This window comes from Williamsia phyllosphaerae (genome assembly GCF_014635305.1).
Classification (GTDB): Bacteria; Actinomycetota; Actinomycetes; order Mycobacteriales; family Mycobacteriaceae; genus Williamsia_A; species Williamsia_A phyllosphaerae.
Genome location: NZ_BMCS01000001.1, coordinates 856,662 through 911,769, shown reverse-complemented (window position 1 = coordinate 911,769; position 55,108 = coordinate 856,662). Strand labels below are relative to the sequence as shown.

The window sequence follows — 55,108 nt, the reverse complement described above, 5'->3', positions numbered from 1 at the left end:
CGAGCGGCATGGCCAGCGTGACGGTCGCGAACGCCGAGATGCCCACCAGGCTCAGCGGGGTCACGATCCGCGCGCCACGGCCGGACCGTGCGAGCAGCGCGGCCACCACGAGCAGTGCGATCGAGACGACCTGACCGACCGTGGTCAACGCCCCGTTGACGTTCGAGGAGTTGAAGGCCGGCCACTCGACCTGCGCGATGACGAACAGACCGATCGACGCGACGACCGCCGCCACGATCACCGCGACGACGAGCTCGGCACCGGCCAGCATGTGGCGCCGTCCCGGCATCAGAAGTGAGCGGTCCGACGGTGGACGCGCAGTGTCGATCCCGACGCTCATGGGCGTCTCAGATGGGGAGTTTGCGGAAGATCGGCCGCGGGATGTGCCGCAGCACGATCATCACGAACCGGAACGGCGGCGGGGCCCACACGATCTCTTTGCCCTTGTCGGCCGAGCGGACCGCGAGCTGCGCCACGTCTTCCTTGTTCACCGTCATCGGTGCTTCCTTGACGTGCGCCGAGAGGCGGGTACGCACCATGCCCGGGCGGATCACCAGGACCCGGACGTTGAACTCGCGCAACGCCTCACCGAGGCCGAGGTAGAAGCCGTCGAGCCCGGCCTTGGTCGAGCCGTAGACGAAGTTGCTGCGCCGCACACGCTCGCCGGCCACCGAGCTCATCGCGATGATCTGTCCGTGTCCCTGGGCGCGCATGCGCTCGCCGAGCAGGACGCCGACCGAGACCGCGGCGGTGTAGTTGATGTCGGCGGTGAACACGGCCTTGCGCTGGTCCTGCCACACCTCCTCGTCGACGCCCTGGACGCCGAAGGCGACGATCGCCACGTCGACATCGCCACCGGCGAAAGCCTGTTCGGCGACCGCGGGGTGGGTGTCGGGCTTGAGTGCGTCGAAATCGATGCGCTCGACCGACGACGCGCCCGCCGCCTTCATCGTCTCGATCGCAGCGTCCCCGGCGGGATCACCGGGCACCGTGGCGAGGATGACCCGCATGGGGCCCTTCTTGAGGTACTCGGCGCAGATGGCGAGGCCGATCTCGGAGCTGCCACCGAACAGCAGCAGGGTCTTCGGGACGCCGACGGCGTTGATCATGAGAAATCCTTCGTCGATGAAGCGTGTGGGTGAGGAGAATTCGCGGGTCAGGCCAGTTCGAGGCGACGGGCCATGTCGGACACGAAGACCCCGTGCGGATCGATACGGCGCCGCGTGGCGATCCACTCGTCGACGCGCGGGTACATCGCGTGGAAGGTCTCTGCGGTGGTGCGCGAATCCTTGGCGGTGTAGAGCCGACCGCCGATCGCGAGCACCCGGCGGTCGAGTTCGGTGACGAACTCGTGCAGGCCCTTCTTGATGGGGAAGTCGACGCAGATGTTCCACCCCTCGATCGGGAAGCTCAACGGCGCGGCGTTGCCCTCACCGAAGAGCTTGAACACGTTGAGGAAGCTCACGTGTCCCGACGCCTGGATGTCGATGATGATCTGCTTGAACTCCTCGACCGCCTCCACCGGGACGATGAACTGGTACTGCAGAAAGCCTTTCGAGCCGTAGGCGCGGTTCCAGTCACCGAACAGATCGAGCGGGTGATAGAACTTCGTCAGGTTCTGGATCTTGCCGGTGTAGTTGCCGCCCATCCGGTAGTACGCCTCGCCCACGATGGCGAAGTCGAACTTGTTGGCCAGGCCGTTGGGGAAGATGTCGGGGAACTTGATCAGCGTCTTGCCGGTGAACGCCAACGGGTTCTTGGCCAGATCGTCGGGCAGCTGATCGAGGGTGGCCAGCGAGCCGCGCGAGAAGGAGCCGCGGCCCAGCTTCGGTGGCTTGCTGATCGCGTCGAACCAGCCTGAGCTGTAGCCGTAGCCCTCCTCGAATCCGTCCGCGTGGAGCGCGATGGTCTCGTCGAGGCTGTTGGTCGTCGCGCCGTCGGCGATGAAGTACGCCGTCTCCGTGCGGGTCATCGCGATCTTCGCGCGCAGGATCAACCCGGTCAGGCCGATGCCGCCGACCGTCGCCCAGAAGATCGACGCGTCGGGATCGTCCGAGCTGCCGTCCGGGGTGATGGTGAGGATGCGGCCGTCGGCGACGAGCAGGGTGATCTCGGTGACGTGGTTGCCGAAGCTGCCCGCGCTGTGGTGGTTCTTGCCGTGGATGTCGTGCGCGATGGCTCCGCCGATGGTGACCTGGCGCGTCCCCGGCAGCACCGGGACCCACAGGCCGTAGGGGAGTGCGACCCGCATCAGGGTGTCGAGGTCGACGCCGGCGTCCACGTCGGCGATGGCGGTCTCGTCGCTGATCGAGTGGATCCGCTTGAGGCGGGTCATGTCGATGGTGAGCCCGCCGACGTTCTGCGCCGACTCGTTGTACGAGCGGCCCAGGCCTCGCGCGATGACGCCGCGTTGCAGATACGTCGGCTTGTCCGCGTTGTCGTCGGCGACGCGCGCGACCGCGGCCGCGATGACGTCGAGGTCAGGCGTGGAGAGCACGTGCCCGTTGATCGGCGTGGTGCGACTCCAGCCCACGAGCCTGCGGGTTTCGATGGGCAGATCAGTTGTAGACATCGCAGGACAGCCTACTGCGTGTCCGTGCGGCTCAGACCGGCGATGACCGGCCCACTAGGGAGCCGTTGCCCACATGCGGGTGTCGGCGAGTGCGCGGTCGAGTGTCGCGTCGTCGATGAAGCCCTGGGTGCGCGCCGAGAACAGCCCGTTGATCGCCGCCCAGGTGGCGATGGTGCGGTCGATGTTCTGGTGGGCGCCGACCGCGCGGAGCAGGACCCCGGCGATGCGATCGCGCATCGCGACGCGCAGGTCGTCGAACTTCGCGGTGGGTTCGAGCGCATCGGCGAGCGCGATCAGGCGAAAGGCGAGCTGGTCGTCGTCACGGTGGAAGCGCACGTAGGCGTCGAACACCGCGCCGGCCCGCTCGTCGACGGTCGAGGTGGCGACCGCGTCGTCGATGATCAGCTCGTTCGCCGTGACGGCCTGTTCGGCGAGTGCGAGATAGATGTCCTGCTTGCCGCCGGGGAAGTTGGAGTAGATCGAGCTCACGGCCACATCCGCGAGCTCGGCGATGTCGGCCACGGTCGCCGCCTGATACCCGCGCTCCTCGAACAGGGTCCGTGCCGCGGTGCTCACGGCGGTCACCGTTCGACGTCGCCGCCGGTCGACATCGCTCATGGGAGGTAACCGTAATGAGATTCCGGAAACGGAACAAGGTTCTCTGTGGGGTCGATCACCTGATACAAACTGACCCATGGCCTCGAAAAGCGTGTTCATCACCGGCGCTGCTGCCGGCATCGGTCGTAAGACGGCCCTGTCCTTCGCCCGTAAGGGCTACATCGTCGGTGCGTACGACATCGACGAGGCGGGGCTCAAGACCCTGTCCGACGAGATCGAGGATCTCGGCGCGGTCCCGGTGATCGGGCACCTCGACGTCACCGACGCCGGCGAGTTCGCCGAGCGTCTCGCCGAGTTCACCGCCAAGACCGGCGGCAAGCTCGACGTGATGCTCAACAACGCGGGCATCCTCATCGCGGGTCGCTTCGAGGAGCTCAACGTCTCCACGCTGCACAAGGAGATCGACATCAACACCAAGGGTGTGGTGAACGGCCTGCACGCGGCGTTCCCGTACCTCAAGGCCACCAAGCGTTCGGTCGCGATCAACCTTGCGTCGGCGTCGGCGATCTATGGCCAGGCCGAGCTGGCCAACTACAGCGCCACCAAGCACTTCGTGCGCGCCATCACCGAGGCCCTCGACATCGAGTGGTCCGGCTACGGCATCCGCGTCGTCGCCATCTGGCCGCTCTACGTCCAGACCGCGATGACCGAGAACATCAAGACCGGCACGACCACCTCGCTGGGCATCAAGTTGGGCCCGCAGGATGTCGCCGATCGCATCATCGAGGCCGCCGAGCCGAACCTGTTCAGCAAGGTCATCCACCAGGTGCACTACAACGTCGGTACCCAGACCCGACTCATGGCGGTCGGCTCACGGTTCTCGCCGGTCTACCTGACCCGCCTGGTCAACAAGCGTCTGGCCGGGAGCCACTAGCCCGACCTGCACACAGCGTCAGAACAGCGTCGCCGGCTCGGAGTCCTCGAGTCGGCGACGCGTCTGTGTGACGTCGACCGATCCCGACGACGCGGGTCCTGCGTCGAGGGCTGCGCGCGCTGCGGCGCCCGCCAGCTGGTCGGCGATCTCGTTGAACTCGTTGCCGACGTGACCGCGCACCCAGCGGAACCGCACCGGCCCCGAGCGGGCGGTGATGGCCGCGTCGATGGCCTGGACGACCTCGAGATTGCGTACCGGTGCGCCGGCGGCGGTGCGCCACCCGCGGCGCTTCCAGTTCGCCAGCCACTCCGACGAGCACTTGATCGCGTACTGCGAGTCCGACTCGACCATCAGCGGATCCGGGCCGGGATGGGCGGTGATGGCCTCGCGGATCGCGATCAGCTCGGCGACCTGATTGGTGCCCGACGGTGCTCCGCCACTGGCGGTCGGACCGGTGTGATCGACCCACGCCCAGCCGATCGCGCCGCCGGGGTTCTTCAGGCACGAGCCGTCGGTACTCACGATGATCACGGGAGCCGAGTTTACGGTTCCGTACTGACACAGCAGTGCATCTCGACGATTTCCGATGTGTCGCGACCCGTCGACTGGGCGGATGCGGACGTCGACTGGGCGGATGCGGACGACCACCGGGCGGCTGCGGCATGGTTAGGGTCGATGGATGAGCAACTTCTCCGCCCTGGTGGCCCGCGAATCCGATGGTGCGATCACGCTGTCGGCCGAATCCGTCGACGACTCCTTCCTCCCTGACGGCGACGTGACCATCGACGTCGCGTGGTCGTCGGTGAACTACAAGGACGCCCTCGCGGTGACGCCCGGCGCCGGCGTCGTCCGCAACTATCCGATCGTCCCGGGCATCGACCTCGCCGGGACGGTCCGTGAGTCGTCGAGCGGCGACTTCGCGGTGGGTGACCCGGTGGTGGTCCACGGCTATCAGACCGGCGTCTCGCGCCACGGTGGTTACGCCGAGCGAACGCGCGTGCCCGCCGATCAGGTCGTCGCCCTCGGTGACGGTCTGACCCCACGGCAGGCTGCGACCATCGGCACCGCGGGGTTCACCGCGGCGCTGAGCGTGCAGGCGCTGTTGCGTCACGGACTCACCCCCGCCGACGGCCCCATCCTGGTGACGGGCGCCAGCGGCGGCGTCGGATCGGTCGCGGTCGACCTGCTGGCCGCGGCCGGGTTCGAGGTCGTCGCCTCGTCCGGCAAGTCCGACGCCCGTGACCTGTTCACGACACTGGGCGCGGCAGAGGTCATCGGACGCGTCCCCGAGGACCCCGACGAGAAGATCCGTCCGCTGGGCAAGGCGCAGTGGGCCGGCGCGGTGGACTGCGTCGGCGGGAAGACGCTCGCCTGGGTGCTGTCGACGGTTCGCTACGGCGGTGCGGTCGCGGCCAGTGGTCTCACCGCGGGGGTGTCGCTGCCGACGACCGTGATGCCGTTCATCCTGCGCGGGGTCGCGCTCCTCGGGATCGACTCCGTGGAACTGCCGATCGCCGCACGTCGCGAGACGTGGCGACGACTCGGTGACGACCTGCGGATCGCGCATCTCGACGAACTGACCACCGAGGTGCTCGTGTCCGAGGTCGAGACCGTACTCGGCGAGATCAAGTCCGGTGGCCGCACCGGGCGCACGCTGGTCAAGGTCGCCGGGGGCTTCTGACCCGGGTGACGCATCGGGCCCCTCCCACCCGCGTCCGACGCGGTTAGCCTGGATTGCATGAGCTCTTCCACGACGTCGACCCTGTTCACCCTGGAGAACACATACGCGCGTGATCTCGAGGGCATGTACGTCCCGTTCACGGGGACGCATGCGTCGAACCCCGAGGTCCTCGTCGTCAACACGGCGTTGGCCGAGGAGCTGGGCCTCGACGCCGACGCCCTGCACACCCCCGAGGCGGCCGAGATCCTGTCCGGGTCGGTGCCGCCGGAGGGTGCGACGACCATCGCGATGGCCTACGCGGGGCATCAGTTCGGTGGATACCAACCGCTGCTGGGTGACGGTCGCGCAATGCTGCTGGGCGAGCTCGTCGACACCGACGGCAATCGACGCGATCTGCACCTCAAGGGCTCGGGTCGCACCCGGTTCTCCCGCGGCGGCGACGGTCGCGCGGCGATCGGACCGATGCTGCGTGAGTACCTGATCTCCGAGGCCATGCACGCCCTCGGGATACCCACCACGCGGGCCCTCGCGGTGACGGCGACCGGTGAGCAGGTTCAGCGTGACACCGCCGAGCCGGGGGCGGTGCTCGCCCGCGTCGCGTCGAGCCACATCCGGGTCGGCACCTTCGAGTTCGCTCTGCGTCAGGGGGATCCGTTGCAGCCGCTCGCCGATTACACGATCGCGCGGCACTATCCCGAGCTCGTCGACGCCGATGACCGGTACCTGCGCTTCTTCGAGGCGGTCGTCGACCGGCAGGCATCGCTGGTGGCGCAGTGGATGGCGGTGGGATTCATCCACGGAGTCCTCAACACCGACAACACCACCATCTCGGGCGAGACCATCGACTACGGGCCGTGCGCGTTCATGGACGCCTACGACCCGGCCACGGTCTTCAGCTCCATCGATGTCCAAGGCCGCTACGCGTACACCAACCAGCCACCGGTCATCGGATGGAACCTCGCCCGGTTCGCCGAGTCGCTCATCCCGCTGGTCGCCAAGCAACTCGGCGGCGACTCGGAGGTCGGGGACACCGACGGGGCGATCACGGCGCTCACCGACATCCTCGCCGCCTTCCTCGACCGACACGACGCCCGCCTGGCCGAACACTTCCGCGCGAAGATCGGTGTCGCCGTGGACGATCAGGACCTCGTCGACGATCTCCAGACCGTGATGCGCGAACACCGCCCGGACTTCACCGGAACGTTCCGCGCGTTGGCCGAGGAGCTGCGCGGCAATTCCCGTCCCCTGGACGACCTCATCCCGCGTGACGCCATCGCGCCCTGGCTGTCGCGCTGGCGCGCAGCCCTCGCCGACACGGAGTCGGCGACGGCGGACGCGATGGATCGCGTCAACCCGATCTACATCCCGCGAAACCATCTCGTGGACATCGCATTACGTGCTGCGACCGCGGGAGACCTGGAGAAGTTCCAGATGTTGCTGAGCGTGGTCACCCGTCCGTTCGACGCCGACCCCGCCCTCGGTGCCTACGCCCAGCCCGCGCCCGACGAGTTCGGTCAGGGCTTCCAGACCTTCTGCGGGACCTAGGGCTCCGAGCGTTCCACGACTGTCGCCTCGATGCGGGCGCTGGCCGCCTCGAGCGCCAGGCGCCGCACCGTGGCCAGCGCGCGCTCGTAGACGACGGTCCCGACCAGCATCATCTCCACGGCGGCGATCCGGTCGGGTTGCTCACGCGCGTAACGGACCTCGTCGTTCGCGACCACCTCGGCGGTGTCGGCGGCCGTGCTGAAGCTGTCGGCGGTGACCGGTAACCCGAAGTCGCGCAGGATGCCGATCAGTTCGGCGAGCCGACGCGGAGCGGGTGCATCCGGAGCGATGGTCCAGTCGCGCTCGGCGAGCCAGTCGTGCACCTCGCCCAGGGTGTCGTCGTGGGCGACGATGGCGTCGGGATCATCGAGACCGTGCATCACCGCGCCGAACGCGTCGTGCAACGGGAGGTGCTCGTCCTCGGTGGCCGCCAACGCATCTCGTACCGTGGCGAGGGACAGCCCGCCGATCTCGATGAGCGCGCGGATGAGTCGGAGCCTACGGATGTGACCGTGGCCGTACGAGGCCTGGTTGCTCGACGTCGGCTCGCCCGGGGGCAACACACCCTCGCGCAGGTAGTACTTGATGGTCGCGACACTCACGCCGCTGCGACGACTCAGCTCGGAGATCCTCATCGGGGCGCCCTTGACATCACCGATGGATAGTAGCACTATCCATTAACGGATAGTCCGACTATCCAATCGGTTCGGTTCACAGTCGAGGAGACGACGATGGCACGCACGACGATTCGCAACGGACGCGCAACCGCCCAGATCGACGGCGATTTCGTCGTCTTTCTCATCGGCCTGAGGTTCAACCGGTTGTGGAAGGTGCGGTCGTGGCTCGGCCCGTTCCTGGCCATGCCGAAGATGCTGCAGGACCTGCGGCAACATCCGGAGAAGGGACTGCTCGGCGTCCGGATGGCGATGAGCGGTCGCACCGTCTCGCTGGTCCAGTACTGGCGGAGTTTCGAGCAGTTGGAGGCGTTCGCGCGCAACACCGACGATCCGCACCTGGCGAGTTGGCGGGCGTTCAACCGCACCGTGGGTGACAACGGCGACGTCGGGATCTTCCATGAGACCTATCGGGTCCATGCCGGCGACCACGAGTCGGTGTACGTCAACATGCCGGTCATGGGTCTCGCGGAGGCCGGGGAGTCGGTGATGCTGGGCATGGGTCGCGACACCGCCCGCACGCGGTTGACTCGTCGGTGACCGTCACCGCGTCGGCCGCTACCGCTCGAGTGCGTACCGCGCCGCGTTGTGGCCGGGGATCCCGCTGACCCCACCGCCGCGCCGCGCGCCGGCACCGCAGATCGTCAGACGCGGGTGGAGCGTCTCGACACCCCAGGTACCCACCTCGGCCGCACTCTCCGCCCACGGCCACTGGAGCGAGCGGTGAAAGATGTTGCCGCCGGGCAGACCCACCGAGTCCTGCAGGTCGAGCGGTGATCGCGCCTCGATGCAGGGTTGCCCGTCGCCGTCGCGCGCGATGACGTCGGTGATGGGTTCGGCGAGGACCGCGTCCAGCGACGCCAGTGTGGAATCCACCGCCTGCGCAAGTGCGGTCGGCTCGGCGAACAGCTCTGGCGGCATGTGCAGACCGAACAGCGTCAGGGTGTGCATGCCGTCGAGGTCGGGACCGAGAATGCTGCGGTCGGACAGTGTGTGGCAATAGATCTCACACGGCGCGGGCGACGGGATCCGCCCCGCGGCGGCTGCCGCGTACGCCGACTGGACCTGGGAGAAGTCCTCGTTGATGTGGAAGGTGCCCGCGAACGCCGCGGTCGGGTCCACCGTGGTGTCTCGCAGGCGGGGGAGTCGCGTCAGCAGCAGGTTGATCTTCAACTGCGCACCGCGCGGCGCCGTCTCGGTCGGAAGCGGCTCGTCGAGCATCGTGTTCAACACCGCCGGCGCGCAGCCTGCGTGCACCATCGACGCCCGTGCACTTCCGCCGTCCCACTCGACGACGCCGGTGTCGGGATCCATGGTCATCACCCGCGAGCCGGTACGGATGTCGGCCCCGGCGGCCGCCGCGGATCGGGCGAGAGCGCCGCTGACCGCGCCCATCCCGCCGATGGGGACGTCCCAGTCGCCGGTTCCGCCGCCGATCAGGTGGTACAGCATGCAGATGTTCTGCCGGAGACTCGGATCGTGCAGGTCGGCGAACGTCCCGATCAGCGCATCGGTCGCGACCACGCCGCGCACGGTGTCGTCGGCGAAAGTCGTCTCGATCAACGCCCCGATCGGGACCTCGACCAGTGACGACCACAGGTCGTCGTCGTCGACGAGCGCCCGCACGTCCTGCGCACTGCGCAGTGGCTCGGTGACGGTGGGGAAGACCCGCTGCGCCAGTCGCTCCATCCGACCGTAGAACCGTTGCCACGCATCGTGATCGGCGTCGGATCCGGTCGCCGCCGCGAACGATGCTCGCGTGGCCTCGCCGTCGCCGTTGTCGACCAGCAGGCCGTCCTCGGGTCGGCGCGGCAACGGTGTGTACGACGAATAGCGCCGTCGTACCAGGCGGACGTCGAGATCGAGGTCGGTGATGATCTGCCGCGGCATGAGCGACACCAGATAGGAGTACCGCGAGAGCCGGGCGTCGACGCCGGGGAACGTCTGGGCCGAGATCGAGGCGCCGCCAACATGATCGGAGCGTTCGAGGACGAGCACCCGACGCCCGGCGCGGGCCAGGTACGCGGCGGTGGTGAGTCCGTTGTGACCGGCGCCGATCACGATGTCGTCGAAGGTCTGCACGCCGTCCACGTTATCCGGTGACGACACCCTTCGGAGTGACTGCGGCCGTCCGGCGCTCGAGGTGATCGAACAGCCCCCACAGCGCGATCCCGATGACCGCGGCAGTGACTCCGATGCCGCACACCGCGAGCCAGCCTCCGGCCTCGTAGGCGACACCGGAGCACACCGATCCAGCGACCGCACCGAGGAAGTACGTCACCATGTATGCCGTCGTCACCCGGCTGCGGGCGTCGGGGGCGAGCGCGTAGATCGCGGTCTGGTTCGACAGCTGCGACGCCTGGATCCCCAGGTCGAACACCAGCAGCCCGATCACCAGGGCGATCAGTGAGACACCGGACCAGCCCAGGAAGACCCAGCCGACGATGATGACGATCCACGCCGAGGTGGTCGCCAGGCGGGAGCGCCCCCGATCGGCGAGACGCCCGACGAGTGGTGCACCGGCGGCACCGGCGGCGCCGGCGAGGCCGAACAGTCCGATGACCGTCTCGGAGAAGTGGTAGTCCTCGCCGCGCGATCCGGCCAGCAGGAACGCGACCGAGGTCCACATCGCGCTGAACCCGAACATCGTCAGAAAGCCCAGGGCCATCCGGTGCCGCAGCACCGCCTCCTCGCGGACCAGTGTCGCCACCGACAGCAGCAGTCGCCCGTACGGCTGGGTCGAGCGCGGGCCGTCGGCCGGCGTCGTCGCGAACACCAGGATCGCCAGCGCCACCATCAGGCCACTGGCCACGAACAGCACCAGGCGCCATCCGCCGAGACCGGCGATCAACCCGCTGACGACGCGGGCCAGCAGGATGCCGATCAACAGGCCGCTCATGACGGTTCCCACGACCCGACCACGCTCGGCCGGTGCCGCCAGCGACGACGACCACGGCACCACGACCTGCGCGGTGGCCGCGAAGACACCCACCGCGAACGACGCGACCAGCAACATCGGGAAGCCCGGTGAGACGCCCGAGAGCAACAGCGCCGCCGCGGAGGCGAGCATCAGCAACGGCGCGAAGACGCGTCGGTCGAGGCGGTCGCCGAGCGGCACCAACAGCAGCAGTCCCAGCGCGTACCCGAGCTGTGGTGCGGTGACGACGAGGCTGGTCGTCGACGAGCTGATGTCGAAGTCGGTGCGGATGTCCTCGAGCAGCGGCTGCAGGCAGTAGATCGCCGACACCGTGACGCCTGCGGTGAGCGCGAACAGCGCCACCAGCCCGCGGCTGATGCCGCGTTCGGTGGGCTCGACGGTCGTCGCGGTGTCGGTGGTCGCCATGGTGTCAACGCTGCGCGATCGGACCGGGCGTGTCGAATCGGACGTCTCGCGGCTCAGTCGTAGATGACGTCGAGCCCGCGTCGACGGAGCCCGTCGAGACCCGCGCGCATGGCCTGCAGCTGGTCGGCTGTGTGACCCACCCAGTCGGTGAGTTCCCCGACAATCAACACCGGCTCCTCGGTGCGGTACGAGCAGGTGGGGTTGCCGGGCAGCTTCTTGTCGGTGACGTTCGGGTCGTCCTCGATCTCGCCCTGGGGTTCGACGAGGTAGATGCGCGGTGGTCCGTCGCCTTCGGCCATCTCGGCGCCCCACGCCGCGGCGTCGAGAGTTCCGGTCATGTACACGTGCTTCAGACGGCGACCCTTCTCGTAGTTCGACTCATGCCCGGTGACCAGCAGATCGCCCGGCGCGAGGTCGGCCCGGGTGCCGTGCAGATAGGCGCCGGATTCATGCACCACAAAGGGTTTCGGTGAATTGGTCATGGTGTCCGTCCGTCTCGATGTCTGATGGCCGGATGATTGTGCGGCAGCACAGGGGTCTTGCCGCAAGGCCCCCCGTGCGCTATACCGTGAAGTGGGACGAGGACACCGCAGTCGGTGCCGTCCCGATTCGAGAGCCACCATCCACGACGCCGAGGGGGTCGCACCGTGATGTCGTCGGTGCGGTGGACCCGCTCACGCCGGGTCGCGATCGTCGGGCTCGCGGTGGTCGCCGCGGTCGTCACCGGTGGCTGCACCGCTCAGTCGAGTTCTTCGTCGGGGCCGGGATCGTCCTCCGCGGCCCCGTCTACTGCCGCACCGGCCGCCGTGGACTGGGCGAGCCTGGAACAACGGTTCGGCAGCCGGATCGGTGTGGTCGCACTCGACACCGAGACCGGCGCCATGATCGGCAACCGCGCCGACGAACGCTTCCCGATGCTGTCAACGTTCAAGGTCCTCGCCGTCGCGGCGTTGCTGCGGGCGCACCCACTCCGGACGGGATACTTCGATCAGGTCGTGCGCTTCACTGCCGCCGACATCGTCTCGAACTCGCCGGTGACGAGCACCCGCATCGACACCGGCATGACCGTGGCCGACCTCGCTCGCGCAGCACTGCAGTACAGCGACAACACGGCGGGCAACCTGCTCCTCGACCGGCTGGGCGGGCCCGATGCCCTGACGGCGTTCGCCCGCTCGATCGGCGATCCGGTCACCCGCCTCGACCGGCGGGAGCCCGAACTGAACACCGCCATCCCGGACGACCCACGCGACACCTCGACGCCCGCGGCGCAGGCCGAGAACCTGCGCACGCTCCTGCTCGGGGTGCCCGACCCGACGGTCGCGCCGACGAGACCAGAACGCGAACAGTTGACGGACTGGATGATCCAGAACACCACCGGAGCTGCGAAGATCCGGGCGGCTCTGCCCGGGTGGACAGTGGCGGACAAGACCGGCGGCGGGGACCACGGCTCGGCGAACGACGTGGCCGTGGCGTGGCCGCCGGGCGGTGGCGCAGCAATCGTGGTGGCCGTGATGACCATCCGGCCTGCTGATTCGACCCTCGACGCCGACCCGAACCTGATCGCCGAGGTCACCCGTACGGCGGTGGGCGCACTCCGTCCGCCCGCCGGCTGACGAACTACCGACCGAGCGTTCGGGACAGCCGCCTCGCCTGCGGATTCGACGCACCATTAGGTTGGGGACATGACCGATGAGTCGCCCACCGCCGTGACCGAGGCCTGGCGCGACTACGGCCGGGCCAACCTTCCCGCTCCGCTCGCCGCCGCGCTGTCGGCTTTCGCCGATCAGGGATATCACGGGACCTCGGTCCGCGAGATCGCGGCACGCGCCGGATTGTCGGTCCCCGGCCTCTACCACCACTACCCGTCCAAGCAGTCGATGCTGCAGGGGCTGCTCGAGCGCACGATGTCGGACCTGCTGTGGCGCACCGAGTCGGCCATCGCCGCCGCCGGCGACGACCCGGTGGACCAGTTCGACGCCGTTGTCGAGGCACTGCTGCAGTTCCACATCCACCGCCGCGAACAGGCGTTCATCGGTTCCACCGAGATCCGCAGCCTCGACGCGGACTACCGCCGGATCTATACCGGCCAGCGCAGACACCAGCAGACGATGGTCGATCAAGTGGTCCACGCCGGGGTGGCGGCCGGGGTGTTCGTCACCGGCGTCCCCGAGGACACCGGCCGCGCCATCACCACGATGTGCGTCGGGGTGTCCACCTGGTACAAGCCCGACGGCCGACTGTCGCCCGAGGAGATCGTCCAGCGCTTCCGACGGATCGCGCGTGACACGGCCGGCTACGTCGGCCCACCCAGAGACTGACCCCGCCCGGGCGGCGCCGAGACCCGGCGGCTGCCCGTTCATCGACACGAAGCACGAGGAGGTGCGTCATGGCCATCGATCTGCGCTACAACGCGGAGGTGACCGAGATCGTCACGGCGACCGAGCAGTTCATCGCCGACACGGTATTGCCGCTCGAGGACCAGTTCAAGGGTGATCTCGAGGCGGCCGGGGGTGACGACCTGCGCGTGGAGATGCAGGGCAAGGCCAAGGCGGCGGGCATCTTCGCCCCGCACGCACCGGTCGAGTACGGCGGCCTGGGCCTGAACATGTCCGATCGCGCTCCGGTGTTCGAGGCCGGCGGTCGGTCGGTGTTCGGTCCGTTCGCGTTGAACATCAATGCCCCCGACGAGGGCAACGTGCACATGTTGGCCCACATCGCCTCTGAGGGTCAGAAGCAGCAGTTCCTCGCGCCGTTGTCGGCGGGGGACGTGCGCTCGGCGTTCGCGATGACCGAACCGTCCCCGGGGGCAGGATCAGATCCCTCCGCGCTGGCCACACTCGCGACCAAGGTCGACGGTGGCTGGAAGATCAACGGACACAAGTGGTTCATCACCGGTGCCGACGGTGCGGGTTTCTTCATCATCATGGCGCGGACGTCGGGTGAGCCCGGATCGCGCGGTGGCGCGACGATGTTCCTCGCACCCGCCCCGGACAAGGGCATCGAGATCGTGCGGCACGTCGGCACCATCGACAAGGCCGGCATCGGCGGGCACTGCGAGATCAAGTTCCACGACCTGTTCGTCCCCGACGAGAACGTGCTCGGCGAGGTCAACGAGGGCTTCCGCTATGCGCAGGTCCGTCTGGGTCCGGCGCGGATGACGCACGTGATGCGGTGGCTCGGCGTGGCCGTGCGGGCGCATGAGGTGGCCGTGGACTACGTCGCACGCCGCGAGGCGTTCGGGACGCGGCTCGGTGACCTCGGGATGATCCAGGCGATGGTCGCCGACAACGTCATCGACCTGTCCGCGTCGCGAGCCCTGTTGATCAAGGCGTGCCACGAACTCGACCTCGGTCACAACGCCGGCGACGAGACCTCGATCGCCAAGACCTTTGCCGCCGAGGCGTATTCGCGCGTGCTCGACCGCTCGATCCAGATGTGCGGTGGCACCGGCGTCACCGACGACCTGCCGCTGGCCCGCCTGCAGCAGGAGCTGCGACCGTTCCGGATCTACGACGGACCGTCGGAGGTGCACCGCTGGGCGATCGCCAAACGCGCGGTCGGCAAGGCCAAGAAGGCGATCGACGCCCAGGACGTGCGATGACCGCGGCACTGCCGGGCATGGACGCCGCGGCCCTGAAGACCTTCCTCATCGACTCCGGGGTCGAGGTCGTCGCCGACCTCGATGTCGAACTGATCGCGGGCGGGCGTTCCAATCTCACGTTCATCGCGACCGACGGGACGACGAAGTGGGTGGTGCGCCGCCCACCGACGTCCGGATTGACCCCGTCGGCGCACGACATGAACCGCGAGTGGACGGTGACGCGTGCGCTGCAGGACACCGCGGTGCCGGTCGCGAAGACGATCGCGTTCGACGCCGAGGGCACCGTCCTCGGGGCGCCGTGCACGGTGGTGGAGTACATCGACGGGACCGTCATCCGGTCCGCGTCCGACCTCGACGGTGTCGATGATCCGACGCTGGAGCGCAACGTCACCGCACTGATCACCGCGCTGGCCGACCTTCACGAGGTCGACTATGCGAGTGTCGGATTGGGTGAGTTCGGCCGTCCGGACGGATTCGTCGCCCGACAGGTGAAAACCTGGACGCGACAATGGAATCTCGTCAAGACGCGCGAGCTCCCCGACGTGGAAAGGCTCGCCGAGGCGCTGGTGGCGAACACCCCGACCGACAGCACGAACTCGATCGTGCACGGCGACTTCCGGGTCGACAACACCATTCTCGCCGCCGACGACCCGGGAGTCGTTCGTGCGGTGGTGGACTGGGAGATGTCGACCCTCGGGGACCCGCTCACCGACGTCGCGCTGATGTGCGTGTACCGACAGCCGATCTTCGACCGGGTGCTCGGGTTGTCGGCGGCATGGACCAGCGACCGCTATCCCGACGCCGACGGTCTGGCGCAGCGGTACGCAGCCATCGCCGGGATCGACATGGCGCACTGGAACTTCTACATCGCGCTGGCGAATTTTAAACTCGGTGTGATCGGGGAGGGCATCGCCTACCGGGCGCTGCAGGGGTCGTCGTCCGGCGAGGGCGCCGAGCACGCGGCCGAGGCGACCGCGGAGTTCATGGCCGCAGGTCTGGCCGCGATCAACTCCCGCGACTGAGTCTCAGATCGTCACGGACTCCCCCACGGTGAGCGTGAGCAGCGTTGTGCCGGTGAGGCCCTGCTCACCCAGGAACATGGTGGCCGAGGCGGTGCCCACGTCACTGAGCATGACGTCGTGGATCTGGACGCTCTGTCGGGGGCGAACCGCGCGGACGTAGTCGATGGCGTCGGACATCTTCGTCCAGGGGCCACTGGTGGGTACCAGCAGTGTGTCCACCGGCGCGTCGACCTGCAGATACGCATCGCCGGGGTGCAGGACCGAGCCGTCCACCAGGTAGCCGATGTTGTCGATCTGCGGTATCTCCGGATGGATGAGGGCGTGTTCGCCCCCGTAGGCGACGACAGCGAAGCCCGCGGCGGTGAACTCGTCGCCCGGTGTCACCACGTGGGTGCGGTCGTCGAAACCGTCCAGCGACTCGATGACGGCAGAAGGCCCGTAGAGCTCCAGTTCCGGATCGGCGTCGAGAGCGGCGAGGACCGCATCCCGATCGAAGTGGTCGAAGTGGTCGTGCGTGACCAGGATGACGTCGGCGTCGCGCGCCAACTCGAGGGCATCGGGGGTGAACGTGCCGGGGTCGATCAGGAGCGTGCGGCCATCCCGGTGGAGCGAGACGGTCGCGTGAGTGTGTTTCGTGAGTCGCATCGGGTGCCTTCCGCTGTATATGTGCAGTTTGACTGTACATCTTTTTATACAGTTTGGCTGTACGATTTGTGGATGGAGGCGAACTCGGACGGGGCACGTGGCTCGGCATCGGAATTGGACACGGCCGAGCGACTGCGGCATGCCGTCGGCGCGTTCGTCCGTGCTGTCCGGTCGGTGTCCGATGCGGTGGGAGCCGGTCAGATCGAGACGCTGGGACTGCTGGAACGCGGCGGAGAACAGAGCATCGCCGACCTGGCTCGCCGTCGCGGCGTGCGACACCAGACCATGAGCGCGACGGTGGCCGAACTCGAGTCCGCAGGTCTCCTCACGCGCGCACCGGACCCGTCCGACGGGCGAGGCGTGCTCATCCACCTCACCGACACCGGCCTCGAGACCGTTGCCATGGAGCGTCGCGCGCGTTCGGGCACGATCGCCGACGCGATGAGATCGCTCGACGAACGACAGCGGATGGTGCTGGACGACATGCCGGGCGTGCTCGATCAGTTGACGCGGGAGATCAGCGGAACGTCATCAGCCGACGATCGTCGGCGTGATCGACGTGCGCGTGGTCGTTGATCGAGACGACCGATGCGCCCGATGATCCGATCAGGATCTTGGTGACCGACGTGTTGATCATGGTGCGGGCGATCGCGAGCCACCGGTCGTCGTCGATGCCCCACAGGCGCGCGATGATCGCGGCGATGGTGCCCGCCGACGACACGGCCAACACGGTCTTGCCGGACCCGGCGTGCGCGATGAGGTTGTCGAACGCGGCGTCGGCGCGCTGCCGATACTGCTCGTAGGTCTCCGACCCGACGGCGATCCCGGCGATCCAATCCGACAGCGCCCCGTCGAGTTGGGCTTGGAATCCGCGTTCGGTCGCGTTCTCGGTGCGTTCGCGGTCGCCGAGGATGGAGTCGATGTCGTATTCGTTCCATCGCGCGTCGATCGCGGGGTCGGTGGTGCCCGGCAGCTCATCGACGATGCGCCGCAGTGTCTCTCGCTGACGCGCGAGGTCCCCGGACACCGCGTGGTCGATCCGGCCGAGCCGCGCCGCCAACGCGGTCCCGGCCCGCCGTGCCTGCTCGGCGCCCAGATCGGTGAGCCCGCCCTCGGCCTGGGCCCACGCTCCCGCGCCGTACGCCTGCGCGCGGGCCTGACCGTGCCGGACCAAGTAGAGGACTCCCATGCGCACCATCATCGCGCGGCGGGTTCACCCGGTGGCAGGCACCTGCGCGGTTGCGAGGACAGAGCCGTCGGCGCGCCGGATTTCCACACCGGTGACGTCCTCTCGCAGGACGGCCGCGTTCATCCGGCAGTCGATGGTCACGGTGCTCCCGAGGAAGGTGCCCGAGGTGAGACGCGCACCGGATCGCTCGACGAGAAAGACGCCGTACCGACCGCGATCGGGGACGCCGTCCATCTCCAGGACGGTCTCGGTTCCCCAGGTGTGGGCGACCAGGCTGCCGTCGATGTCGAGGCCGGACGCCACGTCGGAGAAGTCGATGCTCTCGTAGGCGCCGAGAGTGCCCGGTGGACCCGTCACCGGGGAGTCGGAACCGGCCGAGGTGATGCCGAGAACCGTCCCGGCACCCACGACGAGCCCGAGTACCACCGCCGCCGCGAGAAGCAGTCGGGGATGACGTGGCCGTCGTCGGGGCGACGGTGTCACGGTTGGTGCCGGTTCCGTGGCGCCGAAGTGCTGACCGCCGACGACGCGCGAGCGCAGTTCCGGCGACGGCTCGGCGCTCACCCACGGCAGCGACGGATGATCGCCGATACGGCCCACCACCGCGCGGAGCTCGGCGATCTCGAGGTCGACACTCGGATCGTCTGCCGCGAGGGCGCGTAGTTCTTCGTTCTCGGCGGCGGTCAGGTCGTCGCCGACCGCGCCGGCGATGAGCTCGCCGCGACGGCCATCGTCCTGGCTCATCGGTCCTCCTGGTCGTCGAGATGATTTCGCAGCGCGCGCAGACCGTAGAACGCGCGCGTGCGCAGAGTCCGCACCGGCACGCCGGTGGACGCGGCGAGTTCGGTGTAGGTGGTACCGGTCAGATGCACCGCCACGATCACCTGCCGATGCTCCGGGCTCAGCAGGGCGAGGGCCTCGACGATCCGGAGCCGTTCGATGGTGTCGTCGTTGCCGTCACGGAGCTGACCCGGATCGTCGGTGAGCAGGCTCATCGTCGGGACCGGCAGGCGCGCGGCGGACCGTTGCGCATCGATGATGACGTTGCGTTCGATCGCGAACAGCCAGGTCCGGACGCTACCGCGACCCGGATCGAATCGCGCTCTCGCCCGCCAGGCCCGCACGAACGTCTCCTGAACGCAGTCCTCGGCCAGCGTCCTGTCCCGCAGGGCGTTGACGGCGAACCCCAGCATGACCGAAGCGTGCTCGTCGAATGCGGACGCGACGTCGAAGTGCAGTTCGATCACGCTCCCGAGGCTCATGTCGGTGGATACGTCGGCGCCATTCGTGGCGTTCACGGTCGAGCTGACAAAAGTTCTTTACCAACTCTTGAACATTGTGGCACCGGTCGTCGTAGACCCTGCTGAGGGCTCGCCTGCCCCACACCCCACCGGAAGGCACACGACATGACGCGACAACTGAGTACCCGACGACCGATGACAACCGGACCGATCGCTCTCGCCGGAGGAACCGTTGCCGCCGCCGTGCTGCTGTCGGTGACCGCGGCACCCGCCGGCGCGGAGACCACGGTTGCCGAGCCGAGCTCGTTCACCAGTGCATTCACCGCGATGGCGACCCCGGATCAGGTGCTCGACGCCAAGGGCGCCCCGAAACCGGGGGAGCCGGGCGCGACCGGCACCTTCACGTTGCGGATCAATTCCGATCAGAACATCGTCTGCTACGACATCACCCTCAACGGGGTCAGCGGCGGCTACATGAGTCCGGCCAAGACCGCCACCCACCTCCACCAGGCCGCCGCGGGCAAGGCGGGACCGCCGCGACTGGCGTTCCCCGATCCGACCCCGATCGGTGATGGCCCGCGAACCAGTAGCGGCTGCATGCAGGGCCCGTTCACCACCGGTCTGACCCCGGAAGGTGCCGACGCGGACAGCGGGACCGGATTCACCCTCGCGCAGATCGAGGCCGATCCGGCATCCTTCGCAGCCGACACCCACACCACCGCGTTCAGCGCGGGAGCCGTCCGCGGCCAGCTGACGCAGATTCCGGTGGGTGGGGTCGACGCCGGTGGCGGCGGCACCGCATCGAGCTCGAACGTCGCCCCCGCGGTCGGTGTCGCGGCCCTGGGCGTCGCCGCACTCGCGGGCGCCGGACTCGTGATGCGCAAGCGAAACGGGACGCAATCCTGACCCGTACCCCACTGCAGGCCGCGGCGGGTGTCGTCGCGGCGGCGCTGATGATGACGGGTTGTGCGGCGGCGCCGGACCCGACCGGTTCGGAACCGGCGGCAGCGCAATCCGCCGCCGCACCGGCGCCCGCCGCACGCCCCGCCCCGGTCGCGGTTGCGCCGCCGCCATCGCGGGTCGTCGTGCCGGCGATCGATCTCGACGAGCCCTTGATCGATCTGGGTATCGCCGAGGACGGCGAGATGGAGGTGCCCGCCGACTACGGCGACGTCGGGTGGTTCACCGGGGGTGGTCGCCCCGGCGCTCGAGGTCCGACCGTCCTGGCCGGCCATGTCGACTCCACCACCGGGCCGGCCGTCTTCGCTCGTCTCGCCGAACTGACTCCCGGCGCGGAGGTGACACTGGTCGACACCGCGGGCGCCACCGCCGTCTACCGCGTCGAGCGAACCGGGGAGTACGGCAAGGATCGCTTCCCGACCGGCGAGGTGTTCGGGGCGATCGCCGCCGACGAGATCCGGCTGATCACCTGCGGCGGCGACTTCGACAGCGACGCCGGGAGTTACGAGCGCAATGTCGTCGTCTTCGGTGTCCGCGTCTGAGCGGGGTGATCGGCCGACGGCTCATCCCGTCGTAGGAGCAGCCCGGCCGCCACCGCGGTGGCCGCGAGCAGGATCGCGCCCGCGATGGCCGACCCGTGCAGGCCCCCGACGAAGGCCTCGCGGCCGGCGCGCAGGATCTGTGCGCCTGCCTCGCCGCCCACCCGACCCGCAGTGGCGACCGCACCGCCGAGACTCTCCCGCGCCGAGGTGTCCACGCCGGGCGCGCTGCTGTCGAAACCGCTGCGGTAGAACATGTTCAGGACGCTGCCGAGGATGGCGATGCCCAGGGCACCGCCCAGTTCGCTGGTCGTCTCCAACAGACCGGCGACCGACCCCGCGCGATCGGCGGGCGCGACCCCGACGATGTGGTCGGCGACCAGAGCGGTCGTCGCGACGAGGCCCGCCGCGAGCAGTCCGGCACCGATGAGCACGGCGAGCAACGACGACGTCCCCGTCGTCGTGGCCAGCACCACGAATCCGGATGCGGCGACCGACAACCCGCCGCTGATCACCGCCGGCCTGCCGAACCGCGCGGCGAGTGCGGTCGATGCGGGCGCGGCGAACCCGACCGCGACGGTCGGCGCCAGGCTCCACAGCGCGGCGATGAGTGGCGAGTACCCGAGCACCGACTGCAGGTATTGCGTCATCAGGATCGCGTTGCCGATGACGCCGAACATGGCGATGAGATTGATCCAGATCGAGGTCGAGAAGCGGCGATCGGAGAACAATCGGAGATCGATCAGTGGGTGATCCAGGCGCAGTTGTCGTATCGCGAAGGCGATCCCGGCGACCACCCCGGCGACGACGATCCCGCCGTTCGTGAGGCTCCACCCGTCGGTGGCCATCGCCTTGATCCCACCCACCACCGGCAGCAGGGTCGCCAGAGCGAGCACCGAGCTCGGCAGGTCGATCTTCCGGGTCGGGTCGCCGGTGCCCGCCGGCAGCAGGAACGGGCCGACGAACAGCAGCGCGATCATCACCGGGACGTTGATCAGGAACACCGAGCCCCACCAGAAGTGATCGAGCAGGAAACCGCTGATGATCGGTCCGACCGCGACACCGCCGGACATCACGGCCGTCCACGTCGCTATCGCTGTGGTGCGTTGCCGCGGGTCGTCGAACAGGTGTCGGATGAGCGCGAGCGTGGACGGCATCAAGGTCGCGCCCGCGACACCCAGCAGGGCGCGCGCCGCGATGAGCGTGGTGGCGCTGTCAGCATAGGCGGCCAGAATCGACGCCGCGCTGAACCCGACGGCCCCGATCAACAGCAGTCGACGGTGCCCGATGCGATCGGCCACCGCGCCCATCGTCAGCAACAACCCGGCGAGGACGAACCCGTACACGTCGAAGATCCAGAGTTGTTGCGCCGGAGTGGGATCGAGGTCGGCGGAGATGTAGGGGACGGCGAAGAACAGGACCGAGACGTCCATGGACACCAGCAGCATCGGCAGGCACAACGCGACCAGGCCCCACCATGGCGATCGTCGAGCGAACATCGAGAACTCCTAACTGTGTATTACATCATCTGTTTATTGCGTACACGGATGCTAGGACGTATCTGCGTACGAGGCAAGCAATTCGTTACGATGGCGTCATGACCAGCGACGTCGCCCTCATGCCGCGGTATCTCCAGCTGCTCTGGGATCGAGAGACGAAGGTTCGCCGCGGCCCCAAACCCGGTGTCGGGATCCGGGACATCGGTGCCGCCGGGGTGGCGATCGCCGACCGCAGTGGACTGGAGGCGGTGTCGATGAAGGCGGTGGGTGCCGCGCTCGGGATGACGACGATGTCGCTGTACCGCTACGTCGACTCGAAGGACGAGTTGTGGATGGTCATGCTCGACGAGGCGTATGGACCACCCGCGGTGCGTTGGGCCGACCGGGAGGACTGGCGTACGCGCGCCGAACGCTGGTCTCGCGCGCTGGCGGCCGCGCTCGTGGCACACCCGTGGGTGGTGTCGGTGCCGATGCACCAGGCCCCGGTGACGCCGAACGTCCTGGCCTGGACCGAGTCGGGGGTACGGGCATTCGACGGCACCACTCTCGCCGCGCAGGAGAAGATGTCGTCGCTGTTGGTGCTCGACGGGTTCGTCCGAAATCACGTCCGGCAGTCGTTGCAACTCGGTGCCATCGGCCACGACGGCACGACGTCACGCGACGACGGCGCCTATGAGGCCACCATCGAGGCGGTCGTCGACGAGGAGCGGTATCCCGCCCTGCTGGCCGCGGCCCGGGAGATGCGGTCGGGCGGGGACTCGACGTTCTACGACGACGAGCTCGACTTCGGTCTCGGGGTCCTGCTCGACGGCCTCACCGCCCGCGTCGGCACCGAGCTGCGGAGTTAATCCGCTGTGAGCGGAATCGCCGAGCGACACGGGCCGACTGCGCGGGGCACCACTAGGTTGGAGGACATTCCCGTATCGCAGACACCGGAGGCATCGATGGCAGATCTCCATGTGGTTCCCGCCGAGCAGACCACCCCGGCGCGCGCCGAGGGTCCGTTGATGCGCGAACTGCTCGGAGACACGCTTCGCTCGGCCCGCCGACGCCAGGAGCGCACCCTCAAAGACGTCGCCGAACGTGCCGGCGTCTCGATGACCTACCTCTCGGAGATCGAACGCGGTCACAAGGAGGCGTCGTCGGAGGTCATCAGCGCGATCACCCGGTCCCTCGGCGGTGAGCTGGTCGACCTGCTCACCGAGATGACCACGCGCGCCGTACCGGCCCGTCCGACCGGTGTCGCGATGCGGGCGGTGGCCTGAGCGGACTGCTCAGCCCCCGATGTTCGGGTTGTCGTCTTCTTTGATGTCGACGCCGTTCTTGCTCGATGACGAGGTGATCGAGCTGATCGCGGAGTTCACCGAGTCGACCCCGGATGCGTCCCCGCCCTTGACCTTGTCGAAGGCGTCCTGCACGGTGTCGCCGATCTTCGCGAGCGGCGCCGCGATGGCTTTGCACAGAGTCGGGTTGGCCTTCACATCCTCCGACGCCAGGCGCACCTCACGTTTGATGAACAACGCCGCGACACCACCCTTGACGAACGCGGTCACCCGCCCGTCGGCTCCCTTGGAGAACGTGCCGGCCTTGTAGGGCTTGTAGAGGTAACGGTGGAACGCGCCGAAGGCGAGCCCGCTGTGCAGCACGAACTTGGTCTTCGCGAACGAGGTCGTGTTGGACGTGGGGCAGTCCGCCCCCTCCGATGACGACGCCACCGCGCTCGCCGACGGTGCGGTGCTGCTCGCCGCGGAATCCGACGAGGACTTGCAACCGGTGGCGATCAGCGCCGGCGCCAGCAGGATCACCAGGACGAGCATCAACTTCTTCATCGCATCTGACTACCACACCACCGCTCCACGGCCCCGTGATGTCCGAATCTGTTGGCGCACAACCGGTCAGAACGGACGCCGAGGCGGCAATCCGGTCAGCGGATGCCAGGACCGCCGATGTCGGGTTCGGCGGCGGATGCGGTCGCCGGGGGTTCGGTGACGACGCTGTCGGCGGCGAGGGCGGCGAACATCGCCGCGATCGCGGCCGGGTAGGAGTACTCGGTCATGGTGACCTCCAGATGGAACTGAGAAGATTCCGACTATCACCTGGTATCGCTGCGTACCGACGCGTCGTTACCGTCGTGCGGTGACCGTCAGCCGACCTTGTCCGGCATCGCGTCGTGCACCAGCAGTGCGATCTGCACACGGTTGTTGAAACCGAGCTTGTCGAGGATGTGCGAGATGTGGCTCTTGACCGTCGCGATCGACACGAACAGCTCGCGGGCGATCTCGGCGTTCGACGATCCCTGCGCCACGGCGACGGCCACGCGTACCTCGCTCGGCGTCAGCTCGCTGATCTGACCGGTCGCCCTGACCTTGCGTTCGTCCGGGTCCGGGTCGGTGACCTGTTCGATCAACCGGCGCGTCACCTGCGGCGAGAGGATCGGGTCTCCGGCGACGACGGAGTGCAGCGCCGCGATCAACTCGCGCGGCGGGGTGTCCTTGAGCAGGAACCCGCTCGCGCCTGCGCGCAGCGCACGCACGACGAGATCGTCGGCGTCGAAGGTCGTCAGCATCACCACGTGGGGCGGATCGGGGAGTGCGCGCAGACGCTCGGCTGCGACGAGACCGTTCACCCGCGGCATGCGGATGTCCATCAGGACGACGTCGGCGCGCGACTCCACTGCGAGGTCGGAGACATCCTCACCGTCGGCCGCCTCACCGACGATCTCGATGTCGGCCCCACCGCTGAGCATCGTCCTCAGCCCGGCACGCACCAGCCATTCGTCGTCGACGAGCAGCAGTCGGATCGGATCAGACACCGATGGTTCCCTTCTCCCAGGGCAGTTGGGCGGACAACACGAAACGATGTTCGACGACGCCGTGCGAGAGGGTCCCGCCCGCGAGTGTGACCCTCTCGTCGAGCCCGGCGAGGCCGGAACCCGCGCCGGGGATCTTCTCCCGGTCGCACGTGTGGTTGAGCGGCTGGCTGATCGTGATCGACAGGCCGCTGCCCGGCCCGCCGACGATGTCGACGCCCACCGCAACGGTGCCCGCGTGCTTGCGTGCGTTGGTCAGCCCCTCCTGGACGACCCGGAACGCCGTGCGTCCGACGACGCCGGGCACCTCGTCGCCGTGGGCGACCTCGACGTGGGCGTGGACGGGACTACCGGCCTGGCGCGCCTCGTCGAACAGGGTGTCCACCGTCGCCAGTGAGTTGGTTTGCGCGGCGAGGTCCTCGGAGTCGTCGCGGAGCATGGTGATGACGTCGCGTAGGTCCTCGAGCATCTGGTGCACACCGCTGCGGATGACCCCCGCGGCACGCGCGATGTCGGCGGCCGGGGCGTCCGGCCGGTACTCCAGCGCGCCCGCGTGCACCGACAGCAGGCTCATCCGGTGGGCGAGCACGTCGTGCATCTCCCGCGCGAGGCGTTCGCGTTCGACCGCCCGGGCCGCGGCGAGGCGTTCGCGCTGCTCGGACTCCGCCCGCCGGGCGCGTTCGGCCAACGAGATCAGCAGCTGACGACGGTTACGGATCGACGTGCCCCAGCCGATCGCGCCCGCGATGAGCAGGACGAGGAAGAACGCGTTGAAGAGGAAGCCGTTGTCGACCCCGACGATCATGTAGTTGACGAACCCGGCCCCGATACCGAGCGCGCCGACCGCCAGCGAGTAACGCGGAGGCCGGTGCACGGCGAGGGAGAAGATGGCGAGGTAGGCCGCGCCGCCGGCCCCGGCGAACGGGATGGAGACCAGGTTGATCGCGACGGCCACCGGGACCGGCCAGCGTCGGCGCCAGAGGAGCAGGACGCAGCACGCGGCTCCGACCGCCAGATCTGCGATGAGGTTGAGGGTGTGACCGTGGAACCGTGGAACCGCACCGAGCAATCCGATGCCGACGGCCAGCAGGATCATGAGCACGTCGACCAGCACGTCGCGCGGTGATCTCTTCCCGGTGAGCGGACGCGGATCGTTCTCGAGTTCGGCTCGGACGGCACCGGGCAGCCAGGGGCGACGTGTCGCGAGGCGAACCGGGACGTCGGAGATCAGGGCCATGGTGTGTCCATAGTGGGCCATCTCCCGAAGGACGCGCATCCGGCCAAAGGATGAACGACGCCGTTCCGCGTCGGGTACCGATGAGTTCACCGGACCGACGGTGTCTGTACCGGTGAACCCCCCCACCTCCCGACCCCAGGAGCCCACCGTGTCCCGAATGCTGTTCGTCAATCTGCCCGTCGCCGATGTCGCGGCGTCCCGAGCCTTCTTCACCGGACTCGGGCTGTCGGTCAACGAGGCCTTCTCCGATGAGAACACCGTGTCCCTCGTGCTCAACGACCAGTGCACGATCATGTTGCTCAACACGCCACGCTTCACCGACTTCATCGTCGGGGACATCTGCGACACGTCCTCGGCGCACGAGGTGTTGCTCGCGATCTCCGCGGACAGCCGCGACGAGGTCGACCACCTGGCCGACACCGCGCTCGCCGCGGGCGGGTCGGCGTGGAAGGACCCGCAGGACCACGGATTCATGTTCGGCCGCAGTTTTCGGGACATCGACGGGCACGTCTGGGAGGTGGTGTGGATGGATCCCGCGGCGATTTCCGGTGAATCCTGAGAGGGCCTCTGCCCTCTGAGCTGGACTTTCAGCGTCTTAACGGCGGAATCTCAGATTATTTCGACATCCCGACCAAGCCGCTACCGCACCGGCTGCGAATGCCCTACATGGAGACGCTGCTCCGCTGTACACGATGAAAATCGGACACAGAGCGGCTTCCTGCGTCGGTTTTGTTGCAATCGAGTGATTGTCGCGAACTGATGCGTCGGTTCGGTTGCGATCGGGCGTTACCGCGTTCGATCTGCCTCGGAGCCGTCATGATCTCGATGACTCGAAATGCAGTCGCCAACGAGCTTCGTTGCCGCACACAGTGAAAAGAAGGAATCACCCACATGATGATCAAGTACCGCAAGACCGTGGTGGCCGCCGCCATCGCCGCCGTTGCCATCCTCCCCGCCGCTGCCTGCTCGAGCGACGACTCGTCCGACTCGGGCTCGTCGAGCGCCGCGGCCTCCGCCCCGGCCTCGTCCGCCGCCGCCGAGTCGAGCGCACCGGCGCCCGTCGCCGAGATCCCGGCCCTGACCGGTCGCGACACCGCGGTTGCGTTGGACACCGGCTTCACCGATGCCCTCACCGCACTCAAGCTGACCCCCGGCGTCGTCGGTGGAGCCAAGCTGGAGAACGGCTCGCTGGTCTTCCCGATCACCGGCGGCAACGTGACCTACTACACGCCCGGCAGCATCCAGCCGTACGTGCAGGGCAAGATCGAGCACGCCGGCGCCGGCTTCTCGCTGACCGCGGGTGAGACCAAGGTCGACATCACCAACCTGACCATCGATCCCGGCACCTCGAAGCTGATGGCCGACGTCGCCGTCAACGGCCAGGTCGCCGCCACCCAGGCGATCGTCTTCGACCTGGACGGCAGCACCCTGAAGCCGCTGCAGGCCAACGAGGCCGACGGCACCGCAGTCCTGGAGGGCACCCGCGTGCTGATCTCCGAGACCGCTGCCGGTCTGCTCAACCAGACCTTCAAGACCGACGCTGTGAAGGCCGGTCTGCTGGTGGGCATCGCGAAGATCACCGTCAACACCAAGTGATCTCCCGCTGCCTCTAGGTAGCACCGCACGAACAACATCGGCCGCCGGGTTTCGCACCCGGCGGCCGATGTGTGTTCTGGGTCAGGCCGGTCAGTCGATCGGGGCGACGGTCTCGGGCAGACCGAACCGAGCGAAGTCACCGACCATGTCGTCGGAGAAGAACGCGATCGCGTGGTCGACCTTGCCCTGCGCCGACAGCTCCAGCACCTGGAGTTGGAACGGACGGTGGACGCCGTCCTCGCCGCGCATGTACAGCCCGAACGCCGGCTGACCGTTGGCGGTGGTGGGCAGCAGGATCTGATCGCCGGCCTTCTCTGCCGGGCAGTTGCGCCGGATGAGTGTGCCGATCTGCTCGCCGCCCTGATACCAGCCGGTGAACGGCGGCATCTCCCAGATCGATTTGTCGGTGAACATCGAGACGATGGCGTCGACGTCGTAGTTCTGGAAGGCGGCGCAATAGCGCTCCAATGCCGCCTTCTGCGTGGCCTCATCCGGTTCGGACACCGAGTCGCGGGTGGGGGCGACCTCTTTGACCTGTGCGCGAGCTCGCTGCAGAAGGCTGTTCACCGTTGCGACGGTGAGATCGAGGGTGTCGGCGACCTCGGCGGCGCGCCATTGCAGGACATCACGCAGGATCAGGATCGCGCGCTGACGCTCGGGGAGATGCTGCAGTGCCGCGATGAACGCCAGCCGGATCGATTCCCGTGACCCGATGACCGCCGCGGGATCGGCGGTGTCGGCCGGAGCCGCGGTGTCGTCGTCGGCGAACGGCTCCAGCCAGGGGACTTCATGGTCCTGCAGGAGCGGGGCGGTCGGGTCGTATGCGTCGCCGCCCAGCCCGGACGGCAGCGGGCGCTTCTTCTTCGTCTGCAAGGCCGTGAGACACGTGTTGGTGGCGATCTTGTGCAGCCACGTGCGCACCGACGCGCGCTGGTCGTAACCGGCGTACCCGCGCCACGCGCGGATATAGGTCTCCTGCACCAGGTCCTCGGCGTCGTGATGCGACCCCATCATGCGGTAACAATGCGCCATGATCTCCCGGCGATACGGCTCGGTGATCGCCAGGAAGTCGTCATCGGTCGTGGTCTGCACGGTCATGGGCAGAGATTACGGCAGAACTCGGACATCCGACCAGGGAAAGTGGCCCTCGATGCTGCCTGTGTGGATGCCGCACCGTCAGCGGGTTGTGGACTCGCGCTGCGCTGACGGGTAGCCGCCGACTGTGCCGAAACGCCCCGTCGAGTGTGCGCTGTTTTGTGGGCAGCTCGCGTCGCGCCGCGAGCACACTCGATGGCTCGTTTCGACACAGTCGGCTCAGGGGTGCTGACGTGCTTCGAGTGACCGGGGTGCTGACTGTGTGGAAACGCGCTTCGAGTGTGCTGACAGCGCCGGGCGAGATGACCACACAAACAACGCACACTCGATGCGGGGCTTCCGCACCGTCAGCGGTGGTGAATTGGAACGACGCACGACGTCGAGCCGCCGACGGTGCCGAAACGCGCCGTCGAGTGTGCGCTGTTTGTGTGGAGCTCGCGTCGCGCCGCGAGCACACTCGATGGCCCGTTTCGACACAGTCGGCTCAGGGGTGCTGACGCACTTCGAGTGACCGGGGTGCTGACTGTGTGGAAACACGCTTCGAGTGTGCTGACAGCGCCGGGCGAGATGACCACACAACAACGCACACTCGATGCGGGGCTTCCGCACCGTCAGCGGTGGTGAATTCGAACGACGCACGACGGGAGGCCGCCGACACAGTCGGTTCGCGGTCTCCGCACCGTCAGCGATTCGGGGACTCACCCTCATCGCCGGGTTCGGTCAGCGCTCTCGCGTATGCAGCGGCCGAACGCTGGTAGCGGGGCAAATGAGGGATCAGGGCCTCGATCGCGACCCGCAGTGCCTCGTCCGGTTGACCGGCGTCGCGTAACGCCAGCGCGAGGAAGACCGCGCGAGCATCTCCGATCGAGGGGTCGGGTTCGGTGGCACGCAGCATCGTGACCGCCTCGTCCACCAGTCCGATGTTGCGCAGGGTCGAACCCTGCTGAATGTTCAGCTGCGCGAGCCGAGCTCCCTGCAGACCATGTGCGCGTGCGGCCGCATACTCGGCGGCGGCCTGCTCCTCGTACCCGCAGGAGTCGTACGCGCCACCCATCTCGAACCGGGCGTCGGGATCGTCGGGTGCACGTTCGGCGACGAGCCGCTGCATGTGCTCGATCGCGCCTGACCGGTCCTCGAGATCGGCAGTGCGCCAGAACTCCTGGATCCGCTCTTCCCATGTATCGGAGGCGGTGTCATGGCGACGCTCGTTCACGGAAAACAGATTACTGTCGATCGGCTGACGTTTCCGTACCGCCGGCAGCGGTGGTGCACAGGTCAGATGATCGCGCTCAACGGTGGTGGCGTGCCGTGCAACACGTATCGACCCAGGTGTTGGTACTTCCACCGAACCGGATCGTGCAGCGTGTGGATACGCGCATTACGCCAGAAGTGGTGCAGGTTGAGGTCGTCGGCGGCGCTTCGTGTGCCCGACACCTCGAACAGCGCGCTGGACACCTCGTTGGCGGCGCGATCGGAGACCACCTTCGCTGTCGCGACCGCCACCGACGCCTCGGCGGCCAGCAACACCGGATCGTCGGCGGAGAGCTGCATGGCGTCGACGGCGCGTCCGGCCACCTCCAGGGTTGCCTCCGCAGAGGCGACCACCACCGACAGTTCGCCGAAACGCTGGATCAGCAGCGGGTCGTCGACCGCACGCTCGACCCCCGCTTCCCACCACGGCCGCGAGAGGGTGCGGACACAATCGACTGCGGAATGCAGTGCACCGGCGGCGATACCGGTGTCGATGGCCGCGTGCAGCAGTTGGGAGAACGCACCGAAACCCGTGGGGGCGTCGACCGCTGCGTGGCGCGCGATCACGTCCTCTGCGGCCACGGCGACATCGTCGAGCACGACTGTGCCGCTACCGGAGGTGCGTTGGCCGAGCCCGTCCCAGTCGTCGATGATCTCGACCCCATCGGTGTCGGATCCGACGAAGACGGTGTACTCGCCCGCCGAGAGACCGCCGGCCGGGGCATCGAGGCGCGCCAGCACGGCCAGGGTGTCGGCGTGTAGCGAACCGGTGCAGTAGAACTTGGTTCCGCGCAGACGGAAGTGGTTGCCGTCAGGCGTTATCCGGGTCTCGACGAGGTTCGAGGAGGTGGTGTCCCGCTCGGCGTGTGCGTTGGCTAGGAGTCCGCCGTCGACGATGTGTGAGAACAGTTTCCGGCGCTGATCGGTTGTCCCGACGATCCTCAGCAGGTTCGCCTGCACGAAATGGCTCTGCGGGATCTGCGCGATGTTCGGGTCGGCGGCGGCGAGGATGCGAAACACCTCGGCCACAACCGACGGAGGTAGACCGGTCCCCCCATACTCGACGGGCACGGTGATCGCGAGCAGTCCCGACGCGGCCAGCTCGGCGATCTCCGCCTGCGGGAGACGACGATCGCGGTCGCGGGCCGCCGCCCCCGGACCGAACCGGGCCGCGAGCAGGCGCGCGGAATCCAGTGCCTGCTCGCGTGTTCCGATCCGGGGGGCGGCGACCGCGGTCATGACTAGGCCGAGACCTTCTCGGCGGCCTCGAGCTCGCGGACGAGCGGCATGACCTTCTCGCCGAAGTACTCGACCTCCTCCTGGAAGTGCAGGAAGCCACCGAGGATCATGTCGACACCGAGCTTCTTGTAGGCAAGGATTCGCTCTGCGATCTGCTCGGGCGTACCGATCAGCTGCGTCTTGAAGCCGTCGTTGTACTGCACGAGATCCTCGAACTTCGAGTCGGCCCACATGCCCTTGCCGTCGGAGGTCGACTTGCCCGCCTGCTGCACGGAGTCCCGGAAACCTTCCACCGCAGGCTTGTTGGCCTTCTCGATGATCTCGCGCAGGGTGTCGCGGGCTTCCTTCTCCGTGTCACGGGCGATGATGAACCCGTTCAGGCCGAACTTGGTCTCACGGTTGTGGGCCTGGGCGACCGAGCGCAGATCCTCGATCTGCTCGGTGACGCCGTCGAAGTCCTTGCCGTTGGAGAAGTACCAGTCGGCGAACTGGCCGCCGTTGCGACGGGCTGCCGAGGAGTTGCCGCCCTGGAACAGCTCCGGGTTCGGACGCTCGGGGGTGTTGAGCGGCTTGGGCTTCAGGGTGAAGTCACGAATGCGGTAGAAGTCGCCGGCGAACTCGACGTTGTCCTCGGTCCAGATCTTGCGGATGACCTCGAGGAACTCGGCGCTGCGACGGTAACGCTCGTCGTGCTCGAGCCACGGCTCGCCGAGGGCCTTGAACTCGCCGGAGAACCAGCCGGAGACGACGTTGATCGCGAACCGACCGTTCGACAGGTGGTCGGCGGTCGCGCCGAACTTCGCCAGCACGGCGGGATGCCACAGGCCGGGGTGGATCGCGGTGATGACCTTGAGCTTCTCGGTCGCCATCATCAGTGCGAGTGAGAACGACGTCGACTCGTGCTGGAACTCGGCACCGTAGGACGCCATGTACCGCACCTGCGACAGCGCGTACTCGAAGCCGACGCGCTCGGCGGTCTGCGCGAGCTTCTTGTTGTACTCGAACTCCCAGTTCGTGCGCTGCTCGATCTCGCTGGTGACGAGACCGCCGCTGACGTTCGGGACCCAATACGCGAACTTGACCTCGTCCGCGATCTTCTCGGTGCTCATTGCTGCTCTTTCTTGTCGACGATCGATCGATGAATACTCGGCGCTCGCTGCCTCACGATGCGCCTGACGGCTCCAGAGTAGAGAGGAACGCGCCCCGGACAGGCTCGGTGGTCTCCGGATCGGAATGGAGCAGGCCTCGCCGACGCAACGCCGGTCGTACGCCCTCGCCCACGTGGTACGCCTCCTCGACGTGCGGGTAGCCCGAGAGGATGAAGTGGTCGATGCCGAGGTCGGCGTATTCGGAGATGCGCTCGGCGACCTCGTCGTACGACCCCACCAGCGCGGTGCCCGCTCCACCACGGACGAGACCGACGCCGCTCCACAGGTTCGGGTAGATCTCCAGGGTGCGCGCGTCGCCGCCGGCGACGTAGGCATCCCCGCCGCCATGCAGGTCACGCATCCGGCGCTGTCCCTCGGATTCCGAGCGCCGCAACGATGCCTGCGCGTTCTCGATCACCGTCGGATCCAGCGAGCTCAGCAGCCGGTCGGCCTCGGCCCACGCCGCACCGGAGGTCTCGCGTGCGATGACGTGCAGGCGGATCCCGAATCCGGGTGACCGGTCCAACGGTGCTGCGAGCCCGCGGATCCAGTCCAGCTTCTCGGCAACCGCGGCGGGCGGCTCCCCCCAGGTGAGATAGGTGTCGGCGTGCGCAGCGGCGACCGCGCCCGCGGCGAGTGACGATCCGCCGAAGAAGATCGGGGGCAGTGGATCGGGACGACGGGCGAGCGACGCGCCCTCGACCCGCAGGTGTTTGCCGTTGAACGACAACGGCTCGTCGGACGTCCACAGTCGGTTGATGATGTCGAGGTATTCCCCGCACCGCTCGTAGCGGGCGTCCTTCGACAGGAAGTCACCGAACGCGCGTTGCTCGCTCGACTCGCCGCCGGTGACGACGTTGAGCAGCAGACGTCCCTTCGACTGCCACTGCAGGGTCGCGGCCATCTGAGCCGACAGCGTCGGGCTGGTCAGCCCGGGACGAAGCGCCACAAGGAACCTGAGGGTCTCGGTCGTCTCCACGAGCATCGCCGTCGAGAGCCATGCGTCCTCACACCACAGCCCGGTCGGGGTCAACACCGACTCGAATCCGTTGACCTCGGCCGCTCCGGCGAGCTGCTTGAGATAGCGCAGGTCGGCGGGTCGGTCGCCCGACATCGACGACCCGTGGCCGCCTGCCATCAGATTCCGGGAGTCCCCGTACGTGGGCAGGAACCAGTGGAGACGAACGGACACACATACACCTTTCGCGAGACGGGCTCGGGGAGAGGAACAACTGCTGACGTAGGCGAGGTCGCCCTCCAGTCTCACCGCCGGGGGCGCAGCGCCCTGGTCTTTGGATCGGCGTGATCGCAACCCCTCTGGCGGTGCTGTGAGCTGGCTAGAATCCGCGCAGAGCGGGTCTACCTGCAGGTGTGTCGAACCCACTGCGGAGGCGCTGACCTTTGCCGCCGAGAGTTCATGTTGCTAGATTGCAGTTCATGCCGAGCTCGACGTCGCACATCCCGGAGGTCACCTACGTGATCACCGCTTTGGGCTGCCGTCTGCCGTTCGTGCGTCTCTTCTGTTGCTGAGCGTTCTGACCCGACCCCGAGTTCGCCGATCCCCGGCCTCTCGGCGATTCAGACATTCGCTCCCTTACCTGCGCTTTCCGCGCCCGGTGTGGCAGATTCAACGAGGACGACATGACCACGACGCTCGACCACCTCTCCAATCGCACGCGACAGCCCGCGGCGGCACGTCCGACCGAACAGCCGGCCCGGCCGGCTGCACGACGCACACGTCAGACCGGTCCGTTGGCGTACGGCGGCTCGCGGGCCCTCAACGCAGGAGCGGCGACCGGGCCGCTGCCCACGAGGACGCCGAAAATTCACATCGCAACCCCGCAGCTGCATCTGTCGACGAAGCCGTCGGCCGTCGTGTTGCGCACCGCGCGGTTGCAGGGTCCGATCTTCCGTGACGACGCCGCGGCACAGTCGGGCCTGAGCATCTCGACGGTCAACCGCCAGGTCAGCGCCCTGTTGAGGGCGGGCCTGCTGCGCGAGCGCGCCGATCTGGCCCCGGCGGGTGCCATCGGTCGCCCCCGCCTCCCGTTCGAGCTCAACGTCGACAGCTTCCTGACCGTGGGCATCCACATCGGACTCAAGGTCACCTCGATCACCACCCACGACCTGCTGCACCGGGTGGTCGGAGCGATCCAGATCCCGACCCCGGCCGGCGACTCCGCCGAACAGACCCTCACCGCGATCGGTGTCAGCGCACGCCGTTTCGCCTCGCGATGGCCTGCGCAGCGCGTGCTGTGGACCGGCGTCGCCATCGGCGGCCGGGTCTCCGAAGGTGGACTCGTCGACCATCCGCGCCTGGGTTGGACCGGCGCCCCGGTCGGACCGGTGCTCTCGCAGGCCCTCGGACTGCCGGTGTCGGTGGCGTCGCACGTCGAGGCGATGGCCGCGGCCGAACTGCTGGTCAACCCCAAGGACGAGAGCGGCAGCTTCCTGTACTTCTACGCCCGCGAGATGGTGGGCATCGCGTTCACCGTCGGTGGCACGGTCTACACCCCGACCGCCGGCCCGCCGGTGATCGGTCACTTCCCCAGCGGACCCACCACCCTGCTCGATCCGCACCGCACCGGTCAGCTCGAGCCGTCGGCGAGCGACACCGGGGTGGTCGAGGCCGCTCGGGCCGCCGGTCTGTCCGTCGAGAACATCGACGATGTCCACGCGGCGGCAGCGGCGGACGACCCGACGGCGTCGGCGATCCTGCTCGAACGCGCCGAGGTGCTCGGTCGCGCGGTGTCGCTGGTCGCTGACATCTTCAACCCCGACCACGTGATCCTCGGCGGTCAGGCGTTCACCGATTCCCCGTCGACGTTGCCCGCGGTCGCCAAGGCCGTCCGCAACACGCCCGCCGCCCCGAATCGCGATGTCCGGGTGACCCGCGCCGGTGCGTCCGTGCAGCAGCAGGCCGCCGGCGCGGTGTCGCTCGACGCGATCTACAGCGACCCACTGGAGGCTCTCGCGCTCACCGCGTGAGTCATCCGACGGGCACTGGTTCCTTCTCGTCGGTGAAGTCGACCGCGGTGGCCTGGCTGCCGATCATCGTCAGCACGGCAACCGCCACCGCGGCGACTCCCACCGTCACGGCCAGCGCCGTCGGATAGCCCCACCTCTCGGAGAGATGTTGCTGCAGCGGCAGATTCAGTGCTGCGACCACGTTGCCGAGCTGATAGGTCACGCCGGGATAGAAGCCGCGGATCGCGTTGGGCGACATCTCCGACAGGTGTGCAGGTACCGACGCCCAGGCGCCCTGGGTGGCTGCCTGTATGAGAAACGAACCGAGGCAGAGCATCCCGGCAGTGGTGGAGTACGCGAAGATGGGGATGATCGGAAGCGTCAGCAGGGCGCCGATCAGGATCGCCCCCTTACGGCCGATACGATCCGACGCCCATCCCAAGACCAACCCGCCGATGATCGCACCGACGTTGTAGAGGACTGCGATCCAGGTGGCGGTGGAGGCGCTCAGACCGGCGCCGCCGTGCTCATCGGACTTGAGGAACGTCGGATAGAGGTCCTGGGTGCCGTGCGAGAGGAAGTTGAACGCCGCCATCAGGATCACCAGGAAGACGAACCTCCGCAACACCTTCCGGTTGAGAAAGACGGTGCGGACTGATGTCTTGTTCTTCTCGAGCAGCGCCTTGGTGTTGACCCACACCTCGGATTCCTTGACGTTCATCCGGATGATCAGACTCACGAACGCGGGCAGGATGGACAGGGCGAACAAATACCGCCAGCTCAGGCCGAGCCACGAGTTCGTGCCGAGGAACGCGACCGACGCCAGCAGATAGCCACCTGCGTAGCCGCCCTGCAGGATGCCCGAGAAGAATCCGCGTCGCGCGGCAGGCACCTTCTCCATCGACAGGGCGGCCCCGAGTCCCCACTCGCCGCCCATCCCGATCCCGTAGAGGAGTCGGAGAACGAACAGCACCCAGTAGTTGGGCGCGAAGGCGCAGGCGAATCCGATCACCGAGTAGAGGCAGACGTCGACGATGAGCGGGGTGCGTCGACCGACCTTGTCCGCCCAGATGCCGAAGAGATAGGCGCCGACCGGGCGCATCACCAGGGTGACGGTGGTCAGATACGCCATCTTGTCCAGGGAGACGCCGAAGTCGTCGGCGATCTCCTTGTAGACCAGGACGAGGATGAAGTAGTCGAACGCGTCCATCATCCAGCCGAGATAACTCGCGGCGAACGCCGATCGCTGATCGGAGTCGAGTGTGTCGGTTCTCGTCGTCGCCATGCCGCATCATCCGTCCGCGCCGGTGGTGGTACCTGTCCCTAAGGACTTACCGGAGCGGGCGTGAAACACAAAGCGGTGCGGCCGATTTGACCGACTTGTGAACTATCCGGCTGGGGTGGCGGGTGGGGACGCGACGGCCGCGCGGCGCTCCCGGCGGCGTCGGATGACACCAGCCGTGCGTCCCGAGGCCACGAGACACACCGTCAGCGCGATGACGCCATGCCCGGCGAAGAGGTATGCGGCCGGGGCGGCAACGAGGTAGGCGAGAAGATCGCAGACGAGATCGGCCGTGCTCGACGCGCTCCGGTCCTCGTCGGCGGTCAGTCGGCGGGACTCGCGGTCGACGCTGAGCAGAGCGAGCAGGGCGGCGGCGTTCACCCCGGAGTAGATGACCACCGCGATCCCGCCGGTGCTCCCGTGCTGGCCGAGCAGGGCGGCCGCGAACGGCATGGCGGTGATGGTGAACAGCAGGGCGATAGTTCGGCCGACGAGTGCCGGCGTAGAGGTGACGACATGACGCATCTCCCGGTGATGACGCACCCAGTACTTCGCGATCAGATAGAAGCTCAATGCGAAGGCGACGTAGCTCGGCCACTGTTCCCCGATCGCCCGTGTCAGCTCGGCCGAGGTGACGTCCGGTGGGAGATCGGGGACCTTCAGATCGATGGCCAACAGCGTCATGGCGATGGCGAAGACCGCATCGGTGAGCGCGAACAGACGTAGGGCCGCACGCTCGTCGGCCGGTGTCGACTTCTCGGTCACCGGCGAAGCCTACCGAGACGAACGGGCGCCGCACCTCGTGTGGAGGTACGGCGCCCGGTCGAGCGATGGCGACGTCAGTCGGCGGTGCGCTTGTTGTAGGCGCGCAGGGCGAACGGCGCGATGATGACGGTGAGTGCCACCGCCCAGATGATCGTCGAGAGCACCGGGTGGTGCAGCGGCAGTTGTGCGCCGGGCGCCGCGGCCGGCCCGTTGCCCCAGAGTTCGCGCATGGCCTGGACGAGCGACGAGATCGGGTTCCACTCGGCGATCACCCGCAGCCAGGTGGGCATCGGACCGGTCGGTACGAAGGTGTTGGCCAGGAAGGTCACCGGGAACAGTGCGGTGAACATGACGCCGTTGACCGCCTCGACCGACCGCATCAGCGAACCGACGAGGATGCCGAACCAGATCATCGCGAAGCCGAACAGCAGGATCAGCAGGAACGCGAGGACGGCGTCGAGCACACCGTTGCGGATGCGCCACCCGATCAGCAGCCCGGTCACCGCCATCACCGCGATACCGATCGACGAGTGCAAGAGACTGGCGATACTGCGGCCGATCAGAACCGAGGATCGTGCGATGGGGAGCGAGCGGAACCGGTCGATGATGCCCTTGTCGAGGTCGGACGTGATGCCCGCGGCGACGATGAACGCCGAGAAGACGATCGTCTGGCCCATGATGCCGGGCAGCAGGAACTCGCGGTAGGAGACGCCGCCGGTGTCGGTGATCGAGGCGCCGAACACGAATGCGAACAGCAGGACGAACATGATCGGTTGGACCGTGACGTCGGACAGCATCTCCGGCTGTCGCTTGGTGTGGATCAGGTTGCGCTTGACCATGATCCACGACTGCTGCGCGAGATTGGTCGAGCTGATGTCGGGTCGGGTCGACGGTGTGGTCGGTGCCGCTGCGGTGGTGGTCATGCCGAGGTCTCCAGGGTGTCGGTGTCGGAATCGTCTTCGGTGCGATGACCCGTGAGGGACAGGAACACGTCGTCGAGGCTGGGGCGCGAGAGGCCGATGTCATCGACCTCGATGCCGCTCTCGGTGAACCACCCGATGATGCGGTTCATGTCGGCCAGGCCGTCGGCGGGTGCGGTCAGGCGGCGGGCGCCGAGGTCGACGAACACCTCGCCCCCGGTCTTGCGGAGCAACGCCTCGGCCGGGGCGATGTCGTCGGCATGCGAGACGGTCAGCACCAGGCTGGCCTTGCCCGCCTGCTCCTTGAGCTGCAGCGGCGAGCCCTGGGCGATGATCGTCCCCTTGTCGATGACGACGATGTTGTCGGCGAGTTGATCGGCCTCTTCGAGGTACTGCGTGGTCAGCAGCAACGTGGTTCCCTGCTTCACCAGACCGCGTAGGACGTCCCACAGCTCGGATCGGCTGCGCGGATCGAGCCCGGTGGTCGGCTCGTCGAGGAACAGGACCGGGGGAGCGGCGAGCAGACTGACCGCGAGGTCGATCCGGCGGCGCATGCCCCCGGAGTACGACTTCACGGTGCGGTCGGCGGCGTCGGTCAGGGAGAACTGTTCGAGCAGCTCGCCGCTGATCTTCTTGAGCTGCTTGCGGGAGATCCCGTACAGCCCGCCGATCATCGCGATGTTCTCGCGGCCGGTGAGCAGCTCGTCGACCGTCGCGGCCTGCCCCGTGAGCCCCATGCTGCGTCGGACCATGTCCGGGTTCTCGCGGACGTCGTAGCCGGCGACGCGCGCGGTACCGCTGGTGGGCGGGGTGAGAGTGGTCATCATGCGGACGGTGGTGGTCTTGCCGGCGCCGTTGGGGCCGAGGAGCCCCAGGACCGAGCCCTGCGGGACGGTGAAGCTCACCCCGTCGACCGCGGTGTTGTCGTCGAACTTCTTGACCAGATCGATGGCTTCGATCGCGGGGGCGGAACCGGGTGCGGACATGCCGCCAAACCTAGCGGCAGAGTCGGACATCTGGCCATCGTTTTTCGGCGCTGTGGCGCCGAGGTCGGAGCGGTCTGTGGTGGATGCTGGCATCGTGCTCTCCTCGAGGATGCGGGTGTGCAGATACCGACCACGCCGGCGCGCGGAACTCATCGGTCTGCTCCCACTCATCGCTCCGGACCCGCGGAATCCGACGCTCGCGGGCCCAAAGCCGGTTACGGTACCGTAGGTTTCGTGAAGGTGACGGTGGAGAACGCAGACAAGGTTTACGACTTCTACACCGATCATCAGCAGCCGCGGATAAAGGCGACGTTCGCGTACTTCGCACTCGCGGCCAAGTTTCGTCCGCGGGTGTCGTTCGACGACACCGCGCGGTCGGAGATCAAGCAACTCGTCGACGAGCAGGTCAGACTGATCATCTGCATCAATCATCTGTCCAGCAAGGACCAGTACATCGCCGCCGCCACGGTGGCGCGCTCGCCGATCCGACGGCTGATCGGCCGCATCAGGGTGTTGGCGAAGAACGATCTGTTCGACGATCCCAAGCAAAAAGCGAACCTCGACATGATGGGCTGCATCCCGGTCTTCCGCGCCCGCGACAATCATCCCGAGACCGCGGCGGCGGCCAGTCGCCGCATGATCGCGGTGTGTGTCGAACGCGGCGTCCGCGGCGACAGCATCGCGATCTTCCCCGAGGGGACCCGCAACGACGTCGACCCGTCGACGCTGCTGCCGATCGCGTCGGGGGTCGGTCAGATCGCCGTGGGTATCGCTGCGCAGGCGCGGGTCGCCATCCTGCCGATGGCGATCGCATACCGCGACGGCACCCGCGTCGGCGCCGACGTCGTGCTCGGGCGCCCGCGCGAGGTCAGCGCGGGCGAGACAGTCGCCGACGTGACCGATGCCCTGCGCGGTCACCTGCAGCACGCCGTTGATCTCGCCTGGGCTCGCTCGCCGCGCTGATCGAGACGGCCGCGTCGCGCGGTTACCGGTGCAGCCCAGGGCTGCTCGGTCACTCGGGAAGCAGAGCCTGGGCCGTTTCGACGAACTCGTACACCAGCGGTGTGCGTCTGTCGATCGGACAGGCGAGGGCCACGCGGTTCGGTCCGAGGTCGTCGACCGCGAGTGCCACCACACCCCGCCGCGTGTAGAAGCCGGCGGTGGAGGCGGGGAGTACCGCGATACCCGTGCCGTCGGCCACGAGTTCGAGTTTCTCCTCCACGCTGTGAATTGCGGGGACGGAGGGCCGCGAGCCGGTTCGGATCTCGACCGCCACGTCTCGCCACTCGGGTACAGCGTCGGGATCCTGCAGGAGATGGTCGTTTGCCAGCTCGGCGATGCACACGGACTCCCGCTGCGCCAGTGGATGGTTCGTCGCAACCATCGCAAGTCTCGGCTCGGTGAACAGAGGGTGGAGTTCGAGACCGGTCTGGTCGATCGGCAGTCGTACGATGCTGACGTCGGCGCGACCGTCGTGCAGGACCTCCACCTGGTTGTCCCACCCCGTCCGCAGTAGTCGGGCGCTCAGGTCCGGATGCTTGGCGCGCATGGCCTTGACCACCGAGGTCAGCGTTATGCCCGGCATGAAACCGATGGTGAAGGTGACGCCACCGTCGGTGGCCGCCTGCACCCGGCGGGTGAGTGCCTCGGCGGACATCAGCAGAGGGCGCGCGTCGTCGAGGAGCTGCTGACCGGCCGGTGTGAGCGTGGTCCCACGACGATCGCGGTCGAACAGCGGTACACGCAACTCGTCCTCGAGCGCCCGTATCTGCCGGGACAGCACCGGCTGCGCGATGTGCAGACGGTCGGCAGCGCGGCCGAAATGCAATTCATCGGCCACTGCGACGAAATAGCGGAGCTTACGCAGATCGACGTCCATCGCTCACCTCATCCCCTTCCTCCGGCGTCATTGTCTCAACTGCGGGCGAACTCTCCCAGCGGATCGCCGTGCGTGGGCGCCCAACCCAGATCCGACTTGGCCCTGGCTGAGGTGAGTTGCTGGTCGAGGACGAAGGCGTCGGCAACCGGTCCCATGTCGGCGCGGGCCTGGTCGAGGGAGATCGAGGTGGTCTTGTTAGTGAGTCCGGCTCCCCGCGCACAGGCTTCGACGACCTCCCTCGCGGTGGGGCTGACGTCGCCGACGCCGATGTACACCGAACCCGCTGTGGCCGACAGTGCTGCGACGTAGAGCCGAGCCAGATCGTCGACGTGGATCAACGCCCAGTGGTTGCCCCCGTCGCCGATGTAGGGGAGAGCGTCGACGTCCCTGCCCGGTCGGATGAAGAACTCCTCGATCAGTCGGTTGTCGCCGCCGTAGAGCAAACCGGGTTGGATGATCACCGGCCGTCCACCCGCCGAGGCACGCGCGAGCACCGCGTCCTCCACCGGCCGCCGCCAGGCGACCAGACCCGGCGGGTTCCATGGGGCGTTCTCGTCGACCACGCCGTCGGTGTTCCCGTAGACCCAGCTCCCGCCGGTGTGGATGTAGACCCCTGCGCCGATCCCGTCCTGCATCGCCGTCGCGGCAGCCAGATCCTCGTCTCCGCCCGACGCCTGAGCGAGGTGGATGACCGCCTCGGCGCGTGCGGCGGCCTGATTGAGGACGTCGAGGTCGCCGAGACCGCCCCGAACCGCGGTGGCGCCGACAGCCTGGACCGCGGTGTCGGCGCGCTCGCTCCGGGCCAGCGCCTCCACGCTGTGGTCCTGCCGGACGAGCTCGCTGATGATCGACTGTCCGATGTACCCGGACCCTCCGGTGAGAAAGATCTTCATGTCAATTCCTTTCCATCGCAATTGGTTCCACTTCACCGTGCCGCGATGTCGCGCCGACGTCCAATACCTGCTCGGTCGCCTGTGATGCCCGCTGGGCATGGGCGGGATGTGGGGCCAGTCGTCGAGCACTATGTGTACTGTGAGTACAGTACGTTCAGGTTGACGAGAGGAAGACCATGAAGGTGTGGATGGTGACCGGTGCTTCACGAGGATTCGGCCTCGAGATCGTGCGGCAAGCCCTGGATGGTGGTGATGCTGTTGTCGCGTGTGCGCGGCGCCCGGAGGAGATCACCGAACGCATCGATGTCACCGGGTCTGCCGATCGGTTGATGACCGCAGCGGTCGATGTGACCGATAAGGCCCAGGTCGAGGCGGCCGTGGAGTCGGCAATCGAACGATTCGGACGAATCGATGTGGTGGTCAACAACGCCGGGCGTGGCATGGTCGGTGCGGTGGAGGAGGTGTCGGACAGCGAGACCCGTGCGTTGTTTGAGGTCAACGTCTTCGGGGTGTTGGCGGTGACTCGTGCGGTTCTGCCGGTGCTCCGCCGACAGCGTTCAGGGCACCTGATCATGATGAGTTCGATGGGAGGTTTCAGTCAGCCCGGCGCCGGCTGGGGCATCTACGGGGCGTCGAAGTTCGCGGTCGAGGGCCTCGGTGAGGCGTTGCGTAACGAGTTGTCACCGTTGGGAATCGCGGTCACGCTCGTCGAACCGGGCGTGTTCCGCACCGACTTCCTCGACGGGAGTTCATTGGACACGGCGCGCGCGATCATCGCCGACTACGCCGACACCTCGGGACGCACCAGAGAGGGCGCGGTCGCGCGCAACCGAACTCAGCAGGGCGACCCCATCAAAGCGGCGGCCGCGATCGTCGACGTGGCAGGGCGTCCGGACCCTCCGTTGCGTCTTCCCCTGGGCGCTGATGCGGTGGCGGGGATGGAGGCCAAGATGACCGCCGTCTCGGCGGATCTGGATGCCACCCGTGCCATCGCGACGGCCACCGCATTCGCATGAGTGGCGCACCACAGCCGTCGTCGCGGCTCGACCGCCCACGGTCGCGGCGGGTGCACGAAGCGGTACTCGAGGCAACGGCCGAACTCCTCGCCGCGGGAGGGTTGGCAGCGGCGACAACAGATGCCGTCAGCGCGCAGTCGGGAGCCAGCAAGACGACGCTGTACAAGCACTGGCCCAACAGGCTGACGCTCGCGGTCGAGGCATTCGCTCACCACATGACCGACACCGTCACGCCCCCTGATACCGGTAGCACGGAAGGTGATCTGCGCGCCCACATGCGTATGGTCGCCGAGTTCTACGCGACCGCGCAGGGCCGCATCTATGCTGAGTTGCTCGCAGCCGCCGTCACCGATCCGGTGGCCGGAGATCTGTTGCGTACCCGCTTTCTCGACCACCGCCGTGAGGTGGTTCTCGCGACGTGGCAACGGGGCATCGATCGCGGTGAGGTCGACCCCGCATTGGACTTCCAGGCCGTGAACGATGTCCTGTTCGGTCCCATCATCTTTCGTCTGGTCTCGGGGCATGCACCCCTGAATCGCGCCGAGGCCGACCTGCTCGCCGACGTGGCCCTGCGCGGCGTGCTGATCAGCTGATGCTCACGACTGCCTGATCGGTGCAGTTCAGCCGTCGAGTTCCACCGCGCTCTCGAGGAAGACCTGGGCCACCGGAGACTGTTCGCCGGGTCGGTGCATCAGGGTGAGCGGATAGTCCAGCGGCGGTCGCAATTCGATCGCTCGGATCTGCGAATCATTGTGCGGCACGGACTTCTTCGTGACGATCGCCGCCCCGACACCCGCGGCCACGAGACCGTGGATCGAGGCGAGGGGCGCGTTGGTGACGACTGCGCGTGGCCGCGCACCGGCGCGCCGCAGACGGGCCATCGCGTGGGTCGAGGAGGTGCCGGGTCGGCCCGCCACGTAGGGGAATTCGCCGAGCCAGCGCAGCTCGTGGTCGTCGGTGACGATGCGCCCCTTGTGGATCCACGCAGAGGGGATGATCAAGGTGAGTTCGTGTCTGCCGATGTGTACCCCGGCGAGATCGGGCGGTGTGGCCAGGCGCGGCACCAGGGCAAGCTCGCAACGACCGGCCCGCAGCGACTCGACCGCCTCGGTCGACGACTGCACCCGCTCGATGTCGACCGTGAGGTGCGGGCGTCCGCGCAGCGCGGCGGCGATCAGCTCGGGTAGAGGGGAGCCGGCCGCACCCGGCGGCGCCGCGATCGTGATCGTTCCCGCCCGACCACCGGCGGCATCGGCCGCGACAGACGACACGAGGTCGAGATCGGTGACCACGCGTCGAGCCGCACGAAGCAGATCCCGACCGACTTCGGTGGGTTCCAGACGCGAGCCCTGACGGCGGAAGACCGTGAGCTGCGTCTGTTCCTCGAACCGCGCGAGGGCCCGCGAGAGCGCGGACGGACTGAGCCCGAGCTCCTGCGCCGCCGCGCTCATCGTTCCTGCGTCTGCGATCGCCACGCACTGGCGAAGCAGTCGGGAGGAGATCTCCATCGGGTCCCATCGGTGGTCGTCGGACATCAACGATCACAATTGTGCCGTGAACGTGACGACATCGATGCTCGAGTGCCTGGTTGCCATCGCCGACGAACAGGGGCTCGGCAACGCGGCTCGCGCACTCGGGGTCAGCCAGCCGACGGTGTCGAGCGCTCTGAAGAACCTCGAGGCCGAACTGGGGATCACCCTGTTCCATCGCACCGGCAACGCGCTCGTTCTGACCCCCGAGGGTGCCGCAGTGCTGCCGCCCGCGCGGCAGGCGGTTCTGGATCACCGGGTCGTCGAACGCCTGATTGAGGGGTTGCGGGAGGGGCGATCCGGGCCGATGACGTTGGCGGTCACCGTCGGGGTCTCCTACGGACTGGTGATGCCTGACCTCGCCCTGTCGTTCGCCGCTTCACGCCCCGAGGCGCGCATCGACGTCGTGCCGATCACCGATCCCGCAGAGGCGATCGACGCCCTGCGGGCCGGGACGATCGAGACCGCGATCGTCCTCGACGCCGACGCCCCCGACGATCTGGAGAGCGAATGGCTGTTCGATCAGGTGCTGGTGTTGGCGTTGCCGCCCGCCCTCGGACACATCGAGAGCTTCGAGGAGTTGGTGGCCGCCGGTCCCCTCCGGATGGCGACCAGCGCGCGCACGGTCGGCGGCGACGAGGCCTTCGTGGCACTGCAGTCGGTCCACGTACAGCCCGTGATCGTCCTCAGCGGGATACCGCTGGTCGCCCTGCCCGGTCTGGTGACCGGTGGCGTCGGCGCCGCGGTGATGACCGAGCCGATGTCGCGGTCGGTGGTGGCCGCGGGCGGACGAGCGTTGCCGCTGCAACCGGCGATGGTCGCGCGCGCAACGCTGGTCTATTCGGCCGTCTACATCCCGCCCCTGCTCGCGTCGTTCCTCGAACAGCTTCACGGTGACGACGTCGAGGCCGTGCGTCGTTCGGGACCCGTATGACACTGCTGTGCGTTTTGGCTATGGCCACTTGCATCTTCGACTAACGCGGTGGGCGTGGCCGGGTGGGCGCCTTTAGCGTCGGGAAAGACCGCGACTCCCGACCTTGAGGACGATCATGAGCACGCTCGCCGCACCGCCGACCACCGATCCGATTCCCGATCTGCGCGCCGCCGTCGAAGGTGTCGTCGCCGGCCCGGGCGAGCCGGGGTACGACAGGGCGGTCCCGTGGAGACTGGATGTCGAGGTCAGCCCGAGTGCGGTGGTGCTCGCCACCTCCGGTGATGACGTGAGCGCCACCATGCGAGTTGCTGCTGCGCACGGACTCACCGTCGCGGTCGCCTCGACCGGTCACGGGGCCCTGCCGATCGATGAGTCGTCGATCCTCGTGCACACCGCATCCCTCACCGGCTGCGTGATCGATCCCGAGACCCGTACTGCCCGTGTGGGAGCCGGTGTGCGGTGGCAGCAGGTGATCGACCTGGCCGCGGTGCACGGTCTGGCACCGGTCGTCGGATCGGCACCGGATGTCGGTGTGATCGGCTTCCTCACCGGCGCGGGCGTGGGTCCCCTCGTCCGGTCGGTCGGGCTGGCCTGCGACCGGGTCCGGTCGTTCGACCTGGTGACCGGTACCGGCGAGCAGCTGCACGTCACCCCGGCCGCCCGGCCGGATCTGTTCGCCGGACTGTGTGGTGGCAAGGGCACCTTGGGCATCGTGACGTCGGTGGAGATCGACCTCCTCCCGATCGCCGAGATATACGGCGGTGCGTTGTATTTCGATGGATCCGACTCCGCGGCGGTTCTGCGCGCCTGGCGCAGGTGGACCGCTGATCTCTCCGACGACGTCACCACCTCCATCGCCTTCCTGCAGTTGCCGCAGGCACCGGATGTGCCGCCACCACTGGCGGGGAGATTCACCGTCGCAGTCCGATATGCCTCGGTGGGCGATCCAGACGCCGCAGAGGCCGAGCTCGGTCCGATGCGGGCCGTGGCCACCCCTGTCGTCGACACGATCGGGGTGATGCCCTACCGCGACATCGGCGCGGTCCATTCCGATCCGGTCGACCCGATGCCCGCTCACGAGCGGCACACGTTGCTCTCGGAACTGACAGTCGACGCAGTCGAGACGATGATCGAGGTGGCCGGTGCCGGCTCCGGCTCGCCGCAGGCGATCGTCGAACTCCGTTTGCTCGGAGGGGAGATGGCGCGCGGGGGCGCCGCAGACGCCTTCTGTCACCGTGGCGCGGCCTACTCGCTTCTCACGATCGGTGTGTTGGTCCCCCCGGTCGCCGATGCGATTCCCGCACACGCGGCGCGGGTGATCGAGGCGATGGCCCCGTGGTCGACAGGTGGTGAGTTCCCCAACTTCTCGCCCGCGGCGGATCCCGATTCTCTCGCCCGCTGCTACGACGAAGAGACCAGGGCGTGGCTGGCTGCGTTGGCCGAGGAGCACGACCCGAACGGTGTTCTCCGCGTCGGGCATGTGGTCAGGACTCCGCGGGTGTGAGCGTCTCGGGCCGCGCGCGGTGACACTGTGCGTTTTGGCTATGGCCGGTTGCACCTTCGTCTAACCAGGTGGCCGAGCCGACACGGCGGACATAACGTCGAAAGTGATTGACGGGGGCGGTATTCGATCGTTCCGAACATGAGTAGGGGAGTCGACGTGGACACAGGACAGCGCGTGTTGCGCGATGCGCACCGCAATCGGGGGACGGCGTTCTCGGCCGAGGAGCGGGGTGCGCTCGGCTTGACCGGCCGGCTCCCGGCCGCGGTCGAGACACTCGCGGAGCAGGCCGCGCGAGCCTATGTGCAGCTGTCGGCGCAGCCCGATGACCTGGCGAAGTACGTCTATCTCAACGCGCTGCACGACCGAAACGAGACGCTCTACTTCCGACTGTTGACCGAGCACCTGTCCGAATTGCTCCCCATCGTCTACGACCCGACCATCGGCGACGCCATCGAGCACTGGAGCACCGAATATCGCAGGTCTCGTGCCGTGTATCTGTCGGTCGACCGCATCGAGGACGTCCGGACTGCCTTCGAGACACTGGAACTCGGCCCCGACGACGTGGACCTGATCGTCTGTTCCGACGCCGAGGAGATCCTCGGTATCGGGGACTGGGGGGTCAACGGCACCGACATCGCGGTGGGCAAGCTCGCGATCTACACCGCTGCCGCCGGCATCGACCCCAACCGCGTGATCGCGGTGAATCTCGACGTGGGCACCGACAATCAGAAGCTGCTCGACGATCCCGCCTACCTCGGCAACCGGCATCCCCGCGTTCGCGGCGAACGGTACGACGAGCTCATCACCACCTATCTGGACGTCGCGACCGAGCTGTTCCCGAATGCGCTACTGCACTTCGAGGACTTCGGCCCGAGCAACGCCCGGCGCATCCTGGTCGAGCACGGTGACGACCACCGGATCTTCAACGACGACATGCAGGGGACCGGCGCGATCGTGATGGCCGCGGTGATCTCGGGACTGAAGGTCACCGGATCATCGTTCTCCGATCAACGTCTCGTCGTGTTCGGCGCGGGTACCGCGGGAACCGGTATGGCGGATCAGATCTCGGCGGCGATGGTCCGCGACGGATTGTCCGAGTCGGAGGCGCGCGAACGTGTGTGGTTGATCGACAAGAACGGTCTGGTCACCGACGACATGGACGACCTGCCCGACTATCAGCAGGCCTACGCGCGGCCGACGTCCGAGGTGGACGGGTGGAGCGACGGCCCAATTGATCTGCTGACCACCGTCGAACGGGTCAAGCCCACGATCCTCATCGGGACCTCCACCGTGAGTGGGGCGTTCACGAAAGATGTGGTCCGTGCGCTGTGCGAGGGCGTGGACCGCCCGATCCTGCTGCCGCTGTCCAACCCGACCAGCCGTATCGAGGTCATGCCGCATGACGCCATCACCTGGTCGGACGGTGCAGCGCTCATCGCCACCGGCATCCCGGCCGATCCGGTCGACCACGACGGCGTCACCTACACGATCGGTCAGGGCAACAACGCGCTGCTCTATCCCGGGCTCGGTTTGGGCACGATCGTCGCCGCCGCGTCGCGCGTGACCGATGGGATGTTGCTCGCGGCCGCGAATGCCGTGGCAGGCCAGGTCGACGTCAGCGACCCTGGTGCGTCCCTTCTTCCACCGGTGGACGACCTCCGGGCGTCCTCGGCGATCGTCGCCATTGCGGTGGCCCGGGCCGCCGCCGACGACGGTGTCGCCACCCGTACCCACGACGACCTCGAGGGCGCGGTGCACGCCACGATGTGGACGCCCGACTACCCCGATCTCGACCTCGAGACTGACCGATGAGCGCCGACACCGGTCCCGACATCGTCGACGTCCCCATCGGGATCGACGCCACGGGGACGCGACACGAGACCGACTCCATGGGCGGCATCGACGTGCCCGCCGATCGCTACTGGGGGGCGCAGACGCAACGGTCGCTGGTGCACTTCTCCATCGGCGACGACCGCATGCCCACGGCCGTCTACCAGGCATACGGTCACGTCAAGAAGGCCGCAGCGATCGTGAACGGTCGAGCCGGGCGGCTCGAGGAGTGGCGATGGCGCCTGATCGCGGGGGTGGCCGACGAAGTGATCCACGGACAACTCGACGACAGCTTCCCGCTCTTCGTCTGGCAGACGGGCTCGGGCACGCAGTCGAACATGAACGTCAACGAGGTCATCAGCAATCGGTGTATCCAGCTGGTCGGTGGCGAACTGGGTTCCAAGACGCCGATCCATCCGAACGACCACGTCAACATGGGGCAGTCGAGCAACGACACCTTCCCGACCGCCATGCACATCGCGACGGTCTCGACCATCGTCGATCGGCTGCTCCCCGCGGTCGGCGCGCTACGGGCGGCGGTCGACACCAACGCGCGACGGTGGCGGGACGTGGTGAAGATCGGGCGTACACATCTCGAGGACGCGGTGCCGCTGACGGTGGGTCAGGAGTGGTCCGGGTACAGCGCGCAGATCCACCAGGCGGCAGACCGGGTCGAGTCCGTACTCGTCGGGTTGCACGAGCTGGCGATGGGCGGGACCGCGGTTGGAACGGGGCTCAACGCACCTGCCGGGTTCGGCGACGACGTCGCCGAACAGATCGCGACGCAGACCGGGCAGCCCTACATCTCCGCGGAGAACAAGTTCGCCGCCCAGGGCGGTCTGGACGCGATGGTCGCGGCCAGCGCCGGATTGCGTTCTCTCGCGGTGGCGTTGATGAAGATCGCCAACGACATCCGATGGCTGGCATCGGGGCCGCGCAGCGGTATCGGGGAGCTGAGTCTGCCCGCGAACGAACCGGGCAGCTCGATCATGCCGGGCAAGGTCAACCCCACCCAGTGCGAGGCGATGGTCATGGTCTGCATCCAGGTGCTCGCCGACGACACCGGCGTCGCGTTCGCAGGCACCCAGGGCAACTTCGAACTCAACGCGATGCGGCCGATCATCGTGAACAACGTGCTGCACTCGGCGACCATCCTCGCCGACATGTGCTCGAAATTCACCGAATACTGCGTCAGTGGAATCGAATTGAATCGTGATGTCATCGCCGGATACGTCGACCGGTCGCTGATGCTCGTGACGGCACTGTCGCCGGTCATCGGCTATGAGAAGGCCGCGGCCATCGCCCACCGTGCCGCCGCCGACAACTCCACCCTTCGTACGGCCGCGCTCGCGACCGGATACATCGACGCCGATGACTTCGATCGGATCGTCGACCCCGCAACGATGGTCGGCGCCGACGCCGGCCCGGAACAGGAGTGATCATGTGGTCTCTGAGGAATCGAATTCCGCTCACGGTCCGGCTGGCCGGCCTGGCGCTGTTGGTGATCGTCTCGGTGTTCAATGCGACGTGGTCCGCCGTCGACGGCGATTTCGGTCATGATTTCTGGATCCCGCTGATCCTGCTGGGCTGCTTCATCTACTGGTTCGCCGATGCGATCGTCACGCGCAAGCGTGACAATCGATTGGCGGACGAAGAAGTGTCCGCACACGTGTGAGGGTCGGCTGGCGGCGAGCCCGTACGTCACGCGGGTGCGATCACCGCGTCGATGATCCCGGGGAAGCGGGCGTCGAGATCGTCACGACGGAGACGTTGGAACAGGAACCGGCCGTCGCGGCGTTGCTCGACGATCCCGTTCTCGCGCAGAACCTTCCAGTGATGACTCGCGCTGCTCTTGGTCATGTCCGGCAAGATCTCGGTACAGGTCATCTCGCGCTCGGCTGACGCAAGAGTGCGCACCACGCGCAGACGGATCGGATGGTCGAGCGCAGCGATCACCGATTCGATACGTAGCTCGTCGCGACCGGGATGCCTCAGATCCTCCATGAGCAAAGGGTACGACTTCATTTGAACTGTTGCCGAATCTCCCTTACTGTTCGAATGGATTCGAACCTTTAAAAGAGAGGCGCACCATGACGACCAGCACCCGGACCGACCCCGCCGAATCGATCCAACACCGGCTCGCAGTCACCTTCCATCGGGCATTGACCAGCAAGGACTGGTCTCTTCTCCGAACGATCATGAGTCCGGAAGTGACGTGGGTGCTGCCCGGCGACAACACCATCTCCGGGCCGGCAGTCGGCATCGACGCCGTCATCGAACGCGCGGAGCTCATCGCGAGTTACGGACTGACGTTCACCCTCGAGCACATCCTGCTGAGTCGGGACAACATGGCACTCGCCTTGCACAACACGGCGCAGCGGCCGGATGCCGTTCTGGACGAACATCTCTCGACCGTGTGTCGCGTCGTCGACGATCAGATTGTCGGTGTGGAGACCTACCTGTCCGACGTCGAGGGCATGAACGCATTTTTTGTACCCCGAGCCGGCGGGGCGTGAGCGAACTCGTCGAGAGAACTGATCATCGGCAGAGACTGCCCAACAATGAGGAGGCTGGGACGAGTTGCGGCACCAGTTCCGCGCCGCGTCGGCCGCCTTCGACGTCTACACCACCCGGGCACACGGTCGGCAGTTCCCGATCTTCCGGCTGTCACCGGTCTGACCTGCGTCACGCGCCGATCGACCCGACCCACAGGTCGGGAACGATCTGGTAGCCGTCCCCGGTGCGCCGCACGAGGCTGACACCGGGGAACTCGGTGTGGGCGCCTGCGATACGGAACTCGTCGCGGTCGGCCTCGACGAACAACGTCTTGCGCGCGTGCACTGCGGCGTCGGGATCGACGTCGAAGATGACGGAGGCGTCCGGCCGTGGGCCCTGGACGGCGGGGACGTGCACGATGTCGCCGACGACCAGGATGGAGTCGGAGCCGGTGCCCACCCGGTATCCGCTGTGCCCGGGGGTGTGTCCGATCAAGGGAACGGCGGTGATGCCCGGAACGACGAGCTGCTCGCAGTCGAAGGTGCGCAGCCGATCTCGATAGGGGGCCACCGCCGCAGCGGCGCCCCGCCGGGTGACCGACTCCGCCCAGGGTGGGTCGTCGTCGGACGGCGTCGCGCTGTCTCCCTCGAGCCAGTACTCGACCTCGGCGGCGTGCACGACCAACTCCGCGTTCGGGAAACGAGCCGTGCCGTCCCGGTCGGTCAGGCCGGCGCAGTGGTCGAGATGGAGATGTGTGAGCAACACCGTGCCGACCTCGTCGGCGCCGACACCGATCGACGACAACGCCAACGGCAGATGCCCCATGGTGGGCCCCCACCCGTCTCCCATCCCCGCGTCGATGAGCACCGGCGCGTGGTCTGGGCCCCGGACCACATACATGTTGTGCGAGATCCGGGGCTCGGTCCTCCGGTGGGCGGCACGCTGCAGGCCACCGGCCACGTCGCGGTCGAAGGTGGGGAAGACGAAGAGGTCGGTCTGGAAGTAGCCGTCGCTGACCGAGGTGAACGTCTGACGGCCGACGGGCCAGTGGACTGCGCTGGTGAACGGGATGGGACTGGTGGTTGGCATGCCTCCACGGTATCCGTTAGGAACGTGGTGTTAAATAGAAACCATGACCTCACCAGGTATCCCCCAGGTGGCCGCGGCGCCGGCCTCTATGTCGGCGCTGCAACGGGATTGTCCGGCACGGCTACTCCTCGACCAGATCGCCGACAAGTGGACCGTTCTGGTGATCTGCGTCCTGGACGAGGGGCCGAGCAGATTCAACGAACTACGCCGTCGTGTGGACGGCATCTCGCAGAAGGTGCTGACGAGCACCCTGCGTGGACTCGAACGCAACGGCATGATCGAACGCACCGTCGCGACGAGCGGACCCGTCGCCGTCACCTATCAGCTGACGTCGTTGGGATCCTCCCTGTACGAACCGATGCTCGCCCTCTACGGGTGGACCACCCAGCACATCGAGACGGTGGTCGATGCGCAGGATCGGTTCGACCAGCGGTCACATATCGCGACTCGCTGACGCGAAGGCGGTCGATGCGCCACCATGGACTGGCGAAATCGAATCCCGACGCGGAGGTCTGATGTCCACTTATATCGTCACCGGTGCGACCGGCTTTCTCGGTCGCCGAGTGGTCGCCCGCCTGCTCGAACGCGAGCCCGCGGCGCAGGTGTACGCACTCGTGCGGTCGTCGTCGGTGCCGCGGATCGAACGACTCGCCGCGACGTGGCTCGGTGGTGAGCGCGTCACCCCGCTCGTGGGGGACCTGACGCAGCCCGGACTCGGCCTGGGGGACGACACCCCGGATGCCGACCACATCATCCATCTCGGTGCGGTCTACGACATGACCGCCAGCGCCGCCGAGTCCGAGGCCGCCAACGTCAACGGCACCCGCGCGGTCATCGACCTCGCGCTGCGTCTCGACGCCACCCTGCACCACGTGTCGTCGGTCGCGGTGGCCGGTGACCACGTCGGGAAGTTCACCGAGGACGACTTCGACCTCGGTCAGGGGCTGCCGTCGCCGTACCACGCGACCAAGTTCACCGCGGAGAAGATGGTCCGCGACGCGGAGGGGCTGCGCTGGCGGGTATACCGCCCGGCGATCGTGGTCGGCGACTCGGTGACCGGCGAGATGGACAAGATCGACGGCCCGTACTACTTCTTCACCGCGCTGCGCCTGCTCGGAGCGCTGCCCTCGCTGCTGCCGACGCTGGTCCCCGAGATCGGCAACACCAACGTGGTCCCGGTCGACTACGTCGCCGCGGCGATGGTCGAGCTCGTGCACGGCGACGACCTCGACGGCCGCGCATTCCACCTCGTCAACCCGCGTCCGCAGTCGACGCGCGAGATCTACGGTGCGCTCGCGGCCGCGGCCGGCGCCCCGATGGCCGTCGGCTCGGTACCCGAGGCGATCGCGGGTCCGGCCCTGCGGTTGAGCGAGCTGCCCGGCCTCAAGATCGCGCGCGACCTCGTGCTCGATCAGCTCGGCGTGCCGCCGGTGGTCATCGACCACCTGACCTTCCCGTCGGTCTTCACCTCCACGGAGACGCAGAAGGCGTTGGCGGGCAGCGGTTTGTCGGTGCCCGAGTTCACCGACTACGCCGACGTGCTGTGGGAGTACTGGTACGACAACCTCGACCCGAACCGCGCGCGGCGCCCCAGTCCCGCGGGTGAGCTGGCCGGTCGTCGGGTGATGATCACCGGCGGATCGTCGGGCATCGGACTGGCCACCGCGCACAAGGCCGCCAAGCGCGGCGCACGCGTGATCCTGGTGGCGCGTGGCGTCGAGGACCTCGAGACCGCGGTGGCCGAGATCCGCGCGGAGGGCGGCGACGCACACGGGTACCCGTGCGACATCACCGACACCGAGTCGGTGGAGACGATGGTGAAAACCGTTCTGGACGAACATGATCACGTCGACTACCTGGTCAACAACGCCGGTCGATCGATCCGACGCGGTGTGGTGCGGTCCACCGACCGGATGCACGACTACGAGCGCACCATGTCGGTGAACTACTTCGGTGCCGTGCGCCTGGTGCTGGCATTGTTGCCGAGCATGCGGGAACGACGATTCGGCCACGTCGTCAACATCTCGTCGATCGGTGTGCAGACCAAGGTCCCGCGGTTCTCGGCCTACGTGGCGAGCAAGGCCGCGCTCGATGCGTTCAGCGACGTCATCGCCTCCGAGGTCCACGACGACGGCATCACCTTCACCTCGATCAAGATGCCGCTCGTCCGGACGCCGATGATCGCACCGACCACGATCTACCAGTCGATGCCGACGTCGTCGCCGGATGACGCCGCGGAGATGGTGATCCGGGCGATGGAGAAGCGTCCGGTGCGCATCGACACCCCGGTCGGCACCATCGCTGAGTTCACCGGGCTGTTCGCGCCGAGGTTCAAGAACGCTCTACTCCACCAGGCGTACCGGCTGTTCCCGGAATCCATGGCGGCCAAGGGCGAAGCACCCGATCCGGCCACCGAATCCGGGAAGTCGAAGAAGTCGCCGGTCCCGGCGTCGATACAGAACGCAGGACTGCCGAAGTCGGCCAAGCGGATCGCGCGACTGGTGCCCGGCGTCTACTGGTGATCGTCCGCGCGGCGCGTGGCCCGGACGACCACGTCGTGCAGTGTTCCTGAGTGCGCGTGGCCACCGCCGGTGTTCCGGGTGCGATCAGCGGCCGTCTCGATCCGCCAGATCGCCGCGT

At 67.6% G+C, this 55,108-nt stretch carries 60 protein-coding genes (2 of these 60 only partly in view); 27 read left to right on the top strand and 33 right to left on the bottom strand.

All coding sequences use genetic code 11. The annotated features are described in order from the left end of the window. The 4 genes in view from IEV93_RS04185 to IEV93_RS04170 are tightly spaced (at most 54 nt apart) and all read right to left on the bottom strand, a layout consistent with a single transcriptional unit that may run on beyond the window. Window positions 1-340: the 5' end (the start) of an arabinofuranosyltransferase gene (locus IEV93_RS04185; RefSeq protein ID WP_188487189.1), read on the bottom strand. It extends 1,601 nt beyond the left edge of the window; the window shows 340 of its 1,941 coding nt (coding positions 1-340); the start codon lies at window positions 338-340; its stop codon lies beyond the left edge, outside the window. A gap of 7 nt (window positions 341-347) precedes the next feature. Beyond that, window positions 348-1,109 carry a decaprenylphospho-beta-D-erythro-pentofuranosid-2-ulose 2-reductase gene (dprE2, locus tag IEV93_RS04180; RefSeq protein WP_188487187.1) on the bottom strand — a complete coding sequence of 254 codons (762 nt, stop codon included), beginning with the start codon at window positions 1,107-1,109 and terminating at the stop codon, window positions 348-350. A 47-nt stretch (window positions 1,110-1,156) separates the two neighbouring features. Continuing rightward, the gene (gene dprE1 / locus IEV93_RS04175; RefSeq protein ID WP_188487184.1) at window positions 1,157-2,572 is read right to left on the bottom strand and encodes a decaprenylphosphoryl-beta-D-ribose oxidase; all 1,416 of its coding nucleotides are present in this window, start codon (window positions 2,570-2,572) and stop codon (window positions 1,157-1,159) included. Between the two features lie 54 nt (window positions 2,573-2,626). Next, window positions 2,627-3,190 carry a TetR/AcrR family transcriptional regulator gene (locus IEV93_RS04170; RefSeq protein ID WP_188487182.1) on the bottom strand — a complete coding sequence of 188 codons (564 nt, stop codon included), beginning with the start codon at window positions 3,188-3,190 and terminating at the stop codon, window positions 2,627-2,629. Between the two features lie 76 nt (window positions 3,191-3,266). Between IEV93_RS04170 and IEV93_RS04165 the strand changes: the two genes are divergently transcribed. After that, a complete protein-coding gene (locus IEV93_RS04165; protein ID WP_188487180.1) occupies window positions 3,267-4,064 on the top strand; it encodes an SDR family oxidoreductase in 798 nt (265 codons plus the stop codon). Window positions 4,065-4,082: 18 nt separating this feature from the next. Here IEV93_RS04165 and IEV93_RS04160 read toward each other — a convergent pair whose 3' ends face one another. Then, the gene (locus IEV93_RS04160; RefSeq protein WP_188487178.1) at window positions 4,083-4,595 is read right to left on the bottom strand and encodes a ribonuclease H family protein; all 513 of its coding nucleotides are present in this window, start codon (window positions 4,593-4,595) and stop codon (window positions 4,083-4,085) included. A gap of 148 nt (window positions 4,596-4,743) precedes the next feature. Here IEV93_RS04160 and IEV93_RS04155 point away from each other — a divergent pair, with 148 nt between their 5' ends. Beyond that, window positions 4,744-5,745 (top strand): oxidoreductase, encoded by a 1,002-nt coding sequence (locus IEV93_RS04155; protein ID WP_188487176.1) that lies wholly within the window; start codon window positions 4,744-4,746, stop codon window positions 5,743-5,745. Between the two features lie 57 nt (window positions 5,746-5,802). Beyond that, window positions 5,803-7,290, top strand: a complete 1,488-nt coding sequence (locus IEV93_RS04150) for a protein adenylyltransferase SelO (RefSeq protein ID WP_188487174.1) — start codon at window positions 5,803-5,805, stop codon at window positions 7,288-7,290. Here IEV93_RS04150 and IEV93_RS04145 read toward each other — a convergent pair. Then, a complete protein-coding gene (locus tag IEV93_RS04145; RefSeq protein ID WP_188487172.1) occupies window positions 7,287-7,925 on the bottom strand; it encodes a MerR family transcriptional regulator in 639 nt (212 codons plus the stop codon). The genes IEV93_RS04150 and IEV93_RS04145 overlap by 4 nt on opposite strands. 96 nt (window positions 7,926-8,021) lie before the next feature. Here IEV93_RS04145 and IEV93_RS04140 point away from each other — a divergent pair, with 96 nt between their 5' ends. Continuing rightward, window positions 8,022-8,504 carry a DUF4188 domain-containing protein gene (locus tag IEV93_RS04140; protein ID WP_188487170.1) on the top strand — a complete coding sequence of 161 codons (483 nt, stop codon included), beginning with the start codon at window positions 8,022-8,024 and terminating at the stop codon, window positions 8,502-8,504. 18 nt (window positions 8,505-8,522) lie between these two features. Here IEV93_RS04140 and IEV93_RS04135 read toward each other — a convergent pair whose 3' ends face one another. From IEV93_RS04135 to arr, 3 genes are read right to left on the bottom strand one after another with little or no spacing between them, the layout of a single operon-like run. After that, a complete protein-coding gene (locus IEV93_RS04135; RefSeq protein ID WP_371873827.1) occupies window positions 8,523-10,055 on the bottom strand; it encodes a phytoene desaturase family protein in 1,533 nt (510 codons plus the stop codon). Between the two features lies 1 nt (window position 10,056). Then, a complete protein-coding gene (locus IEV93_RS04130; RefSeq protein WP_188487165.1) occupies window positions 10,057-11,307 on the bottom strand; it encodes an MFS transporter in 1,251 nt (416 codons plus the stop codon). Between the two features lie 53 nt (window positions 11,308-11,360). After that, entirely contained in the window at window positions 11,361-11,789 is a 429-nt protein-coding gene (gene arr, locus IEV93_RS04125) for an NAD(+)--rifampin ADP-ribosyltransferase (RefSeq protein WP_188487163.1), read from the bottom strand. 168 nt (window positions 11,790-11,957) lie between these two features. Here arr and bla point away from each other — a divergent pair, with 168 nt between their 5' ends. From bla to IEV93_RS04105, 4 genes are all read left to right on the top strand, one after another. Next, a complete protein-coding gene (gene bla, locus IEV93_RS04120; protein WP_188487161.1) occupies window positions 11,958-12,920 on the top strand; it encodes a class A beta-lactamase in 963 nt (320 codons plus the stop codon). Window positions 12,921-12,989: 69 nt separating this feature from the next. Then, window positions 12,990-13,625 carry a TetR/AcrR family transcriptional regulator gene (locus tag IEV93_RS04115; protein ID WP_188487158.1) on the top strand — a complete coding sequence of 212 codons (636 nt, stop codon included), beginning with the start codon at window positions 12,990-12,992 and terminating at the stop codon, window positions 13,623-13,625. Between the two features lie 68 nt (window positions 13,626-13,693). After that, window positions 13,694-14,908, top strand: a complete 1,215-nt coding sequence (locus tag IEV93_RS04110) for an acyl-CoA dehydrogenase family protein (protein ID WP_188487156.1) — start codon at window positions 13,694-13,696, stop codon at window positions 14,906-14,908. Further along, window positions 14,905-15,930, top strand: a complete 1,026-nt coding sequence (locus IEV93_RS04105) for a phosphotransferase family protein (RefSeq protein WP_188487154.1) — start codon at window positions 14,905-14,907, stop codon at window positions 15,928-15,930. Before IEV93_RS04110 ends, IEV93_RS04105 begins: the two co-directional genes overlap by 4 nt. Window positions 15,931-15,933: 3 nt before the next feature. On the opposite strand, the gene IEV93_RS04100 is transcribed toward IEV93_RS04105, so the two are convergent. After that, window positions 15,934-16,575: an MBL fold metallo-hydrolase gene (locus IEV93_RS04100; RefSeq protein WP_188487152.1), complete on the bottom strand. Its 642-nt coding sequence runs from the start codon at window positions 16,573-16,575 to the stop codon at window positions 15,934-15,936. 72 nt (window positions 16,576-16,647) lie between these two features. Here IEV93_RS04100 and IEV93_RS04095 point away from each other — a divergent pair, with 72 nt between their 5' ends. Then, on the top strand, window positions 16,648-17,151 hold the full coding sequence (locus tag IEV93_RS04095) for a MarR family winged helix-turn-helix transcriptional regulator (RefSeq protein ID WP_188487150.1): 504 nt from the start codon (window positions 16,648-16,650) through the stop codon (window positions 17,149-17,151). Here the strand turns inward: IEV93_RS04095 and IEV93_RS04090 are convergent. Genes IEV93_RS04090 through IEV93_RS04080 form a run of 3 tightly spaced genes read right to left on the bottom strand, consistent with a single transcriptional unit; the run spans window position 17,093 to window position 19,062 of the window. Then, window positions 17,093-17,764, bottom strand: coding sequence for a histidine phosphatase family protein (locus tag IEV93_RS04090; protein WP_188487148.1), 672 nt, complete (start codon window positions 17,762-17,764; stop codon window positions 17,093-17,095). The genes IEV93_RS04095 and IEV93_RS04090 overlap by 59 nt on opposite strands. A 24-nt stretch (window positions 17,765-17,788) precedes the next feature. Further along, window positions 17,789-18,508 (bottom strand): hypothetical protein, encoded by a 720-nt coding sequence (locus IEV93_RS04085; RefSeq protein ID WP_188487146.1) that lies wholly within the window; start codon window positions 18,506-18,508, stop codon window positions 17,789-17,791. Beyond that, window positions 18,505-19,062, bottom strand: coding sequence for a sigma-70 family RNA polymerase sigma factor (locus IEV93_RS04080; protein WP_229704879.1), 558 nt, complete (start codon window positions 19,060-19,062; stop codon window positions 18,505-18,507). Before IEV93_RS04080 ends, IEV93_RS04085 begins: the two co-directional genes overlap by 4 nt. A gap of 138 nt (window positions 19,063-19,200) precedes the next feature. Between IEV93_RS04080 and IEV93_RS04075 the strand changes: the two genes are divergently transcribed. Together IEV93_RS04075 and IEV93_RS04070 are read left to right on the top strand one after the other, a co-directional pair. Then, a complete protein-coding gene (locus IEV93_RS04075; protein WP_229704878.1) occupies window positions 19,201-19,911 on the top strand; it encodes a CHRD domain-containing protein in 711 nt (236 codons plus the stop codon). 47 nt (window positions 19,912-19,958) lie between these two features. Continuing rightward, window positions 19,959-20,507 carry a class F sortase gene (locus IEV93_RS04070; protein ID WP_188487142.1) on the top strand — a complete coding sequence of 183 codons (549 nt, stop codon included), beginning with the start codon at window positions 19,959-19,961 and terminating at the stop codon, window positions 20,505-20,507. Here the strand turns inward: IEV93_RS04070 and IEV93_RS04065 are convergent. Then, on the bottom strand, window positions 20,468-22,003 hold the full coding sequence (locus IEV93_RS04065) for an MFS transporter (RefSeq protein ID WP_188487140.1): 1,536 nt from the start codon (window positions 22,001-22,003) through the stop codon (window positions 20,468-20,470). The genes IEV93_RS04070 and IEV93_RS04065 overlap by 40 nt on opposite strands. 98 nt (window positions 22,004-22,101) lie before the next feature. Between IEV93_RS04065 and IEV93_RS04060 the strand changes: the two genes are divergently transcribed. Together IEV93_RS04060 and IEV93_RS04055 are read left to right on the top strand one after the other, a co-directional pair. Further along, entirely contained in the window at window positions 22,102-22,851 is a 750-nt protein-coding gene (locus IEV93_RS04060; RefSeq protein ID WP_188487138.1) for a TetR/AcrR family transcriptional regulator, read from the top strand. Between the two features lie 96 nt (window positions 22,852-22,947). Continuing rightward, complete coding sequence (locus IEV93_RS04055; RefSeq protein ID WP_188487136.1) at window positions 22,948-23,268, top strand: helix-turn-helix domain-containing protein; 321 nt, start codon at window positions 22,948-22,950, stop codon at window positions 23,266-23,268. A 9-nt stretch (window positions 23,269-23,277) separates the two neighbouring features. On the opposite strand, the gene IEV93_RS04050 is transcribed toward IEV93_RS04055, so the two are convergent. From IEV93_RS04050 to IEV93_RS04040, 4 genes are all read right to left on the bottom strand, one after another. Next, a complete protein-coding gene (locus tag IEV93_RS04050; protein ID WP_188487134.1) occupies window positions 23,278-23,832 on the bottom strand; it encodes a hypothetical protein in 555 nt (184 codons plus the stop codon). A gap of 95 nt (window positions 23,833-23,927) precedes the next feature. Next, on the bottom strand, window positions 23,928-24,059 hold the full coding sequence (locus IEV93_RS22585) for a hypothetical protein (RefSeq protein WP_268237450.1): 132 nt from the start codon (window positions 24,057-24,059) through the stop codon (window positions 23,928-23,930). A gap of 87 nt (window positions 24,060-24,146) precedes the next feature. Next, window positions 24,147-24,815, bottom strand: a complete 669-nt coding sequence (locus IEV93_RS04045; RefSeq protein ID WP_268237449.1) for a response regulator — start codon at window positions 24,813-24,815, stop codon at window positions 24,147-24,149. After that, window positions 24,808-26,088 carry a sensor histidine kinase gene (locus tag IEV93_RS04040; protein ID WP_188487132.1) on the bottom strand — a complete coding sequence of 427 codons (1,281 nt, stop codon included), beginning with the start codon at window positions 26,086-26,088 and terminating at the stop codon, window positions 24,808-24,810. Before IEV93_RS04040 ends, IEV93_RS04045 begins: the two co-directional genes overlap by 8 nt. 109 nt (window positions 26,089-26,197) lie before the next feature. Here IEV93_RS04040 and IEV93_RS04035 point away from each other — a divergent pair, with 109 nt between their 5' ends. Together IEV93_RS04035 and IEV93_RS04030 are read left to right on the top strand one after the other, a co-directional pair. Beyond that, entirely contained in the window at window positions 26,198-26,608 is a 411-nt protein-coding gene (locus tag IEV93_RS04035) for a VOC family protein (protein ID WP_188487129.1), read from the top strand. A gap of 332 nt (window positions 26,609-26,940) precedes the next feature. Beyond that, window positions 26,941-27,645, top strand: coding sequence for a hypothetical protein (locus IEV93_RS04030; protein ID WP_229704877.1), 705 nt, complete (start codon window positions 26,941-26,943; stop codon window positions 27,643-27,645). Window positions 27,646-27,735: 90 nt separating this feature from the next. On the opposite strand, the gene IEV93_RS04025 is transcribed toward IEV93_RS04030, so the two are convergent. The 5 genes from IEV93_RS04025 to IEV93_RS04005 all read right to left on the bottom strand — a co-directional run bounded on the left by IEV93_RS04025 (window position 27,736) and on the right by IEV93_RS04005 (window position 33,570). Beyond that, window positions 27,736-28,743: a sigma-70 family RNA polymerase sigma factor gene (locus tag IEV93_RS04025; protein ID WP_188487127.1), complete on the bottom strand. Its 1,008-nt coding sequence runs from the start codon at window positions 28,741-28,743 to the stop codon at window positions 27,736-27,738. 679 nt (window positions 28,744-29,422) lie between these two features. After that, the gene (locus IEV93_RS04020) at window positions 29,423-29,953 is read right to left on the bottom strand and encodes a tetratricopeptide repeat protein (RefSeq protein WP_188487125.1); all 531 of its coding nucleotides are present in this window, start codon (window positions 29,951-29,953) and stop codon (window positions 29,423-29,425) included. Window positions 29,954-30,015: 62 nt separating this feature from the next. Further along, window positions 30,016-31,230, bottom strand: a complete 1,215-nt coding sequence (locus IEV93_RS04015) for an SfnB family sulfur acquisition oxidoreductase (protein ID WP_188487123.1) — start codon at window positions 31,228-31,230, stop codon at window positions 30,016-30,018. A gap of 2 nt (window positions 31,231-31,232) precedes the next feature. Continuing rightward, window positions 31,233-32,339 (bottom strand): dimethylsulfone monooxygenase SfnG, encoded by a 1,107-nt coding sequence (gene sfnG, locus IEV93_RS04010; protein ID WP_188487121.1) that lies wholly within the window; start codon window positions 32,337-32,339, stop codon window positions 31,233-31,235. Window positions 32,340-32,391: 52 nt separating this feature from the next. After that, window positions 32,392-33,570, bottom strand: coding sequence for an LLM class flavin-dependent oxidoreductase (locus tag IEV93_RS04005; protein ID WP_188487119.1), 1,179 nt, complete (start codon window positions 33,568-33,570; stop codon window positions 32,392-32,394). 632 nt (window positions 33,571-34,202) lie between these two features. Between IEV93_RS04005 and IEV93_RS04000 the strand changes: the two genes are divergently transcribed. Continuing rightward, window positions 34,203-35,366, top strand: coding sequence for an ROK family protein (locus tag IEV93_RS04000; protein WP_308691157.1), 1,164 nt, complete (start codon window positions 34,203-34,205; stop codon window positions 35,364-35,366). A 1-nt stretch (window position 35,367) separates the two neighbouring features. Here IEV93_RS04000 and IEV93_RS03995 read toward each other — a convergent pair whose 3' ends face one another. The 4 genes from IEV93_RS03995 to IEV93_RS03980 all read right to left on the bottom strand — a co-directional run bounded on the left by IEV93_RS03995 (window position 35,368) and on the right by IEV93_RS03980 (window position 39,298). Further along, the gene (locus tag IEV93_RS03995; RefSeq protein WP_188487115.1) at window positions 35,368-36,630 is read right to left on the bottom strand and encodes an MFS transporter; all 1,263 of its coding nucleotides are present in this window, start codon (window positions 36,628-36,630) and stop codon (window positions 35,368-35,370) included. A gap of 102 nt (window positions 36,631-36,732) precedes the next feature. Further along, window positions 36,733-37,392 carry a TMEM175 family protein gene (locus IEV93_RS03990; RefSeq protein ID WP_188487113.1) on the bottom strand — a complete coding sequence of 220 codons (660 nt, stop codon included), beginning with the start codon at window positions 37,390-37,392 and terminating at the stop codon, window positions 36,733-36,735. Between the two features lie 74 nt (window positions 37,393-37,466). Next, entirely contained in the window at window positions 37,467-38,315 is an 849-nt protein-coding gene (locus tag IEV93_RS03985; RefSeq protein WP_188487111.1) for an ABC transporter permease, read from the bottom strand. Continuing rightward, window positions 38,312-39,298 (bottom strand): ATP-binding cassette domain-containing protein, encoded by a 987-nt coding sequence (locus IEV93_RS03980; protein ID WP_229704876.1) that lies wholly within the window; start codon window positions 39,296-39,298, stop codon window positions 38,312-38,314. Before IEV93_RS03980 ends, IEV93_RS03985 begins: the two co-directional genes overlap by 4 nt. 234 nt (window positions 39,299-39,532) lie before the next feature. Between IEV93_RS03980 and IEV93_RS03975 the strand changes: the two genes are divergently transcribed. Continuing rightward, complete coding sequence (locus tag IEV93_RS03975; protein ID WP_188487107.1) at window positions 39,533-40,261, top strand: lysophospholipid acyltransferase family protein; 729 nt, start codon at window positions 39,533-39,535, stop codon at window positions 40,259-40,261. A gap of 49 nt (window positions 40,262-40,310) precedes the next feature. Here IEV93_RS03975 and IEV93_RS03970 read toward each other — a convergent pair whose 3' ends face one another. Then, a complete protein-coding gene (locus IEV93_RS03970) occupies window positions 40,311-41,177 on the bottom strand; it encodes a LysR family transcriptional regulator (protein WP_188487105.1) in 867 nt (288 codons plus the stop codon). A gap of 35 nt (window positions 41,178-41,212) precedes the next feature. Then, on the bottom strand, window positions 41,213-42,070 hold the full coding sequence (locus IEV93_RS03965; protein WP_188487103.1) for an NAD-dependent epimerase/dehydratase family protein: 858 nt from the start codon (window positions 42,068-42,070) through the stop codon (window positions 41,213-41,215). Between the two features lie 188 nt (window positions 42,071-42,258). Here IEV93_RS03965 and IEV93_RS03960 point away from each other — a divergent pair, with 188 nt between their 5' ends. Both IEV93_RS03960 and IEV93_RS03955 read left to right on the top strand, forming a co-directional pair. After that, window positions 42,259-43,086, top strand: coding sequence for an SDR family NAD(P)-dependent oxidoreductase (locus IEV93_RS03960; RefSeq protein ID WP_229705119.1), 828 nt, complete (start codon window positions 42,259-42,261; stop codon window positions 43,084-43,086). Continuing rightward, complete coding sequence (locus IEV93_RS03955; protein ID WP_188487099.1) at window positions 43,083-43,679, top strand: TetR-like C-terminal domain-containing protein; 597 nt, start codon at window positions 43,083-43,085, stop codon at window positions 43,677-43,679. The genes IEV93_RS03960 and IEV93_RS03955 overlap by 4 nt, the downstream gene beginning before the upstream one ends. A gap of 27 nt (window positions 43,680-43,706) precedes the next feature. Here the strand turns inward: IEV93_RS03955 and IEV93_RS03950 are convergent, their stop codons facing one another. Then, window positions 43,707-44,621 (bottom strand): LysR family transcriptional regulator, encoded by a 915-nt coding sequence (locus IEV93_RS03950; protein ID WP_188487097.1) that lies wholly within the window; start codon window positions 44,619-44,621, stop codon window positions 43,707-43,709. Between the two features lie 19 nt (window positions 44,622-44,640). Here IEV93_RS03950 and IEV93_RS03945 point away from each other — a divergent pair, with 19 nt between their 5' ends. The 5 genes from IEV93_RS03945 to IEV93_RS03925 all read left to right on the top strand — a co-directional run bounded on the left by IEV93_RS03945 (window position 44,641) and on the right by IEV93_RS03925 (window position 50,558). After that, window positions 44,641-45,549: a LysR family transcriptional regulator gene (locus IEV93_RS03945; RefSeq protein WP_188487095.1), complete on the top strand. Its 909-nt coding sequence runs from the start codon at window positions 44,641-44,643 to the stop codon at window positions 45,547-45,549. A 115-nt stretch (window positions 45,550-45,664) separates the two neighbouring features. After that, window positions 45,665-47,053, top strand: coding sequence for an FAD-binding oxidoreductase (locus tag IEV93_RS03940; RefSeq protein ID WP_188487093.1), 1,389 nt, complete (start codon window positions 45,665-45,667; stop codon window positions 47,051-47,053). Window positions 47,054-47,209: 156 nt separating this feature from the next. Then, entirely contained in the window at window positions 47,210-48,865 is a 1,656-nt protein-coding gene (locus tag IEV93_RS03935; RefSeq protein WP_229704875.1) for an NAD-dependent malic enzyme, read from the top strand. After that, window positions 48,862-50,322, top strand: coding sequence for a class II fumarate hydratase (fumC, locus tag IEV93_RS03930; protein ID WP_188487089.1), 1,461 nt, complete (start codon window positions 48,862-48,864; stop codon window positions 50,320-50,322). The genes IEV93_RS03935 and fumC overlap by 4 nt, the downstream gene beginning before the upstream one ends. A gap of 2 nt (window positions 50,323-50,324) precedes the next feature. Then, a complete protein-coding gene (locus tag IEV93_RS03925; protein ID WP_188487087.1) occupies window positions 50,325-50,558 on the top strand; it encodes a hypothetical protein in 234 nt (77 codons plus the stop codon). A 26-nt stretch (window positions 50,559-50,584) separates the two neighbouring features. Here IEV93_RS03925 and IEV93_RS03920 read toward each other — a convergent pair whose 3' ends face one another. Beyond that, the gene (locus IEV93_RS03920) at window positions 50,585-50,887 is read right to left on the bottom strand and encodes an ArsR/SmtB family transcription factor (RefSeq protein WP_188487085.1); all 303 of its coding nucleotides are present in this window, start codon (window positions 50,885-50,887) and stop codon (window positions 50,585-50,587) included. 86 nt (window positions 50,888-50,973) lie between these two features. On the opposite strand from IEV93_RS03920, the gene IEV93_RS03915 reads away from it, so the two are divergent. Beyond that, on the top strand, window positions 50,974-51,399 hold the full coding sequence (locus IEV93_RS03915; RefSeq protein ID WP_188487083.1) for a nuclear transport factor 2 family protein: 426 nt from the start codon (window positions 50,974-50,976) through the stop codon (window positions 51,397-51,399). 169 nt (window positions 51,400-51,568) lie between these two features. Here the strand turns inward: IEV93_RS03915 and IEV93_RS03910 are convergent, their stop codons facing one another. Then, window positions 51,569-52,468, bottom strand: a complete 900-nt coding sequence (locus tag IEV93_RS03910) for an MBL fold metallo-hydrolase (protein ID WP_188487081.1) — start codon at window positions 52,466-52,468, stop codon at window positions 51,569-51,571. A gap of 43 nt (window positions 52,469-52,511) precedes the next feature. On the opposite strand from IEV93_RS03910, the gene IEV93_RS03905 reads away from it, so the two are divergent. Beyond that, on the top strand, window positions 52,512-52,922 hold the full coding sequence (locus IEV93_RS03905) for a winged helix-turn-helix transcriptional regulator (RefSeq protein WP_229704874.1): 411 nt from the start codon (window positions 52,512-52,514) through the stop codon (window positions 52,920-52,922). A 61-nt stretch (window positions 52,923-52,983) separates the two neighbouring features. Then, complete coding sequence (locus IEV93_RS03900) at window positions 52,984-54,990, top strand: SDR family oxidoreductase (protein WP_188487079.1); 2,007 nt, start codon at window positions 52,984-52,986, stop codon at window positions 54,988-54,990. Here the strand turns inward: IEV93_RS03900 and IEV93_RS03895 are convergent. After that, window positions 54,981-55,108, bottom strand: the final stretch of a protein-coding gene (locus tag IEV93_RS03895; protein WP_188487077.1) for a class I SAM-dependent methyltransferase. It continues 523 nt past the right edge of the window; only the last 128 of its 651 coding nucleotides appear in the window; its start codon lies beyond the right edge, outside the window; the stop codon is at window positions 54,981-54,983. The two genes, IEV93_RS03900 and IEV93_RS03895, sit on opposite strands and share 10 nt — an antisense overlap.

Coding starts and splice junctions, on each gene's coding strand:
- dprE2 (WP_188487187.1), bottom strand. CDS start 1,109: ATGATCAACGCCGTCGGCGTCCCGAAGACCCTGCTGCTGTTCGGTGGC.
- dprE1 (WP_188487184.1), bottom strand. CDS start 2,572: ATGTCTACAACTGATCTGCCCATCGAAACCCGCAGGCTCGTGGGCTGG.
- IEV93_RS04170 (WP_188487182.1), bottom strand. CDS start 3,190: ATGAGCGATGTCGACCGGCGGCGACGTCGAACGGTGACCGCCGTGAGC.
- IEV93_RS04165 (WP_188487180.1), top strand. CDS start 3,267: ATGGCCTCGAAAAGCGTGTTCATCACCGGCGCTGCTGCCGGCATCGGT.
- IEV93_RS04155 (WP_188487176.1), top strand. CDS start 4,744: ATGAGCAACTTCTCCGCCCTGGTGGCCCGCGAATCCGATGGTGCGATC.
- IEV93_RS04150 (WP_188487174.1), top strand. CDS start 5,803: ATGAGCTCTTCCACGACGTCGACCCTGTTCACCCTGGAGAACACATAC.
- IEV93_RS04145 (WP_188487172.1), bottom strand. CDS start 7,925: ATGAGGATCTCCGAGCTGAGTCGTCGCAGCGGCGTGAGTGTCGCGACC.
- IEV93_RS04140 (WP_188487170.1), top strand. CDS start 8,022: ATGGCACGCACGACGATTCGCAACGGACGCGCAACCGCCCAGATCGAC.
- IEV93_RS04130 (WP_188487165.1), bottom strand. CDS start 11,307: ATGGCGACCACCGACACCGCGACGACCGTCGAGCCCACCGAACGCGGC.
- arr (WP_188487163.1), bottom strand. CDS start 11,789: ATGACCAATTCACCGAAACCCTTTGTGGTGCATGAATCCGGCGCCTAT.
- bla (WP_188487161.1), top strand. CDS start 11,958: ATGTCGTCGGTGCGGTGGACCCGCTCACGCCGGGTCGCGATCGTCGGG.
- IEV93_RS04115 (WP_188487158.1), top strand. CDS start 12,990: ATGACCGATGAGTCGCCCACCGCCGTGACCGAGGCCTGGCGCGACTAC.
- IEV93_RS04110 (WP_188487156.1), top strand. CDS start 13,694: ATGGCCATCGATCTGCGCTACAACGCGGAGGTGACCGAGATCGTCACG.
- IEV93_RS04105 (WP_188487154.1), top strand. CDS start 14,905: ATGACCGCGGCACTGCCGGGCATGGACGCCGCGGCCCTGAAGACCTTC.
- IEV93_RS04100 (WP_188487152.1), bottom strand. CDS start 16,575: ATGCGACTCACGAAACACACTCACGCGACCGTCTCGCTCCACCGGGAT.
- IEV93_RS04095 (WP_188487150.1), top strand. CDS start 16,648: ATGGAGGCGAACTCGGACGGGGCACGTGGCTCGGCATCGGAATTGGAC.
- IEV93_RS04090 (WP_188487148.1), bottom strand. CDS start 17,764: ATGGGAGTCCTCTACTTGGTCCGGCACGGTCAGGCCCGCGCGCAGGCG.
- IEV93_RS04085 (WP_188487146.1), bottom strand. CDS start 18,508: ATGAGCCAGGACGATGGCCGTCGCGGCGAGCTCATCGCCGGCGCGGTC.
- IEV93_RS04075 (WP_229704878.1), top strand. CDS start 19,201: ATGACAACCGGACCGATCGCTCTCGCCGGAGGAACCGTTGCCGCCGCC.
- IEV93_RS04070 (WP_188487142.1), top strand. CDS start 19,959: ATGATGACGGGTTGTGCGGCGGCGCCGGACCCGACCGGTTCGGAACCG.
- IEV93_RS04065 (WP_188487140.1), bottom strand. CDS start 22,003: ATGTTCGCTCGACGATCGCCATGGTGGGGCCTGGTCGCGTTGTGCCTG.
- IEV93_RS04060 (WP_188487138.1), top strand. CDS start 22,102: ATGACCAGCGACGTCGCCCTCATGCCGCGGTATCTCCAGCTGCTCTGG.
- IEV93_RS04055 (WP_188487136.1), top strand. CDS start 22,948: ATGGCAGATCTCCATGTGGTTCCCGCCGAGCAGACCACCCCGGCGCGC.
- IEV93_RS04050 (WP_188487134.1), bottom strand. CDS start 23,832: ATGAAGAAGTTGATGCTCGTCCTGGTGATCCTGCTGGCGCCGGCGCTG.
- IEV93_RS22585 (WP_268237450.1), bottom strand. CDS start 24,059: ATGACCGAGTACTCCTACCCGGCCGCGATCGCGGCGATGTTCGCCGCC.
- IEV93_RS04040 (WP_188487132.1), bottom strand. CDS start 26,088: ATGCGCGTCCTTCGGGAGATGGCCCACTATGGACACACCATGGCCCTG.
- IEV93_RS04030 (WP_229704877.1), top strand. CDS start 26,941: ATGATGATCAAGTACCGCAAGACCGTGGTGGCCGCCGCCATCGCCGCC.
- IEV93_RS04025 (WP_188487127.1), bottom strand. CDS start 28,743: ATGACCGTGCAGACCACGACCGATGACGACTTCCTGGCGATCACCGAG.
- IEV93_RS04015 (WP_188487123.1), bottom strand. CDS start 31,230: ATGACCGCGGTCGCCGCCCCCCGGATCGGAACACGCGAGCAGGCACTG.
- sfnG (WP_188487121.1), bottom strand. CDS start 32,339: ATGAGCACCGAGAAGATCGCGGACGAGGTCAAGTTCGCGTATTGGGTC.
- IEV93_RS03995 (WP_188487115.1), bottom strand. CDS start 36,630: ATGGCGACGACGAGAACCGACACACTCGACTCCGATCAGCGATCGGCG.
- IEV93_RS03985 (WP_188487111.1), bottom strand. CDS start 38,315: ATGACCACCACCGCAGCGGCACCGACCACACCGTCGACCCGACCCGAC.
- IEV93_RS03980 (WP_229704876.1), bottom strand. CDS start 39,298: ATGTCCGCACCCGGTTCCGCCCCCGCGATCGAAGCCATCGATCTGGTC.
- IEV93_RS03970 (WP_188487105.1), bottom strand. CDS start 41,177: ATGGACGTCGATCTGCGTAAGCTCCGCTATTTCGTCGCAGTGGCCGAT.
- IEV93_RS03965 (WP_188487103.1), bottom strand. CDS start 42,070: ATGAAGATCTTTCTCACCGGAGGGTCCGGGTACATCGGACAGTCGATC.
- IEV93_RS03960 (WP_229705119.1), top strand. CDS start 42,259: ATGGTGACCGGTGCTTCACGAGGATTCGGCCTCGAGATCGTGCGGCAA.
- IEV93_RS03955 (WP_188487099.1), top strand. CDS start 43,083: ATGAGTGGCGCACCACAGCCGTCGTCGCGGCTCGACCGCCCACGGTCG.
- IEV93_RS03950 (WP_188487097.1), bottom strand. CDS start 44,621: ATGTCCGACGACCACCGATGGGACCCGATGGAGATCTCCTCCCGACTG.
- IEV93_RS03940 (WP_188487093.1), top strand. CDS start 45,665: ATGAGCACGCTCGCCGCACCGCCGACCACCGATCCGATTCCCGATCTG.
- fumC (WP_188487089.1), top strand. CDS start 48,862: ATGAGCGCCGACACCGGTCCCGACATCGTCGACGTCCCCATCGGGATC.
- IEV93_RS03925 (WP_188487087.1), top strand. CDS start 50,325: ATGTGGTCTCTGAGGAATCGAATTCCGCTCACGGTCCGGCTGGCCGGC.
- IEV93_RS03920 (WP_188487085.1), bottom strand. CDS start 50,887: ATGGAGGATCTGAGGCATCCCGGTCGCGACGAGCTACGTATCGAATCG.
- IEV93_RS03915 (WP_188487083.1), top strand. CDS start 50,974: ATGACGACCAGCACCCGGACCGACCCCGCCGAATCGATCCAACACCGG.
- IEV93_RS03910 (WP_188487081.1), bottom strand. CDS start 52,468: ATGCCAACCACCAGTCCCATCCCGTTCACCAGCGCAGTCCACTGGCCC.
- IEV93_RS03905 (WP_229704874.1), top strand. CDS start 52,512: ATGACCTCACCAGGTATCCCCCAGGTGGCCGCGGCGCCGGCCTCTATG.
- IEV93_RS03900 (WP_188487079.1), top strand. CDS start 52,984: ATGTCCACTTATATCGTCACCGGTGCGACCGGCTTTCTCGGTCGCCGA.